Source organism: Streptomyces sp. UF-297, assembly GCF_058245575.1.
Genome location: NZ_JBSIBZ010000020.1, coordinates 1 through 55,728, shown reverse-complemented (window position 1 = coordinate 55,728; position 55,728 = coordinate 1). Strand labels below are relative to the sequence as shown.

Genomic DNA, 55,728 nt, shown 5'->3' with positions numbered 1-55,728 from the left:
CGCGCGTCGCAGCTGGTGAAGTAGACCAGGATGCGGTTGGCGAAGTACGCGATCTCGTGGGCGGGGGAGTGCGCGAAGGTCTCCAGCAGCCCGGTCAGCATCCGCAGGAACGCATCCGGCGTCAGCACGGGCGGCGGCTTGCCGATGGTGGAGAAGGGGATACGGATGTCCTCGCGCCCTCCGGTACGGGCCAGCATCACCTCCGTGGAGGCGACCAGGTTGTCGTGCACGCCGTTGGCGTTGCCGGGGAAGGGGATGCGCCGCAGGGTGTCGGGGAGGTTGTGGTAGATCCCCGGGATGAAGCGGAAGCCGTGCTCGCCCGGGAGCGGCCGGCGCCCGCCCCTCGCGCTGCCGGGGACGTCCATGCTGCGGGCCTTGCCGCCCAGACCGCCCGCCTTGCGCTCGTACACCGTCACCGCGAAGCCGCGCTCGGCCAGCTCGTGGGCGGCGGTCAGCCCGGCCACCCCGCCGCCCAGGACGGCCACGGTCGGCTTCCCGCTCCCCGCCCGCCGGCGCCCGGCCGCCACGGCCGGGGCGGCGCCCAGGGCGAGCGCCCCGCCCACCGCCGCCGCGCCGCCCACGAACGCGCGCCGGGTGCTGCCCGCACCACCGCGCCCGGCGTCCTCGCGTTGTCTCCCCGCCATGCTCAACCACCCACTACCGTAGGTAACAGCCGCGTCAGGCGCAGGAGCATAGAAGCGCCCCGGGCAGCCCGGAAGGCCACGGCAGGCCCGTGCGTACATTGGCGCGAAAGCGTCCTCGGCGGGCCGGGCCCGAGCTGGTGGAATCGAGGACACTGCCGCGTACGGCCCCTGGCGCGGGCGCACGGCTCCTGAGACACGAGAGGCGGAACGGTATGAGCGGCTTGGGTGCAGAGGCGGACCCCCTCACCGACAAGGAGATCGAGGACCGGCTGGCGGAGCTGCCGGGCTGGTCGGCGGCCGACAGCAGGCTGACCCGTACCTACACCTTCGAGCGGCACCTGGCGGCGGCCGTCATGGTCGTCCACGTCGCCCAGATCCAGGACGAGCTGGACCACCACTCCGATCTGCTGCTGGGCTACAACACCCTGACGCTGTCGGTGAACACCCACAGCGCGGGCGGCCGCATCACCGGGCTGGACTTCACTCTGGCGCGCCGCGTCGAGGAGATCGCTTCCGGTCACGGCGCCCGCTGACGGGCCGCTGGGCCGCGCGCGCCAGCTCGACGTTGAACTGCGCGCCGCTGAGCAGCGAGAGGTGGGAGAACCACAGCCAGATCAGGAAGACGACGGGCCCGGCCAGCGAGCCGTACAGCCGGTTGAACGTGCCGATGTAGGAGGCGTACGCGGCGAACCCCGCCGAGGCCACCAGCCACAGCAGCACCGCCAGCGCACCGCCGGGAGCCTGCTGCCGTACCCCGCGCGAGACGGGTGGGCCCGAGCGGTACAGCAGCAGGACCAGCACCGCCGCCACGAACACCAGCATGGGCCACTTCAGTACGTTCCAGGTGCCCTCCGCCGCAGCCCCCAGGCCCACCGCCCGCAGCACCGCGCGGGCCAGCGGCCCGCTCACCAGCAGGGCGACCGCGCTGCTGATCAGCAGCGCCATCAGGAGCAGCGCCGTGGCCATGATGCGGGGTGCCTTGTGCCACGGAGGGCGGTCGTCCTTGACCCGGTGCATGGCGTGCAGCGCGCGGCGGAACACCGCCAGATAGCTGCACGAGGACCACAGCGCGCTGACCGCGCCGCCGCCGACCAGCAGCCAGGCGGCGGTGCGCTGGTGGGCCATGCCGACCAGCGCCCGGCGCACCGTGTCGCCCGACTCGGCCGGCGCGATCGCGCTGATGTGGTTGATCAGGTCCTCGGTGGCGTGCGGGTCGGCGAGGCCGATCAGCGACACCGTGACGATCAGCGCGGGCAGCAGGGCGAGCACCGAGTAGTACGTCAGGCTCGCCGCCCAGTCGGTGACGTCGTCGTTCCAGATCGAGACCGGCGTGCGGCGCAGCGCCCTGCCGTAGTGGCGCAGCCTGCGCCGGGGCGCGCGGCCGGGCTCCGGTTTTCGTGGCTCGTGCTCGCTCCCGACCGTGTCGTGCACTGTGCTCTCCGGTGTTCTCGTGGTGTCTGACAGTCTGCGCGACCGCGCCGGCCGGTCGCGGGCTCAACGCTTCCCACCAGGCATGGAGTTCCGCGTGTCGGCCGCGCAGCGCACTTGACCCTCACACGATGTGAAGCCGTACGGTCTGCCGCATGAGCAGCCAGCAGTCGGCCCCGTCGGCCCCAGAAGTCAACAGCAACCCCTTCAACCTCCGTGTCATCGAGGAGTTCCGGTCCCACGGCGGCCGGGTCGGCGGTGACTTCGAGGGTGTCACCCTGCTGCTCCTGAGCACGCTGGGCGCACGCAGCAATCTGCCCCGCACCACTCCGCTCGTCTACCTCCCCGACGGCGACCGCCTGGTCGTCTTCGCCTCCAACGGCGGCGCGCCCACCGCCCCCGGCTGGTACCACAACGCGCTGGCCCACCCGGAAGAGGTGAGCGTGGAGGTCGGCACGGAGCGGTTCGCGGCGCGGGTGGAGCTGGTGGCGGAGGGCGAGCACGAGGAGCTCTGGCGCCGGCAGATCGCACGGGACGCGAACTTCGCGCAGTTCCGGGAGCGTACGGCCCGTACGATCCCCCTCGTCGCGCTGCACCGCCGCTAGGCCTGTCGTCGAAGACAGGCCCAGGACGCAGCGCGCGGAGCGGTCAGGCGAACGGCAGGCCCCGCCAGGGGGAGGCCGGGTCCTGGGTGAGGACGCGGTGGATGTGCAGGGCCTCGGTGTAGGCCGTGCCGAACCAGCCGTTGTCGAAGGCCAGCATCCGGCCCAGCGTGTAGCCCGCGGAGAACTCCTCCCACGAGGCGTACCTCTCGCGGGCCAGCGCGCCGGCCCGCAGCACCGCCTGTTCGGCCTCGGGCGGCGCGCAAAAACGCGCGCCCAGGCCCCAGCGCACGAGGTTGACGGCGTGGGCGAGGTCGAGGGCGAGCAGTGAGGTCACCGCCGCACTGCCGTCGGCGGGCAGCAGCCCGTCGGCGCGGAACCGCTCCTCGTACTTGGTGACCAGCTCGGGCACGTCGGGGGCGTCCGCGTCCGCGCCGGCCCGCGCGCGCAGCGCCGCCTCGGCCTCCGCGGGGACGAACTGGCCGCTGAGCAGCTGGTCCAGCCGCTGCTGCCAGCTGAGCGGGTCGCCCACCGACCACTGCTCGTGCAGGGTCTGGGCGTCAAAGGCGTAGTCCAGGAAGGCGCCGCCCAGCTCGTTCCACGGCACGCTGTGGTGCACCGCGATCGGCGCGCCGCACGCCAGGGCCTGGGCGAGCGGCCCGTGCAGCGGACCGCCGAGGTGGGTGGTCAGCAGACCGCCGGGGCGGATGCCGACGTGCGCGCGGATGCGGGCCCAGGCCGCCCGGTGCGGCGCCGAGGCGGGCAGCACGGCGGCGCACGGCGTCCCCGGATTGACCGTGAGCTTCCACTTGTCGTTCGGCCAGTCCTGCGCCAGGTCCTCCAGCGAGACGCGGTCGAAGAGCTGGTGGGGGTGCCAGGGCGGCAGCATGCCGCGGGTGAGGACGGGGATGCACTTGCCGCCGGCCGCCGGGTCGTCGTACACCGGCAGCGGGTCCTGGCCCTGGGGCGGCACCGCCAGATACAGGTCCTCGCCGGCCACCGCCGCGATCTGCCCCTCCACGTCGCCGCGTGCCGTCGCCTCGCACAGCCGCCGTTCCGTTTCGGTCGGCGGCATCCATCCCGCAGTAGCCACGCAGGAGACCTTACGGCGCGCGGCGCGGCGGACCGGCACCGGGGTGCGGGCGCACCGCCGCCACGCCGGACGCCGCCACCCATGGCGGAGGGGCGGCGGCGTCGGCGGTGCACGGCTGCCCCGAGGGGCTCACCGCGGCGGTATCTCTCACTCGGGCCGGGTCAGCCCCAGCGTGTAGGCGCCGGATCCGCTGTAGGCGTGCACCTGGTAGCGGTAGGTGCCGGCGGTCCCGTTGTAGGAGATCTCCTCGTCGGGTCCTGGGCTGGTGCTCTCGGCGACCGTGGACCACGTCGAGCCGTTCAGCTTCTGCAGATAGACGTCGAAGTCGACGCCGTCCGGGCCGTCCAGGCAGCCGATGTGGGTGCCGGAGCCGTCGGACTGGTAGCCGGTGCTGCTGGGCTGGTAGAGGCGCTGGTTGCTGCTGATGCTGCCGCTGAAGCGCTCCTGGGTGCTGTCGCAGCCGGTGGGCGGTTCGGTACCGCCCTCGGTGGTCAGCGTCAGCCCGTAGGTCTGCAGGATCTCGTTGACCGGCTGGTAGTACGTCGTACCGCCGGAGGAGCAGTTGCCGCTGCCGCCGGAGGTGACGCCCTGCGCCTGGTCGTTGGAGATGTAGGAGCCGCCGGAGTCACCGGGCTCGGCGCACACCGTCGTGCGCGTCACCCCGCTGACGGTGCCCTGCGGGTAGGTGACGCTGGTGTTGTGCTGCTGGATGGTGCCGCAGTGCCAGCCGGTGGTGGAGCCGGAGCGGCACACCGCGGCGCCGACGGCGGCCTGGGTGGAGCCGCGCACGATCACGTTCTGTCCGCCGGGGCCCTTGACCCAGGGCCTGGGCGTCCAGTCGCTGTTGGTGGCCACCCACGCGTAGTCGTTGCCGGGGAAGGAGGAGCCCTGGAAGGTGCCCTGGGCCACCCGGTTGTAGCCGGTGGTGGTGGCGCCCTGGCGGCCGCAGTGCCCGGCGGTCACAAAGCCGCCCTGGGTGCCGCGGGTCACCGAGAAGCCCACCGAGCAGCGGCTGCCGCTGCCGATGTAGTAGGCGTCGCCGCCCCGGATGTCGTACAACTGCCGGGGTTTCTCCGCCGACTTCACGATCCGTACGAGGTCGCGGTCCACGCCGCTCGCGGAGACCAGGGCCGTGGCCCTGGCGGGCTGCGCGGCGCGCACGACGACGCGGTTGGCTCGCACGTCGACGTACCACACGGGCGCCGCGTCCACGGTCCGCACGGTGCGTGCGGCGCGGTCCAGGGCGTCCTTGGCGGCGGTCAGTTCGGCCAGGCTGTGCTCGGCCAGCCGGGCCTGGGCGCCGGCCGCCCGGGCCGCGCGCACGCCGTCCGCGTCGGTCGCCGCCACGACCAGGCGCGAGGTGTCACCGGTGAACCACGCCCCGGCGAAGCGGGTCGCCAGGTCCTTGCGCAGGGAGTCGGCCACCAGCCCGCCGGCGGCCTCGTTCGCCACGCGGGTACGGGCCTGGTCGGCGGTGATGCCCAGGTCTCTGGCGAGTGCGCTCAGCACGCCGGAGGGGACCTGGGGAGCGGGGGCGGAGGGGGCCGGGGGAGGAGCGGCGGAGGCGGGGAACGACGCGAGGCCGAGAGCGGTGAAGGCGGCGGTACACGCGGCCCACACGGCATGTCTTCGCAGCATGTCGTCTCTCCTGAGGGGAGTCGGATTGGCGTCAACGTAGCCGCCCCGGACCTCGTCGCGGACCTGTCAAATACCCCCTGTCGCCGCGTTATGAGGCGGCGTCACGGGCGGTGACGCGGGTGCGGGAGGAGCGAGGGGTGACGAGGGGGACGGCGGCCGGACCGGGTGCGGCGCGTGGCTCAGGTCCCCGCGCGCGGTCCCGTACTGCGGGCGGCCCGTCAGCCACCGCGCGTACCCCTGGCTGCGCCGCACCGCGTCCGCGTGCGCGGCCCGCGCGTGCGAGGCCACCGCGGGCGCCAGCGCCGCGGCCGGCGCGCCCGGATGCCAGCCGATCAGATGGCGCCAGCTCAGCGGGACACCGGCCAGCGGCCGGGTCACCAGCCCCGGCGTCGGCGGAAAGGTCGCCCGGCACAGCCCCGCCGCCCGCCCCACCTGCACCAGATGGATGCACGAGGCGGTGTCGGTCTCGTACATCGACGCCGGAGTGAACCCCGCCCGCGCGCAGGCGGTGGCGAAGCAGTCGGCGAAGCAGCCCTCGCCCGGCGCGTCCGTCCAGCTCTCCGCCGCCAGCCAGCCCAGCTCCACCTCGGCCTTCCCGGCGAGCGGATGGCCCTCGGCCAGCATCACGAACACCGGGTCGGTGCCCACCAACTGCCAGCTCATCCGCCCCGTGGCCGGCGGCGGACTCTGCCCGCAGGTCCCGATCAGCGCGAAGTCCAGGCGCCCCTGGAGCACCATCTGGCTCAGCTCCTGTACGGACCAGGAGGTGAAGGTGGTGACGGGCGTCGCGGGCCGGGCCGCGGCCAGCTTGTCCACCAGCCCGCCCAGCAGCGGCCCGTGCGTACCGCCCAGCCGGAACCGGCGCAGCCCCGTGCGGGCGTTGGCGAACCGCTGCGCGTCCTCCTGGAGCCCGGAGACGGCGGGCAGCACCACCCGCGCCCGCTCCAGCACCATCTCCCCGAGCGGGGTGGGCCGCGCTCCCAGGTGGTCGCGCCAGAACAGCGCTCCGCCCAGGGCCCGTTCGATCCGCTTGAGCTGCGCGCTCAGCGCGGGCTGCGCCAGCCCCAGTACGGCGGCGGCCTTGGTGAGACTGCCGGAATCGGCGATGGTCCGGACGGTCCGCAGATGGCGTAACTCCAGCTCCATGCCAGGAAGGTACGGGGGAATGACGGCGCCCCACCAGTGGTTGGAGCCGGTGATCACCCCAACCGCCCGCACAGGGAGAGGAATCGCATGAGCACCGCCGCACTCACCGGCCGTACCGTCGTCGTCATCGGAGGCGGCTCCGGCATCGGCCTGGAGACCGCCCGCCAGGCCGTCGCCGCGGGCGCGTCCGTCGTCCTGGGAGGCCGCAGCGAGCAGCGGCTCGCGGCCGCGGCCCGGGAGTTGGGCGAGGCGGCGAGCTGGCACACCGTCGACTCCACCGACAAGGAGTCCCTCGCCGCCTTCTTCGGCCGCTTCGGCCCCGGCGGCCAGGGGCCCGACCGCATCGACCACCTCTTCACCCCCGCCGCGTCCTATACGACAGGCCCCATGCGGGAGTTGAGCGACGCGGACGCCGAGAGCCCCTTCGTCTCCAAGTTCTGGGGGCAGTACTACGCCGCCAAGTACGCCGCCGAGCACCTTTCCCCCGACGGCTCCATCGTCCTGATGTCCGGCGCCGCCAGCGTGCGCCCCGCGGGCGTGGCCCCGGCCTACGTCGCCTGCAACGCCGCCATCGAGGGTCTGGGCCGCGGCCTGGCCGTCGAACTCGCCCCCGTGCGCGTCAATGTCGTCTCCCCCGGCATGGTCGACGGCCATCTGTGGTCGCAGCGCCCGCCCGAGGTCCGCGAACCGGCCGCCGAAAGCTACTCCGAGGCCGCCCTGTTGAGCCGCCTCGGCACCGAGCGCGAGATAGCCGGCGCCGTCCTCTACTTGTTCACCAATGGCTACACCACCGGCTCGACGCTCTACCCGGACGGTGGCTACGCCCTGCGCTGAGGCGGTGGCCGCCGTCCCGCGTCGCGCGAAAGGGCCAGGCTCCGTGTACGAGAAAGGGCCAGGCCCCGCGTACGGGAAGGGGCCAGGCCCGTCCCCGCCGAGGTGCGGCGGTGACGGGCCTGGCCCCGACGCGGGCCGGGTGACGGATCAGGCGTCGAAGGTGGCCGGGTCCGGGCCCAGGCGGCGGCCGGTGTCCAGGGCGGCGATCGCGCCGAGGTCCTCGGCGTCCAGCTCGAAGCCGAACACGTCGAAGTTCTCCTCGATCCGGGACGGGGTCACGGACTTGGGGATGACGACGTTGCCGAACTGGAGGTGCCAGCGCAGCACCACCTGAGCGGGGCTCTTGCCGTACTTGCGGGCGATCTTGCCGATGACCGGGTCCTCCAGCAGGCCCTTGCCCGAGCCCAGCGGCGACCACGCCTCGGTGGCGATGTTGTGGCGCGCGTGCACGGCGCGGGTCTCGGACTGCTGGAGCCAGGGGTGCAGCTCGATCTGGTTGACCGTGGGCACCACGGAGGTCTCGCCCAGCAGCCGCTCAAGGTGCTCGGGCTGGAAGTTGGAGACGCCGATGGCCTTGGCGCGGCCGTCCGCGTAGATCTTCTCGAACGCCTTGTAGGTGTCGATGTAGCTGTCCCGGGCCGGGGCCGGCCAGTGGATCAGGTACAGGTCGACGTAGTCCAGGCCGAGCTTGGCCAGGGAGGCGTCGAAGGCGCGCAGGGTGGAGTCGTACCCCTGCTCGGTGTTCCACAGCTTCGTCGTGACGAACAGCTCGTCACGGGCGATGCCGGACTCGGCGAGGGCCTTCCCCGTGCCCTCCTCGTTGCCGTAGATCGCGGCGGTGTCGATGCTGCGGTATCCGGCCCGCAGGGCGTGCCCGACAGCGGTGGCCGCCTCGTCGTCCGGCACCTGCCAGACGCCGAAGCCGAGCTGGGGCATGGCGACGCCGTTGTTGAGGGTGATGGTGGGGACCTTGCTCACGGGGGAATCGATCCTTAGGTCGGCGTACAGGTTCTCCAGTGCCAACGATCATCAGGCATGGCGCATTCCCGCGCATGTTTGCCCAGAGCTGAATCGGTTGCGCGCGGGCCGTGGGTGCGCTGCGGCCGCGGTTCAGTGCGGGTGCGCCGCGGCCAGGTCCTCGGGGTGCGGGGGTGCCTCGGTACGGGCCCGGGCGTGCTGTTCGGCCAGGGCGAAGGCCCCGGCGCACAGGACGGCCAGCCCGGCGAGCAGCTCCAGCAGTCCGGTGATGCCCGGCAGACCTTGGGTGTCCGCGCGGGTGGAGCCGAGACCGGCCAGGGCGTCCGACACGGTCCAGGCCAGCCACAGGGTGCCGCCCCAGGCGAAGGCGCTCGCGCCGCCCGCCCAGGCCAGCGCGATGGGCACCCGGGCGCGCAGGCGCGGTGCCAGGGAGCGGGCCAGGCCGGGGAAGAGCAGCAGGAGCAGCCCCGCGGCGGCCGCCGGCGCCATCAGACCCGCGACCAGGTCGCCCATGCTCTGGACGATGTTCTTGTCCGCCTGCCCGGCCTGAAGGCCCAGCGTCGAACCCGCGCCCCACAGCAGTTTCAGCACGCCCACGGCGGCGAGGACGGCCGCCGAGGGGAGCAGGAAGACGCGCTGCAGCGTACGGGTGCCGGTGTCCGGCAGTTCGCTCACCGGCCGGCGCAGTACGGCGCCCCAGCGCTGGTGCGCGTACACCGCGAAGGCGCCCAGCAGCGTGATGCCCTCCACGATGAACCCGCCGTAGACCACCAGGAAGACCCAGGGCTGAAGGAAGTCGCCCGCAAGCATCGGGTTCGCCGCGCCGGTGAGCGCCGAGGCGAGGGCTCCGGCGGGCACCGAGACCATCAGCGGCAGCAGCAGCCCGGAGGCCGTCCACAGCGGCAGGAGCAGCAGCCAGGCCGGGGCCCGCAGCCCGGCGGGGCGGGTCAGGGTGTGCGCGACGACCGCGGCGATCGCGTCCATCAGGAAGGTCACGGCGTTGGCCGCGATCCAGGTGCCGCGCGGCACGGCCGCCTCGTCCACGACGCCGACGTTCCAGCCCAGCACCCACGCCAGCTTCAGCGCCAGGTAGGGCGCGCAGGCCACGACGGCGATCCGGCCCAGCAGCCGCAGCCGCCGGGAGCGGGCCGGGGGCTGCGGGGCGGGCGCTGCCGGCGCCTTGGGCGCGCGCGGGCCGGCCGGGGCCGCCGGGCGATCGAGAATGTCCATGCCCAGAAGTCTTCGCGCGGGCCCCGCCCACCGCCTCCTGCCTGCGGCGTAACCGCCTCCGCCGCACGGGGGAGGCCCGGCCCGAGCGCGCTCAGGTCAGATACAGGGCGTCCACCTCGGCCGCGTACGCCGCCTCGATCGCCTTGCGCTTGAGCTTGAGGGAGGGCGTGAGCAGCCCCTGCTCCTCGCTGAACTGGTGGGCCAGTATCCGGAAGGTACGGATCGACTCGGCCTGGGAGACCAGGGTGTTGGCGGCCACCACGGCCCGCCGGATCTCCGTCTCCAGATCGGGGTCGCGGACCAGGTCGGTGGCCGGCAGCTCCGGTTTGCCGCGCATCGTCAGCCAGTGCGCCACCGCCTCGGGGTCCAGCGTCACCAGCGCGGCCACGTACGGGCGGTCGTTGCCGACGACGACGCACTGCGCGACCAGCGGGTGCGCCCGTACCCGCTCCTCCAGGGCCACCGGCGAGAGCGTCTTGCCGCCGGAGGTCACCAGGACCTCCTTCTTGCGGCCCGTGATGGTCAGATAGCCGTCCTCGTCCAGCGCGCCCAGGTCGCCGGTGGCCAGCCAGCCGTCGCGCAGCACGGCGTCGGTGGCCTTGGCGTCGTTGAGGTAGCCCTGGAATATCTGGCCGCCGTGCAGCCAGATCTCGCCGTCCTCGGCGAGGCGGACGGTGGTGCCGGGGACGGGGGTGCCGACCGTGCCGAAGCGGGTGCGCTCGGGCGGGTTGGCGGTGACGGCGGCGGTGGACTCCGTCAGGCCGTACCCCTCGAAGATCGTCACGCCCGCGCCGGCGAAGAACAGCCCCAGCCGCCGCTCCATCGCCGAGCCGCCCGACATGGCGTGCCGCACCCGGCCGCCCAGCGCCTCGCGGACCTTGCTGTAGACGAGCTTGTCGAAGACCTGGTGCTGCATGCGCAGCGGGGCGCTGGGCCCTGCCGCGGTGCCGAACGCCTTGTGCTCCAGCGCCTCGGCGTAGCGGACCGCGACGTCCACGGCCTTGTCGAACGGGCCCGCCCTGCCCTCCGACTCGGCCTTGCGCCGGGCCGCCGCGAAGACCTTCTCGAAGATGTAGGGGACCGCCAGCACGAAGGTGGGCCGGAAGGACCTCAGGTCGGGCAGCAGGGCCGTGGCGCTCAGGTCGGGCTGGTGGGCCAGCTTCACCTTGCCGCGGACCGCGGCGACCTGCACCATCCGCCCGAAGACGTGTGCCAGCGGCAGGAAGAGCAGGGTGGCGGCCTCGTCGCCGGGCCGGGAGTGGAAGACGCTCTCGTAGCGCTGGACGACATTGTCGGCCTCGGCCATGAAGTTGGCGTGGGTGATCACACAGCCCTTGGGGCGGCCCGTGGTGCCGGAGGTGTAGATGACGGTGGCGGGCGCGTCCGGGGTGACCGCCATGCGGTGGCGGTGCACCACGTCGTCCTCCAGATGGGCGCCCGCGGCGGTCAGTTCGGCCACCGGGTCGGCGTCCAGCTGCCACAGGCGGGCCAGTTGGGGCAGCCGGTCGATGACCGAGCCGACGGTCATCGCGTGGTCCTCGTGCTCGACCACGCAGGCGGAGACGGCCGCGTCGTGCAGCATCCAGAAGACCTGCTCGGCCGAGGAGGTGGGGTACAGCGGTACGGGCTGGGCGCCGATGGACCACAGCGCGAAGTCGAACAGCGTCCACTCGTAGCGCGTACGGGACATGATCCCGACCCGGTCGCCGAAGCGGACGCCCTGGGCGAGCAGGCCCTTGGCGAGCGCCATCACCTCGTCGCGGAACCGCGCCGCCGTCACGTCCTGCCAGGTGCCGTCCGCGTCCTTGCGGGCCAGCGCGATCCGTCCCGGCTCGGCGTCGGCATGGTCGTAGACGGCGTCCGCCAGCCCGCCGACCCGGGGCGCCGTCGCCAAAGGAGGGACGGTGAACTCGCGCAATGACCCAGCTCCTCGTGGTGCTCCGCACAGGGCCGTGACCGTACCCCAACGGGACGGGGTGCGGGAGGGGCGTACCGGCGCGCGAACTGGTGTCCACCGCTACCAACATCGGGCGAAAGCGGGCCAGTTCGGAGAATCTCGGACATGAACGGGGCGAAACGGCATCGAATGATCACCGTGCCGGGACCGTATCTGCACCGAATCTCTCCGAATCCCTCCGAGTCGCATCGGTGCCCGGATGGCGGCCCACCGCCGCCCGGCGGGATTCCCGCTGAACACCCGGTGATGCGGGGCCCGCTGGCGCGCTCCCGCGACGGCTTCAGGGCAGCTGGAGCCGGTCGCCGCCCGCCAGGATCGCCTCGGCCAGCGCCTCCGCCGGGCCCCGTGCCGGGCCCGCGCGCCGGCCGTACAGCAGCACGAACTCCACGCCGCCCAGCTCCGGCAGCCCCGCCCTGGACGGCAGCCGCACCAGGCCGGGCGGGATCATGCCCAGGGAGTGCGGCATGACGCCCAGGCCCGCCCGGGTCGCGGCGATCAGCCCGTTCAGGCTCGCGCTCGTACAGGCGATGCGCCACGCCAGCCCCTGCTCCTCCAGGGCCTCCAGGGCCCGCGCCCTGGTCACGGCGGGCGCGGGGAAGAGCACCAGCGGGACGGGCCGCTGCCCGTCCAGCCGCAGCCGCTCGCTGCCGATCCACACCAGCTTGTCCCGCCGGACGAGCCGGCCGCGCGGCTGCCCGGGGCGGTGCTTGGCCAGGACCAGATCCAGCCGCCCGGCGGCCAGGAGTTCGTGCAGCGTGCCGGACAGCTCGACCGTCAGCTCCAGGTCGACCTCGGGGTGATCGCGCCGGAAGCCCGCCAGCACCTCCGGCATCCGCGTCAGGACGAAGTCCTCCGACGCGCCGAAGCGCAGCCGGCCGCGCAGCCGGGTGCCCGCGAAGAACCCCGCGGCCCGCTCGTTGGCCTCCAGGATCGTGCGCGCGAAGCCGAGCATCGCCTCGCCGTCCTCGGTCAGGTCCACACCGTGGGTGTCGCGGGCGAACAGCCGCCGCCCGGCGCTCTCCTCCAGCTTGCGCACATGCTGGCTCACCGTGGACTGGCGCAGACCCAGGCGCTGCGCGGCCTGCGTGAAGCTCAGCGTCTGCGCCACGGCGAGGAACGTCCGCAGCTGTACGGGGTCGAACACGGCTGACACTGTATCGCCGCTCATCACGCTTCGCGATAGCAGTCACCACGGTCAGCGGTCTTTCCGATCACGCTGATCGCGGGCATGCTGGAGAGGGCACCGTCCATGCCGCAGCCCGAGAGCCGCCGCTCGCCGTCCGCCGACGGCGACCGCTACCGATAGAGAGACCATGCGCCGCCCCCAGCTCAAGCTCCCCTCCTGGCTCCCCGTGGACGGATACATCCTCGCCCTGGTGGGCACGGTCGCCCTGGCCGCGCTGCTGCCCGCCAGGGGCCAGGCCGCCCCCGTCGCCGACGGCGCCTCCACCACAGCGGTCTCGCTGCTGTTCTTCCTGTACGGAGCGCGCCTGTCCACCCGCGAGGCGATGGACGGGCTGCGCCACTGGCGTCTCCATCTGACCGTCCTGGCCTGTACGTTCGTCCTCTTTCCGCTGCTGGGCCTGGCGGCCCGCGGGCTGGTGCCGTACGTCCTGACGCCCTCCCTCTACACGGGCCTGCTCTTCTTGTGCCTGGTCCCCTCCACCATCCAGTCCTCCATCGCCTTCACCTCCATCGCCCGCGGCAATGTGGCGGCGGCGATCTGCGCCGGGTCCTTCTCCAGCATCGTGGGCATCGTGCTCACCCCGCTGCTGGCGGCGCTGGTGCTGGGCGGCGACGGCGGTGGCTTCTCGGCGGGCTCCCTGCTCTCCATTGTTGTGCAGCTCCTGGTCCCCTTCCTGGCGGGGCAGGTGCTGCGACGCTGGATCGCGGGCTTCCTCGTCCGCCACAAGAAGGTCCTCGGGTACGTCGACCGGGGCTCGATCCTGCTGGTCGTCTACAGCGCGTTCAGCACCGGTGTGGTCGAGGGCAGCTGGCACCAGGTCTCGCCCTGGCGGCTGCTGTCGCTGGTGGGCGTGGAGGCCGTCCTGCTGGCGCTGATGCTGAGCCTGACCTCCTTCGGCTCGCGCAGGCTCGGCTTCGGCCGCGCGGACCGTATCGCGATCATCTTCTGCGGCTCGAAGAAGAGCCTGGCCGCCGGACTCCCCATGGCCACCGTCCTCTTCGGCGCCGAGGCGAGCCTGGCGGTGCTGCCGCTGATGCTCTTCCACCAGATGCAGCTGATGGTCTGCGCGGTCCTGTCCAAGCGGTATGCGGCGCGCGCGGACGCGGATGCTCCGCTTCCCGGGGACGCCACCTCGCCGGAGCCGTCCGCTCCTTCCACCCCAACTCCCCCTGCCACACCGGCCACGCGCTGAGCGCTCCGCCGGACCGTGCGGTGTGTCGTCCGCGGCGACGCCGTGGCCCGTCGCGCAGCTCCCCGCGCGCCTGTGGGACACGGCCACACCGCACCGGGCTTCGGCGAGGCCGCCAAGGGCGGGTCCTCGCCCCCGCCGTCAGCCGATCTTCGTCTCCCCGATGTCGAACCACGGCTTGCCCGCCGCCCAGTGCCGCACCCACCCCGCGAACCCCGGCTCGGCCGTCGTATGGCCGAAGGGCGCTCCGAACGGGGCCGCGCCCTCGCCCGTCACCCACCAGATGTGGCCGCGGTGCGCACCGGTGACGACCAGATGCCAGCACATGCTGTAGCCGTCCGTGCCCAGCACCACCGTGCCGTGGTCGAAGACCGGCGCCAGCTGAGGTCCCGTCGCGTCCTCCGGGCGCGGGTCCTCGGCCCACTGCCAGATCTCCGTCAGCGGGAAGGGCGCGGCCAGATCCCGCGCCGCGGCGTCCGCGCCGTCGTCCGCCCAGTCGGCGGGCAGCTCGGCCGCCGCTATCAGCCCGTACTGCGGAGGCCCGGCCGTGCAGCCGTCGGCGATCTCCGCGACGAAGGTGCGGTACGGCTCGGGCAGCCGCACCCGCTGCTCCGCTTCGAAGGCACGCACCGCCGCCCACCCCAACGGCGGCGCGCACACGGACGGTTCGAACGCCTCGCGCAGTGAGGCCAGGTCGTCCGGGTCGGCAAGTTCGGTCTCCATAAGGCTCATTGGTACCACCGACCACTGACAACCCCGATCACGCCGCCAGCAGCCTGTCTTGTCCCGCGCACTGTGTCCGTCATGTCCCTCCGGCCGGGCGGCCCGCGCAGCGGATCAGGGCCGGGCAGGCGGGGGAGCGGGGCGGCGGACGCTATCCAGGGGCAGATGCAGCACGGGCCGCCCGCGCACCGGTTCGCCGTCGCGTACGCGCTCCAGCTCCGCCTCCTCCAGCGCGCGCCCGTAGACCCGTACGTCGTCCAGCGCGCCGGTCAACTGCGTCCGGCTGTCCACCCGCTGCCCCAGGTGGACGCCGAAGACCGAGGTGCGGCTGACGGAGCCCGGGACGTCGGGGGCCGTGGCCCGCGCCGTGCCGTCGACGGTCAGGGTCAGACGCCCGCCGGAGCGGCGCAGCGCCAGATGGTGCCACCGCCCGTCGTTGTACGCGCCCGCCGCGTGCACCTGCGCCGTGGCGGCGGGACCGGGGCCGCTCAGCGCGGTGATGTGGGCGCTGATCCTGCCCGCCGCCGGATCGCCGCGCAGCGCCACCTGCGGCGACCTGACGCCCACCCCGCCCATCCACAAAAGGGGCTGCTCGCCGGACGTGGCGGTGTAGCGGAAGAAGAGGCTGCAGGTGAAGTCCCTTGAGCCCAGCGGCAGCGAGGCGCGGTGCGGCAGGCGTACCGCGTCGTCGGCGCCGTCGAAGGACAGCGCGCCTGCGTGCCGGCCGTCGGTGGGGCGGGCGCCGCCCAGGACGAGCGCGGGGCGGGCGCCCGGCGCGAGGTCCGGCGTCGCGGGGTCGGGGCCGCGGCGCGGGCCCAGCCACCGCTCGGTGAAGCGCGCGAACCGTATCTCGTCCCGCGCGTCCACCGCCCCGCCCTCGTACAGCAGCCCGGTCACCTCCCGCTCTATACCGACCAGATCCGAGTAGCCGGACCAGTCGGCGGTGACCCGGGCGCCGCGGTCGGCCCCCTCCCAGGTGCGGCCCTCGTCGTAGGAGGACCGCACGGTCATGGTGCGCCGCCGGTCCGGGTCGGCGGGCGCGGCGAACAGCAGCCGGGAGGAGCCGCCCGCGGCGCCCGAGGGCAGCCGCAGCACCGAGCCCTGCACCATCGGCGTATACAGGGCGGGCAGCGCGCGGAAGGGCGCGGCGAAGGAGTCCCCGCCGTCCCGGCTCACGGCCGCGGTGCGGTGCCCCAGGTCCGTGCCGTCCTGCTCCCGGCCGTTGACGTACACCGAGCCGTCCCGCCGCTCCAGCAGCGTCAGTTCGGACGGCTTCTGGCGGAAGGTGCCGTCAGCGGCGATCGGCCAGCTGTCCAGCGCGCCGATGCGCCAGGTCTCGCCCCCGTCGTCGCTGTGCACCAGCGCCGCGTGGTTGGCGGTGACCCGGCCGCCCGCGTAGCTCTCGGCGTTGACGCCCAGGACGAGGCGGCCCGCGTGCCGCCCGCGGCGCAGCTGGATGCCGTGCACAGGCCCCGTCGCGTACCAGGAGTTCCAGTGCGCCGGACGGATCTGCGCGGTCAGCTCGCGCGGCGCCGACCAGGTCGCGCCGTCGTCGTCGCTGTACTGGAGGTGCGGGGTGCGCTCACAGGGCACATCACAGTTGCGGCCGTCGGTGCGGCCCTCGTTGTACGTCTCGGCCAGCACCACCCGCCCCGTGCGCCGGTCCACGACGGGCGCCGGATTCCCGTGGGTGTCGCCCCCGCCCTCGTTCACGACCTGCAAGGGCCCCCAGGTACGGCCCCCGTCCCAGGAGCGCTTCAGTACGAGGTCGATGTCCCCCGCGTCACTGCAGTCGCGCACCCGTCCCTCGGCGAACGCCAGCAGGGTGCCACGGGTGGTCCGTACGACGGCGGGGATGCGGAAGCAGGCGTACCCGCGCTCGTACGCGGCCTTGAACAGCACCTGCTGCTCGAACTCCGGCTCAGGAGTGGGTGGTTGGCGAGGAGCGGGGGCGGCGTGGGCGAGGGTGAGCAGCAGGCCGAGGCAGAGCAGGAGCGGCAGCGGGAGTGTCGTACGGGGGCTGGTGCGCAGCCGCAGCGCGCGCAGAAGTGACGTCATGGTCCGCCCTGTCCTCCGGGGCACCGGGCAGACCCCGGCTCCGGGTAGTCCGGACATCCCACGTCCCAGGCGTGGTGCGCAGGAAGCTACTGGCCTCCCGCGCATCGCCACAAGGCACCTGCGTCACTTCTCCGTACGGGGCCGGAATTCGCCGCGCGGCCGGAATGCGCCGCCGGGCCGGAACGCGCTCACGCGCCGGGCGAGCGGCGGCCCCGGCGCGCCCGGATGACGAGTACGGCGCCCAGGAGCAGCAGCAGACCGGCACCGGCGCCGAGAAGGGCGAGCCGGGAACCGGGGGTGCCGGTCCCGGCGAGCTGGCCCGCCAGGGTGTCCCGGCGGCTGGGCGGACGGGTGGTGTCACGGGCGGCGGGGGTGTTCGTGGTGGCGGAAGGGGTGGTCGATTCAGCTGTGCTGGAGGTGTCGGTGCTGCTCGTGGTGTCCGAGGTGGTGGAGGCGTCGGATGTGTCGGACGGGGTGGTGGTGGACTGGGACTTGGTGAGGGCGGTGGCGCCCGGCGGCAGCCACTGGCCCATCAGATCCGCCCAGCGGCGGCGCTCCTCAGGAGTCATCCGGTCGTAGAACGCCTGCCAGTTCTCGGCGAAGTTCCAGAACTCCCGGCCGCTGATGGCGGAGGTGCCGTTCTGCCCGGCCGCGCCCCGCGGCCCCGCGGGCCCGGAAGGACCGGGCGGCCCCGCGGCTCCCGGCCGGCCGTCCTTGCCGTCCATGCCGTCGGTTCCGTCCATGCCGTCGTTGCCGTCCATGCCGTCGGAGCCGTCCGACCCGTCGGAGCCGTCCGACCCACGCGCCCCGTCCGAGCCGTCGGAACCGTCCGAACCGTCGGAGCCGTCGGACCCATCGGATCCATCAGTCCCTCGCGATCCGTCCTTGCCGTCGGAGCCGTCGGAGCCGTCCGACCCATCGGTTCCATCCGATCCATCCGATCCGTTGGTCCCGTCCTTCCCGTCGCTGCCGTCCATCCCGTCGGTACCGTTCGACCCGTCCTTGCCGTCCTTCCCGTCCGTGCCGTCCTTCGGGTCGTCCAGGCCGCCGCGCCCGGCCTCGACGGGTACGGCGACGGGCGCCTCAGCCGTCGCCGCGGCGGGCCCCGGCGCCAGCAGGGCCGCGGCGGCGGACGCGACCACCATGGTCCGCACCGATCCCCGCACCCGCGCCCGCCGCCCTCCTGGCCGCGACAGCGCCGCCGCCTCCGCCGCCCGCTCCGGCCGTCCCTCGTGCCCGCCGTACTCCATGACCACCCTCGTCTCCGTGTCTGCGCCGGCACGCGCCGCCGCGTTGCGGAAGATGATCGAACGTGACGGGGCCACGCGGGCGTCGCGACGTGACGCACGGCTCGGCGGGCCACCAAGATGCACGCGAACAGCTCAGAGCCCGTGCCTTCAGCGGGCTCGTCGACGTCGGGCGCATTTCCGAGCCCCGTAAGGGGCGCGGGGCTGCGTCGATATACGGCTCAGCCGCCTGGGCGCGACCGGCCCCCACCGGCCCGCGGTGGCACGACCGCACCCCCCGGCGGAGCGTCACGGCCGCAGCACGACCTTGCCCAGGTTGGCGCGCGCCTCGATGATCCCGTGCGCCCGCGCCGCCTGCGCGAGCGGCAGCTGCGCGTGCACCGCCGCCCGCAACCGCCCGGACAGCGCGTACTCCCACAGCTGCTCGCCGTGCCGGTCGTACAGCTGACGGTGGACGGTGGAGAAGCGCGCCATCGTGAGCCCGGTGATGGTCTTCGAACCCGCCAGGAGGTCGAAGGCGGGCACCGTACCGCCCCCGGAGTTGAAGAAGATCAGCCGTCCTCCGGGGGCGAGGGCGGCCAGCGCGCGCGGCAGCAGATCCCCGCCGACGCCGTCCAGTACGACGTCCACCGGCTTGCCCCAGGACTCCTCCTCGTACGTCACCACCTCGTCGGCGCCCAGCCCGTACAGGAACTCCCGCTTGGCGTCGGCCTGTTGCGGGCCGACGGCCGCGACCACTCTCGACACGCCCCGGATCTTGGCCAGTTGGACCGCGAGGTGGCCGGTGGCGCTGGCCGCGCCGGTGATCAGGACCGATTCGCCGGCCGAGGGGGCGGCGGTGGCCAGCGCCGCGCAGGCCACCTGACCGCCGCGCACCAGCGCGACGGCCTGGAGGCAGCCGGCCCCCTCGGGGACGCGGGAGGCGACGAAGGCGGGGACGGTGACGTAGTCGGCGTAGGAGCCGGTGAAGCTCAGGCCGGTGACCCGCTCGCCGACCGCGAAGCCGGTGACCTCCGCCCCGACGGCGACGACCTCGCCCGCCACTTCGCCGCCGAGTGTCGAGGGCAGCGGCACCCCGCCGCCGTCGCCGTCCCCGCGCACCTTGCGTACGGACGGCAGGCTCACCCCGATCGCCTCGGTGCGCAGCAGCAGTTCGTTCGCCGCGGGCTCGGGGATCTGCGCCTCCTCCAGACGGAGCACGTCCGGGGCGCCGTACTCGTAGAACCGGACTCGCCGCATGGGCACACCTCCACGGGAATCAGGGTGGGGCCGCGTCCGCGCACGGGGACGGGCCGAATCCGGACCGGCCGAATTCATTGGGTTCCCCAACGATATCCCCGATTCATTGGTAGGTCCAATGGTTTCTTGGCTAGGCTGCTCCCATGGAACGGACTCCTTACGCACCGGCCCGCATCCGCGCCCTCCCGAGCTGGCTGCTGGGCCGCGCGGCCGCCCGCGGTCACCGGCTCGTCGCCGATGCGCTCGCCCGTGAGGGGATGCGGATGATGCACCACGCGGTGCTGTCGGCCGTCGCCGAGCTGGGGCCCGTATCGCAGGCGGAGCTCGCCCGCGGCACGGGCATCGACCCCAAGGACATGGTCGCGGTCGTCGGCGAACTCCAGGCCGACGGGCTGGTCACCCGCACCCCCGACCCCAAGGACCGGCGCAAGAACGCCGTTGAGATCTCGGCCGAGGGCAGGCGCAGGCTGCGGCGTACGCAGAAGCTGGGCGACGAGGCCAACGACGAGCTGACGGCCACTCTGACGCCCGCCGAGCGCGAGCAGTTGCTGACCCTGCTCGCGAAGGTGGTGGAGGCGGAGGGGTAGCGGCTGCCGGTCAGCCCTCGCCGCGCACTGCTTCCGGTCAGCCCTCGCCGCGCACCGCTTCCGGCCGGTCCTGCTGCCGCCCGCCGCTCGTCAGCCCTCGCTGCCGCCCGCCGCCGCGTGCAGCGCCAGGCGGTGCTCGCCCGCGTACACGTTCATGGACGAGCCGCGCAGAAAACCGACCAGGGTCAGCCCGGTCTCGGCGGCCAGGTCGACGGCGAGCGAGGAGGGGGCGGAGACCGCGGCGAGGACCGGTATCCCGGCCATCACCGCCTTCTGCGCCAGCTCGAAGGAGGCCCGTCCCGAGACCATCAGGATCGCGTCCGACAGCGGCAGCCGCCCGTCCTGGAGGGCCCGCCCGACGATCTTGTCGACGGCGTTGTGGCGGCCCACGTCCTCGCGCAGGTCCAGCAGTTCGCCCTCGGCGCTGAACAGGGCGGCGGCGTGCAGGCCCCCGGTCCGGTCGAAGACGCGCTGGGCGGCCCGCAGCCGGTCGGGGAGGGCGGCCAGCACATCGGGCTCGATGGGGCCCGCGAAGGTGTCCCGGCCGAGCGGGAAGCGGGTGGTGGTGCGTACCGCGTCCAGGCTGGCCTTGCCGCACAGCCCGCAGGAGGAGGTGGTGTAGACGTTGCGCTCAAGGGTGATGTCGGGCACGGGCACGCCGTGCGCCAGCTGCACATCCACCACGTTGTACGTGTTCGAGCCGCCCCCACGCTCGAATCCGCTCGCGCGGGAGGTGCCCCCCTCCGTCGCCCCCGCGCAGTACACGATGGTGGCCAGTTCCCGCGCGCTGCCCAGCACCCCCTCGCTGACCAGGAACCCCGCCGCCAGCGCGAAGTCGTCCCCCGGTGTGCGCATGGTGATGGCCAGGGGCCTGCCGCCGAGGCGGATCTCCAGCGGCTCCTCGGCGACCAGGGTGTCGGGCCGGGCACTGACCACGCCGTCCCGGATGCGGATGACGCGGCGTCGCTCGGTGACCCGTCCCATGTCTGATCACTCCCGTCCGCCCCGGTCCCGTGCGGACCCGGCCGTGTGTATCGATGGCTCAAGCGGCCCTTGGCGCCCCGGTCACCGGCCCGGTGACCGGGGCATTGCCATTGTCCCGCAGGGAGATCGCGGGACGGCGGCCGCACCCCTCACCGGGCCAACTCCCGCCCTCCGAAGGACCCCGAGCCGTCCGCCTTGCCCCACCACGCCTCCACCCCGGCCTGGTCCAGGGCGCTCCAGTCGGGGGTCTGCTGGACCAGCGCGGAGCCCAGGCGCCGCCCCAGGTCGACCATGGTGCGGCCGGTCGGAGCCCGCTCGGCGTCGTAGCGCTCCAGCGCGTCGCTCCAGTGGGCCGAGGCCGTGAAGGCGGCCTCCAGCGCCGTGGCGTCCTGGAGCGCCTTGACCGCGCCCGCGCCGGTGTGCGGACGGGCGACGGTGGCCGCGTCACCGGCCAGCAGCAGCCGCCCGGATATGGCGTAGTGCGGCGCGGTGAAGTCGTACATCGGCTGGATGAAGACCTCCTCGCGCGGGGTGAGCCGCATCAGGCCGCCCCAGTACGGCGGCAGCAGATCGCCGGTGACATGGGCGAAGCGCTCGTGCAGCGCGTCGCCGAGGGTGCCGGGCGGCAGGCTGGTGGGCGTCTCCAGGCGCAGGTCCAGGTCCGGGGGAGGGGCGGTGTAGAGCACCCAGTTCGCGCGGCGGCCGCCGCGGCCGTCCGGGATGCGGTAGAGGATCACATGGCCGCCGGGGAAGACGGCGTAGATACAGGCGCCGACGGCCCAGGCGTCCTGCGGGCGGCCGGTGAGACCGGGGATGTCCAGCTCGTCCAGGCGCTCCTCGGGGAAGGCGCCGCGCCAGGCCAGATAGCCGGCGTACTGGGGCCGTACGTCGGGGAAGGCCGCCTCGCGCACCACCGAGCGGTAGCCGTCGGCGCCGATGACCACGTCGAAGCGCTCGGCGCCGCCGTCCGCGCCGTCGAGCCGGAGCGCGGCCCCGTCCCGGCCGCTCTCGACCGTACGGACCGTCACCCCCTCCCGGAACCGCACGCTCTGCGGCACCCGGTCGCGCAGCTCCCGCCACAGCGGACCCCAGGTGTAGGTGCGGAAGGGGAAGGGCATGTCGGCGATCCGGCGCCCCAGCGGCGCGGCCCCGTCGCGTACGTACCAGTGGCGGCGGTCCATCTGCACCCAGGGCATCCCCGCGTCCATGTACCCGGCCGCCTCCAGCTCGGCGTAGCGGGCGTTGTGGACGGCCAGGCCCACCCCGCGGCCCTCCAGCCGCCCGGTGGCGCGCTCGTGGACGGTGACCTCCTCGGCACCGCCGCGGTGCGCGGCCAGCGCGGCGGCACATCCGGCGATGCTCCCGCCGACGACGGCGACCCTGCCTCCATGCATACGACCCGTCCTTTGCCCGTACGCCACCCCGGCGGCCTGCGCCGACGGCGGCACGCTGCCCAACGGGCGGCATTCTCTCAGGAGTTGACGGGCCGCACCGGGGTACGGGCCGGGCCGCCGGGTGAGCCGGATCACCGGGCGGGCCGATGTGCGGCCGATCACGGCCGGTAGACTGTAGACGATAACCAATCGCTGTCCGTTCGCCGCCGACCGAAGGGGACCACGATGCTGTCCGCAGGACTGCCGCAGGGCGCCGTCCCGAAGCTCGAACGCCCCGGCCCGCTGCGCGAGCGCGTCTACGAAGCGCTGCTGGAGCTGATCACCACCCGCGCCCTGCGCCCCGGCCAGCACCTGGTGGAGAGCGAGCTGGCGGGCCACCTGGGCGTCTCCCGGCAGCCGGTGCGCGAGGCGCTGCAGCGGCTCAACACCGACGGCTGGGTCGATCTGCGCCCGGCCCAGGGCGCCTTCGTCCACGAGCCCACCGAGGAGGAGGCGGACCAGTTGCTGAGCGTCCGTACCCTCCTGGAGGCCGAGGCCGCCCGGCTGGCGGCGGCCCACGCGGGCGCGGACGGCATCGCGCGGCTGGAGAAGCTGTGCGCCAAGGGCGAGCAGGCGGTCGCCGACGACGACGTGGACCTCGCGGTCGCCACCAACGCCGAATTCCACGCCGCGATCATGGAGTTGGCGGGCAACACCGTCCTCGCGGGGCTGGCGGCCCAGGTCGGACGGCGGGTGCGCTGGTACTACACCCCCGTGGCGCGCCAACGCGGCAAGCAGTCCTGGATCGAGCACCGCGAGCTGATCGAGGCCGTCCGCGCCCGCGACGAGCAGCGCGCCACCGCGCTGATGCGGGCCCACACCGAGCACACCCGCCGCACGTATCACGAGCGTGAGGGAGCCGGGCAGTCCGGGTAATGTGCAGGGGACGCGGATGATCACGTACGGCCGCACCACCCGACCAGGATTGGCGTAACACATGAGCGAGGAGACGGCACCGGCAGCGGGCGACGCGACCTCTGTCGAGGACCAGGCCGCCCGCGACCGCCTGCTGTTCCTGCGCGGCAGCATCGACAACCTCGATGCCGCGCTGGTGCACCTGCTCGCCGAGCGCTTCAAGTGCACCCAGCAGGTCGGCGAGCTCAAGGCCCGGCACAACCTGCCCCCGGCCGACCCGGCCCGCGAGGCCACCCAGATCGCCCGGCTGCGCACCCTCGCCGAGGACGCGAAGCTGGACCCGGCCTTCGCCGAGAAGTTCCTCAACTTCATCATCGACGAGGTCGTCCGCCACCACCGCGCCATCGCCATCAAGGCCGGGGCCGACGGTGGTCCGCCGGCCGGCTGAGCCCGCTCACCCGCCCGCGCCCGGTCCGGGAGCGTGGGCCGGGCGCCGCAGCAGCAGGGACAGCCCTGCCGCCGCCAGCCCCACGCACCCGGCCGTGACATACGCGCCGTCGTACCCCCACGCCGCGATCACCGCGGAGCCCGCGCCGGCGCCCAGCACCCCGGAGACCAGCTTCGAGCTGTAGACCAGGCCGTAGTTGGAGGCGTTGTGGTTCTCGCCGAAGTAGTCGGGGACCAGGGCCGCGAACAGCGGGAAGAACGCGCCGCCGCCGAAGCCGGAGACGAAGGCGAAGAACAGGAACAGCGGCTGGTTCGCGGTTTCGCCCGTCCACAGGACGCCGAACTGGGACAGGCCCAGGACCAGGCAGACGTACGTGAGCGTCACCCGCCGCCCCAGGCGGTCCGAGAGCCAGCCCACCACGCCCCGCCCGGTGCCGTTGACCACGGACATCACGCCCATCGAGGAGGCGGCCACCAGCGGCCCGAAGCCGACGTCCTTGGCGAAGGGCACCTGGTTGGTGATGCCGAAGATGGAGACCCCGGCCGTGCACAGCAGACAGGCCCACATCAGCGGCAGCATGCCGGTGCGCAGCGCCTGGCGCGGGGTGAACTGCCCGGCGGCGGGCGGGTTCTTGCGCAGGGCGGTGGCGGTACGCCGGTCCCGGCCCGCGGCCAGCGGGTCGACATGGGCGGGCCACCAGTTCTTCGGCGGGTCCTTGAAGAACAGCCCCGCCACCGCCGTCAGCAGCAGGACGTACAGGCCCACCAGGTCCAGCACCACCCGGTAGTTGCCCGCGTCGAAGCCGTAGGAGAAGAGGAAGACGAAGGGGACGGCTCCGTAGGCGAAGCCGCCGTTGACGAAACCGGTCTTGCCGCCGCGCCGTTCCGGATACCACTTGCCGACGGTGTTGATGCAGGTCGCGTAGACCAGTCCGGACCCGGTGCCGCCCAGCACCCCGAAGCCGAGGACCGCCCACCAGATGGTGGGCGCGTGGCCCAGGCTCACAAAGCCCAGCAGGGACAGGACGGAGCCGATGAGCATCGCCGCCCGGCTGCTGAGCAGCCCCTTCTCGCGCAGCCGCCCGGCGGGGAAGGCGATGGCGGCCTGGAAGAAGATCCAGACGCTGAGCACCCAGAAGGTGCCGGTGTGGGACCAGTGGTGCGCCTGGGACAAGGTGGCCTCGGCGGCGCCGTACGCGTACTCGAAGACGCTGATGCCGAACATCGCCGCCCACGGCAGCAGCACCATCGTCCAGCGGGGATGGCCCAGGATCTCCCGGTCGGTCTCGCCCATGCGGTAGATCCGCCCCTGGGCATCGGTGACCGATAACTTCTCCGGGCGTCCCTGGGACGCAACGTCCTGTGCGCTCACCTCACATCGCCTCCCGGCTGATGGGACAAGGGTTTCGGATGGGATTGCCACGCATACGGGGCGCCCGGCCGGGTCCGGGAAGAGGGCCTTGGCGGAGGCCGAGGGAGCCGGCCGGCGCGCCCCGTAGTGGTGCTCACCGTGCTGTTCGTACGTGCCGTGCCTGTGGTGCTGTTCGTACGTGCTGTGTCTGTGGTGCTGATCGTGCTCGCGCCGAGGGCGGGAGCCGTCGGCTCACCCGCGGAGGGCAGGAGCCGTCAGCTCACCCGCCGTCCGCCCCGCGCGCCGCGGGCAGCAGCCCCGCCGCCCGCGCCCACCGGTACTTCGCCCCCAGCACCGCCACCGGCAGTTCGGTGGTGTACGGATAGGCGGCCACGCCCCGCTCGAAGAGGTATCCGCACGCCTCCTCCACCTCGGTGTCCCCGGCCAGCGAGGCCACCACCGGCTTCTCGATGCCGCGTGCCCGGAACTCCGCCACCACCCGCGCGGTCAGCTCGGCGAAGACCATCGGCGGGGTGACGATGGTGTGCCAGTAGCCCAGCACCAGCGCGTGGATGCGCGGGTCCTCCATGCCGAGGCGGATCGTGGCCTCGTACGTCGCGGGCGGTTCGCCGCCGGTGATGTCGACCGGATTGCCGGCCGCGCCGAACGGCGGGATGAACGCCCTGAACGAGGCGTCCAGATCCGGCGGAATCTCCATCAGGGACAGCCCGTTGTCCACGATCGCGTCCGAGAGCAGCACCCCCGAGCCGCCCGCGCCCGTGATGACGACGACGTTGTCGCCCTTGGGCGTGGGCAGCACCGGCAGCGCCCGCGCGTACTCCAGCATCTCCCGCAGCCCCGGCGCCCGGATCACCCCGGCCTGCCGCAGGATGTCGTCGTAGACCGCGTCGTTCCCGGCCAGCGCTCCGGTGTGGGAACCGGCCGCCCGCGCGCCCGCGCTCGTACGCCCCGCTTTGAGCACCACCACCGGCTTCTCGCGCACCGTCCGCCGCGCCGCCGCCACGAAGGCCCGCCCGTCCTTGAGGTCCTCCAGGTGCATGGCGATGCACCGGGTGTGCGGGTCCTCGCCGAAGTAGGTCAGCAGGTCGTCCTCGTCCACGTCCGACTTGTTGCCGAGGCCCACGATCGCCGAGACGCCGGTCCTGGTGGTCCGCGCGAAGCCCAGGATCGCCATGCCGATGCCGCCGGACTGCGAGGTCAGCGCCACCGGGCCCTTGACGTCGTAGGGCGTGCAGAAGGTGGCGCACAGGTCCTGCCAGGGGGAGTAGTAGCCGTAGATGTTCGGCCCCAGCAGCCGTACCCCGTGCTCCCGGGCGATGGCCACGATCCGCTCCTGGAGGGCCTCTTCGCCGGTCTCGGCGAAGCCGGACGGGATCAGCACCGCGTTCGGCACGCCCTTGGCGCCCACCTCCTCAAGGGCCGCGGGCACCAGCTTCGCGGGGATGGCGAAGACGGCCACGTCCACCTCGCCGGGCACCTCCCGCACCGAGGGGTACGCCTTGCGCCCCAGGATGTCGTCGGCCCGCGGGTGCACCGGGTGGATCTCCCCGGCGAAGCCGCCGTCGATGAGGTTGCGCAGCACCGAATTGCCGATCTTCCCCGGCTCGTTGGAGGCGCCGATCACCGCCACCGACCGCGGCCGCATCAGCCGCCGCATCGAGGAGAGGATCTCCTGGCGGGTGTAGCGCGGCCGCTCGGCGACGGTGCCTTCGCTCAGCAGGATGCGGACGTCGGCGGCCACCGCCCCGGTGGGCGAGGCGAACACCGGATTGAGGTCCACCTCCGCCAACTCCGGGAAATCCGCGGCCAGTTCGGAGACCCTTACGATCAGCTCGGCCAGCGCCTCGCGGTCCACCGGAGGCCCGCCGCGCACGCCCCGCAGCACCTGCGCCGCCCGGATGCCGTCCAGCATCGAGACCGCGTCCTGGCGGGAGGCGGGCGCCAGCCGGAAGGTGACGTCCTTGAGGACCTCCACCAGCACCCCGCCGAGCCCGAAGGCAACGATCTTCCCGAAGGTCGGGTCGGTGACCGCGCCGACGATCACCTCCTGCCCCTCGGGCACCATCTGCTGCACCTGGACGCCGTCGATGCGCGCCGATGGGTCGTACGCCTTCGCGCCGGCCACGACCGCGATGAACGCGCCGCGCACCTCGGCCGCCGAGCGCAGCCCCACCTGCACCCCGCCCGCGTCCGTCTTGTGCACGATGTCCGGCGAGACGATCTTCAGGGCCACCGGGAACCCGATCCGGTCGGCCAGCGCCACCGCCTCGTCCGCGCACTCCGCCAGCCCCTCGGCCGGAGTCGCGATGCCGTACGCGTCCGCGATCCGCTTGCCCTCGGGCGCGGTCAGCGCGGTACGCCCCTCGGCCCGCGCGGCCGCCAGCACCTCGCGGACCACGTGCTGGTGACCGGGTATCACGGGTTCCGGCATCAGATGACCCCCTCGGTCCGCAGCAGCCGCAGCTCCCGCTCCGTCAGCCCCAGTTCGTCCCCGTACACCGCCGCGTTGTGCTCGCCCAGCAGCGGCGAGCGCTCCACGTCCACGGGGGAGTCGGACAGCTTCAGCGGCGATCCGACGGTGGTGAAGGCGCCGCGCTGCGGGTGCTCGACCCGCACCACCATGCCGTTGTCGGCCAGGGAGGCGTCCTCGATGATCTCCTTGGTCGAAAGGATCGGCCCGCAGGGGATGTTGTGCGCGTTCAGCCGCTGAAGCACCTCCCACTTGGGGAGCGTGGCCGACCACTCCTCGATCAGCTGGAACATCTTGGCCAGCTTGGGCAGCCGCGCCTGCGGGGTGGCCCACTCCGGGTCCTCGGCCAGTTCCGGCCGCCCGATCAGCTCGGTGATCGGCGCCCAGCCGGCCGGCTGCACGATCACATAGACGTAGTCGTTGGGTCCGCCGGGCGCGCACCGCACCGCCCAGCCCGGCTGCCCGCCGCCGCTCGCGTTGCCCGAGCGCGGCACCTCGTCCCCGAAGTCGTCGTTGGGATACTCCGCCAACGGGCCGTGCGCCAGCCGCTGTTGGTCCCGCAGCTTGACCCGGCACAGATTGAGCACGGCGTGCTGCATGGCCACGTTCACCCGCTGCCCGCGCCCGGTGCGGGTGCGCTGGAGCAGCGCCGCGAGAATCCCCGCCACCAGGTGCACACCGGTGCCCGAGTCGCCGATCTGCGCCCCGGTCGCCAGCGGCGGCCCGTCCTCGAAACCGGTGGTGGACATCGACCCGCCCATGGCCTGCGCCACCACCTCGTACGCCTTGAATCCGGTGTACGGGCCCTCGCCGAAGCCCTTGATCGAGGCGTAGACGATCCGCGGGTTGATCTCCTTGATGCGCTCCCAGGTGAACCCCATCCGGTCCACGGCCCCCGGCCCGAAGTTCTCCACCAGCACATCGCTGCGCCGGATCAGCTCGGTCAGGATCTCCTTGCCGCGCTCGGTCTTCGTATTGAGGGTGATGCTGCGCTTGTTGCAGTTGAGCATCGTGAAGTACAGCGAGTCCACGTCCGGGATGTCCCGCAACTGCTTGCGGGTGATGTCGCCGGTCGGCGCCTCCAGTTTGAGCACATCGGCCCCGAGCCAGGCGAGCAGCTGGGTGGCGGAAGGGCCGGACTGCACATGCGTCATATCGAGCACGCGAATTCCCTCAAGTGCCTTGCTGTCCATGCCACTTCACCTCACTTGTACATGGTCTGGTTCATGGTTCCGGGGGCGTAGGCGTCCGGATCGACCCAGGCGTTGATCAGCGAGGGCTTCCCGGACTGCCGGGCGCGCTCCAGCGCCGGCCGGATCTGTGCGGGGTCGCGCACCTCCTCGCCGTAACCGCCGAGCATCCGCGCGAACTGGTCGTAGGGGACGTCCCCCAGCGTGTTGCCGATCCGCTCGCGCGCGTCGCCGTACTTGGCCCGCTGCCCGTAACGGATCTGGTTCATCGAGGAGTTGTTGCCGACGATCCCCACGAAGGGCAGGCCGAAGCGGACCAGCGTCTCGAAGTCCCACCCCGTCAGCGAGAACGCCCCGTCCCCGAAGAGCGCCACGACCTCCTTGTCGGGCCGGGCCTGCTTGGCGGCCATGACGAAGGGGATGCCCACCCCGAGCGTCCCCAGCGGCCCCGGGTCCATCCAGTGCCCCGGCGACTTGGGCTGCACCACCTGCCCGGAGAAGGTGACGATGTCGCCGCCGTCCCCCACATAGATCGAGTCCTCGGTCAGAAAGTCGTTGATCTCGCTGACCAGGCGGTACGGGTGGATCGGAGCGGCGTCCGACCTGAGCTGCGGCAGCCGCTTGTCGACCGCGGCCGACTCCACCGCCCGCAGCTCCTCCAGCCACTCCTTGCGCCGCCCCGCGCCGTCGTCCAGCCGCCCCGAAGCGGCCTGGGCGGCCGCCGCCAGGATCAGCCCCGCGTCGCCGACGATGCCCAGGTCGACGTCCCGGTTCTTGCCCACCGTCCGGTAGTCCAGGTCGATCTGGACGACGGTGGCGGTGGGGGAGAGGCGCTTTCCGTACCCCATCCGGAAGTCGAAGGGCGTCCCGACGATCACGATCAGATCGGCGTTGGCGAAGGCGTACCGCCGCGAGAGCTGGAAGTGGTGCGCATCGCCGGGCGGCAGCGTCCCGCGCCCGGCCCCGTTCATGTACGCGGGCACGTTCAGCGTCCGTACGAGCTCCACCGCCGCGTTTGTGGCCCGCGTCGTCCAGACCTGCCCGCCGAGCAGAATCGCCGGCTTCTCGGCCCGTACGAGCAGGTCGGCCAGCCGCTCGACGGCCTGAGGGTCACCGGCGCTGCGGGTCGACGCCCGGTAGTGCCCGGCCTCCGGTACGCGCGCCGTCTCCCGCGGCACCTTCGCATCCAGCACATCGCGGGGTATCTCCAGGAAGGACGGCCCCGGCGCCCCGTGGAAGCACTCCCGGAACGCCATCGAGACCATGTCGGCGGCGCGCGCGGTGTCCGGGACGGTCGCGGCGAACTTGGTGATCGGCGTCATCATGTCGACGTGCGGCAGGTCCTGGAGGGACCCCATCTTGTGCTGGCTGTGCGCCCCCTGCCCGCCGATGAGCAGCATTGGCGACTCGGCCCTGAAGGCGTTGGCGACGCCGGTCACCGCGTCGGTCGTCCCCGGCCCCGCCGTGACCACCGCGCAGCCCGGCTTCCCGGTGATCCGCGCGTACCCGTCCGCGGCGTGCGCGGCGACCTGCTCGTGCCGTACGTCCACGACCTCGATGCCCTCGTCGACGCAGCCGTCGTAGATATCGATGATGTGGCCGCCGCAGAGCGTGTAGATGACGTCGACGCCCTCCGCCTTGAGCGCCTTGGCGACCAAGTGCCCACCGGAGATGAGGTCCCGGGGCGTGCTGCTGGTCTCGTGTGTCCCGTCGGGCATGACGTATCGCGTCCCTTCAGCGGGTCGACTGTATACAGTCGACGAATACTGTATGGACCTGTTATCCCGCATCGCCCCCGCGATGTCCAGGGCAACAGGGAGCGATCGGGCCAAGACCGGGTCAAGGCGCGGTGAGCCCACGCCAAGCCGGGGTCAAGCGCGCTGGTCGGGGCGGAGAGGGGGCGGGTGCGGCGCCCGCGCTAAGACGGGGGCGGGATTCGCGCCAGGGCAAAAAGGGGCGGGATCGCGACAACCGCCACGATCCCGCCCCGCTCCGGCCCTCGGCCCCGCCTCGTCGCGGCCTACCCCAACTACCCCCGACCGCCCCCGCTCGCCCGATCCCCTCCTCGACCTCCCCCTCGGCCTTCTCCCCGCCTCCTACCCGATGCCCTGCCGATCCCCTTGCAGCGCGAACTCCCGCTCCACCGCCTCCGGTACCGTCCGCTCCACCGCCTGCGCCAGCAGCGCCAGATGCCGCTCCAGGGGCTCTCGCCGCTCGGCCGGAACCAGTGCCAACAGATCCTCGATCCCGGCCACCAGCCGCCGCGTCACCTGCGGATTGCCCACCGCACACCCCCGGATCTCACTGAAGCCGAGATCCACCAGATCCCCCCACCCCGGCAGATCCTGCACCAGCCGCACCACGCCCTTGCGGTCCCGGTGATGTACGGCCCCCAGCGGCCGCTTCCCGACCACCGCCAGGAGCGTCACGATCCGGTCCAGGCTCTGCACCGCCGTCGTCGGATCGTTCACCGCGGGACTGAGCGCCCGCAGCGCGATGTCCGCCAGCTGCCGCAGCCCGAAGCCCACGTCCTGCCGCGCGGTCCGCTCCACCCCCACCGACGTCGTGAACCGCACCGCCCACCGCGGCGGCACCCGTCCGCCGTGCGCCGTCAGCATGGGGGTCCCCGGCACCACGTAATCCCCGATCCGCGCCTGGAGCCGCAGTACGGTCCCGTACCGCCGCCCCACCCGCGTCAGCCGCGCCACATGCACATCCCTGAGCACCCCGGCCCGCCCCCGATGCGCGAACTCCCCCACCACCTCACCCGGCAGCGCTTTCACTTCCTCCCCCTTCCCGTGCCGCTCCAGCACCCGCATCGCCTCCCGCGTGATCCGGTCGATCACATAGCTGACCCGCATCAGCCGGATCGTCGAATTCACATAGGCGATGAACAGCACCAGGCTCACCACCACCAGCACCCCCGACAGCACCGCCGAGACCACCGGCACCGTCGTCACCTTCCGCGGATCGCTCTCCCCGTCGAAGGACCCCTGCACCATGAGCGCGAACAGGAACGTCGCCAGGAACACGGCCAGCGTCACCTTCGTGATCCGCGACCGTACGTACAGCCGCATCACACGCGGCGTGAATTGCCCGCCCGCCATCTGCAGCGCCACCAGCGAAATGCTGAACACCACACCCAGGAACGTCAGCATCGCCGACCCCGCCGTCGTCACGACGGACTTCAGGTCCGACGCGACCCTGATCAGCGACTCGATGAACGCGAAATCCCCCTCCTCCCGAGCCGCCTCGACGATCAGGTCGTCCACCGTCGTCGACAGCCAGGCCAGCGCCAGCGCGGCCAGCAGCCCCACCGCCGGCGCGAACCAGAAGGTGTCCCGCAGATGCTCCCGCAACGGCGACAACGGCCGCGGCCTGCGCACTCCACCCGACGCGCCCAGCTCTCCCTCTCCACTCATAAACCGAGCTTATGTCTCACACGGATACGCAGGTGAAAGGCACTCCGAAACCTTGGTATTGTTGTCCATGTCGCCGCGGGGAACACCCCGCGAAGACAACACCTAGTCCGGGTGGCGGAATGGCAGACGCGCTAGCTTGAGGTGCTAGTGCCCTTTATCGGGCGTGGGGGTTCAAGTCCCCCCTCGGACACCAGCTGAGACCCCACTTCACGTGGGGTTTTCTGCTTTTCTGGGGCGTGGCGTGACCAACCACGTGACCAACAGCCCAGAGATTTCCCAGGTCAGACCAGGGATGACAGGCCGAGCCTGTTGGCTCCGGAGGCGGCGAGCTTCCGGGCTCCGTTCTTACGTGAGTGGCCGTAGCGGGCCATCGTGTAGCCCGGCGAGTGGTGCCGGACGTTGGCGGAGACCTCTACGGGGTTCTCCCCGGCCTCCAGATCGTTCGTGACCTTGCTGTGCCTCCAGTCGTGGATACGGAAGTCGTCCGGCAGGTGCAGCCGGTTCCGGAGGGTGCGCCACCGCGCCGAGACCTTCTCGGGGTCCTGAGGTCCGCCTGCTTCGCCCCGGTAGAGCTTGAAGCCGTCGCGGGCGAACACCAGGTCGTGATCCGTCCACGTCGCCCCGAGGCGTTCGCGTTCGGCGTCCTGGCGTTCCTTCTGCCACTTGAGGACGTTCATGACGGACTGGTCCACGTAGATCACGGCATTGGCGTCACCGTCTTTCGTCAGCTTCCGTAGCCGGTAGGTGTTGCCTTCCTCGACCACGACCCACCCGAGTTCGATGGAGCCCTCCGCCCAGTTGACGAGGGACCACTTCATGCCCAGAGCCTCACTGCGCCGCACTCCGGTCGCGGCGTAGACGGTCCACAGCGGAGCGTCCCGCAGGCAGTGATGGGTCAGGCCAGCGTCACAGGCCCGGTTGCCGCAGGGCTCCCACACCGAGGACAGGAACCGGGCGGTTCCGTCGTCGTCCAGGGTAGGGAAGGCCCGTTCCTGCGCCCGGATCTCCCGGCCGGTGGGCGGGCTGGCCGTGGCGGCTGGATTAGCAGATATCAGCTTGGGCGCGGCTGCGCCGAGCGCCCCGGACAGGATGTTGTGGACGTGCCGCACCGACTTGGCTCCCAGCGGCTTGCCCTTGTTGGTGGGGCACGGGACGGTTTCCAGCATCCGGTACAGGTCGTCAAGCGTGTCGTCGGTGACCTCGGACAGCTTCATGTGGCCGATGTGCGGTTTGATGTGCAGACGGATCTTCGTCTCGTACCCGGCCACGGTCGTCCCCTCCTTCCGTAGATTGCTGTGCCACTTGTCGAGCCATGCCCCCAGCGTCATGTCCGAGCGGGCCGCGATCTTCCCCGCCTCATGGTCGGTATGCCAGTCGCGAAGTGCCTTCTCTGCTGCGGTCTTGGTCTTGAACTCCCGGCCTATCCAGTAGCGCTCTTTCTCTCCGGTTGCTTTGTTGAAGTGCAGGGGCGTGCGTACGCCCCAGGTGTTCGGCCGTCCCGTCCGCTTGATCTCCACGGGGGTACCGCCGAGTCCGTTACCGCGCTTTGCCACGGATGCTTAGTGCTCTCTGTCGGGTCTGCCAGTCGGCGGTGCGCCGTACCGGGCCGGGGCATCGCTCCGGCGCCCTCAGTCTGATCACGATCCACCATCTCTTGTCAACCGATGGTGGTCCACCCTCCGTGGTACGGTTCTGGCATGGATGCAGACGAGACCGGATTCGAGATCACCCAGCACCAGGGGGCGTGGGATATCCGCATGTGGTGGCCGAGCGGGCCAGTGACAGGGGGGCCGCAGCGCATCACGATCGAGAAGGCCCAGGACGCACCGGCCCGCGACGTGGCGCGCGGCATCTCCACCACCGTGCTGCGCAGGCTCGACCTTGCGGACGCGGTCAAAACGGCACACGATGCCGCTCCGAACCTTGAAGGCAAGGTTCGCGAGATCACGGAGACGATCGAGGAAGCGGGGAAGACGGCCGGACGGCTACTCGCCCATGAAGGCGTCTCAGTTCCCTACCTAGTCATGCTGTCGGCCGTGTACGTCCAGATGGCGGGCACCGGTGCGAGCCGCCCCGTGGACTGGCTGGCAGGGTTGATCGAGCGGCGGCCGGAGACCGTCCGGGACCACCTCAAGAAGGCCCGCAGAGACGGGTACTTGAGCTCGCTCGCCGGTAAGGCCGGTGGGGAACTGACCGACAAGGCCACGGCCGTACTGGATTCCCTGCCGGATGCAGCAGAAGCCCGCTAGCCCCAGCTCTGTACGCCTACTTGACCACGCCCCCGAGGCCATCGGGGGCTTTCTGTTTCCTGGAGGATTCATTGACCAAGCTGATGACCGTTGACGAGGTGGCCGAGTACTTGGGCCGTCCGAAGCACTGGATCTATAACAACCACAGGTCCCAAGGCATCCCCTTCAAGAAAGTGGGGCAGTCACTCCGGTGCCGCCCCAGCGATCTTGACCGCTGGCTGGACGCGCAGGGGGCGCGATGACCGGCCTCAACGAGGACCCGTTCGCGAAGCGCCCCGCCTGGGAGACGGCCGAACCGATAGCGCGGGCCACCCCGCGCGGAGAGTCACGGCCGGCCTTCCGGAGCGTGAACGGGACCGGCGAAGGGGAGTTGATTAGCTCGGCCCGGACTCCGAGGTCTGTGATCCGCTACGAGTGGGAACGGGCCCTATGGAACTGTCCCGACGTGCCCGGCAAGTACAAGCACGTCCTTGCGGCGGCGTCGTTCTTCGCCACCTTCGACACCGGCCGCGACCTGCGGGCCCCGCAGGAACTCATAGCGGAGACATCCGGGGCGTCACTCAGCACCGTGGGCCGAGCCATCAAGTACGGCCGTCAAAAGGGGTGGTTGTGGGTGGAGCACAAGTCCAAGGGCAAGGGCGACTGCGACATCCACTGGCTGACGATCCCCCGGCACGATCACGGACACAGCTTCACAGATGTGCGAGCCAGGGCCAGGGAATACGACCACACGTCACACTGACCTACTACCTAGTGAGTTTCACCAAGGGAGTCCCACCAAGGGACTCCTACCGAGTGATCTCTACCAAGTGGCCTGGGTGGTTTGAGGAGAGATGGAGAGGGCCAGTCTTTCGGGACTGGCCTTTCTTCTGTACCGAAACTTGACCTGATGCCAGCCTAGGCTGATACAGCATTCTGTTCCGCCCGCTTCGTGACGGGCGTCTCAATTTCTCGCGTACACGTCCCCTGATCTTCGCGGGGACGCCGACATTATTAGTGAGAGGGAAGTTCACCTCACGGTGTGACCTGTGCCCCACTTCCGTGGGCCACCGAGAGTTGCAGCGAAGATCTCACCGACGCATAGGGTGAGGCGATCTACCTCGCAGTGTCTTCAACCCCCGCCCGCCTCTTGGTGGACGGGGGTTTCCTTTTGCCCACAGGTTCGCGTTTCAGCAATCAAACGCAAGGAGTTCCTTATGTTCGATCGTCATGCTTTCACTGCCCGCCGTATCACCCTTGGCCTGTCTGTTGAGGAACTGGCTGACGAAATGGTTGTGGCTCCCTCCACCGTCTACCGGTGGGAGTCCGGGGAGACCACCCCGAGCCTTCGGATGCTCGTGCTGGCGTCCCGGCATCTGTGCTCGCCGCTGCTGTCTCTCATGACGGGTGAGGACACCGAGCAGCGCCGCAAGGCCACGGCCGTTGACGCCCTGATCCGTGAGGGCTCCTGATTCCGCACGATTCCCCTTCCCATTTTGATGACTTAAGCAGGAGTAACTATGACCGATCAGAAGCCCATGACCGTCCAGGAAGCCGTTCAGTCTGAAAACAGCTTCGCCATATCCAAGATTGTTGCTTCCACGGCCCTTGACATGTTGGTGGGATTCAAGGGGCTGGCACACACTGTGCACCGGGATGCCGAGGAAGATTTCCGGGGCGGTGTTGGAGACTCGGTACGTATCCGCCGCCCAGAGGTGCTGAAAGCTGGGAACTTCAACGGTTCCGTGAACAGTATGGTGCAGCCGATCAAGGACACGACCATCGAGTTGGAGATCACCGATCACGCCCTCTCGGCGGTCGAGATCACCGACAAGGAAATGCGCTTCGACCTCTACACCTTCGAGCAGCAGATTACCCTCCCCCAGTCCGCGGGAGTCGGTGACTACCTGGAGCAGAACATCGCCAACACGATGAACCAACGCACCGCCGACGGCGCTCCGGGCCTGATCACCATGAAGGCAACTCAGCCCCGGCACGCGATCATCGACGCGGGCACGGTCCTGGACAAGAGCCGCACGGCGGGCCGCCGTTGGCTGGCTGTCTCTCCGGACGTGAAGAACGTCCTGCTGAAGGACGACAACTTCTCTCAGGTGGCCCAGGCCGGTTCGGATGAGGCGCTGCGCGGGGGCATCATCGGTGAGGCGTATGGGTTCACGGTCGTCTACTCGCCGTTTCTGGCCGACAAGACGGCCGTTGCCTACATCGGCTCGGCGTTCGCCATGGCGGTCTGCGCGCCGCCCGTGGTGCGGAGTGAGTTCTCCGCTTCGGCTGGTCATCAGGGCTACTCGATGCGCTGGCTGATGACCTTCAACGACGACAGCCTGAACCAGCGCTCCATCATGGACGCCTACGTCGGCTCGACCGTTCTGGACGAGCGGCGCTCGGTCGGCCTCAAGCTCGCCTGACCCACGTCACGGGTTGCTCTTGAAGGAAATGGTCCGGGGCCTCTGCCGAAACGGCAGAGGCCCCTTCTTTGTTGCTTCGAGCCCTGGCGAGGGCTCCGGGCGCTCCCGTTCACGCTCAGTCGATACGGCCGCGATGCCGGCCGTCACAATCTGCGACTACACCGGAGGTTCCACCATGCCCAAGCCACGCGCCCCGCACTCTCCCCATTCCCGCTATCGCGAGGCACAGCGGATTACTGTCTTGCCGCTCGATCACGGATTGCCCGTACCCGATATACCGGAGGGCCGGGATTGGTCGGAGCATGAGCGGGCCTACTGGAAGGAACTCTGGGAGACCTCACAGGCATCGCAGTGGGATGACTCGACCGTCGGAATTGTGGCAGCGGTGGTCGTCTATTGGTCTGCGATCCTGGCCGGTACAGCGTCGAACACTCAGCACATGGAATACCGGCACCTGACCAAGGATCTCGGGCTCACCCCTGAGGGAATGCGCGCCCTTGGGTGGGTGATGGGAGATGAGTAAGAAACGCGCCCGGCGCAGGGCACAGCTGAACGTCAGCCCACCGTACGAGCCCGCCAGGCAGCAGGAGCACAAGGCGGGCATCGAGTGCCGTAACACCTGCTCAGAGTGCTGGTTGGCCTGGTGCCTTCACGCCGCCTGGCTGGCCACGGATGGGACAGCGGAACCGTGGAACGACGGCCGCCGACACGATCCGGAATCGTGCTTCGAGTGCTGAAAATTGATTGGCAAACAAACGGTGGAAAGAAGGCACCCCTGGTGGGTCCTATTCACTTCCCAATTCCCATTACCCCCGTCATTGAATGCGCGAGAGTAATACTCTAGATATCTTTCCGTTACCGTTCCGTGATAGGAGATCGGCAGAGTTGATCTCACACCGCACCGCCAAATGCGGAGGCCGTCAGAGACTCACTCCGGCCACTCACCGAGACTTCACCGCTCCTCCCTATCTAAGGATTCGTGCACCCATGCTCCGGACCGTCATGATTCCCGTTCAGCGTCGATACTGCGATGCCCACATAGCTCGGGATGCGAGCGAGGTAGAGGCAACCGACACGCTGACCCTGGGAGCCCGTGCGTGGGACCTGTGCACGGAACACGCGGCCACGTTCGGCAGGTATCTAGTGGATGCCCTGGGGGCTGGTCTGCCGGACGCTGACGAGTCGGAGACTGAGTCTGACTCTGTAATCGTGGCTCCCGAACCTGAGCCCGTGCCCGTGGCTGAGCCGTCACCTGTTGCCGAGTCGGAACGTGATGCGGAGGACGTGAGCGAGGGAGCGGCAGAACCTGAGCCTGTGCCTTCCGTGATGTTGGCGGGGGAGGTGCCGGGGTACGACTGGGAGTCGGCCCGCGAGGCAGTGCGCCGGGCAGGGTTCGAGGTGGTGGGCCGTGCCGATGGCTCCACTGTCCTGCTCATCCTGGGTGAGGGCGGGGAGCGCAATGGTCACAAGCTGCGGGACGCGTCCGAGCGTGGCATTCCGTGCATGGACGTGAGGAAGCCCGGCCGCTTCAAGTCGGCCGTTCTCTCCGGTGAGTTCGTTGGTAGTGACCCTCTCCCCGAGCCTGCCAAGGTCGATCGGTCGGGGATGAGCGACCGGGAGCGTAACCGTGTGATCCGGGCATGGGCCCGCGAGAACGGGTGGCCCAACCTCTCCGTGCAGGGACGCGTCCCGATGCAGGTCCGTCACGCCTACGAACTGGCTCACCAGGACGCATCCGAGGGAAAAGCGGTAGCGGCCTGAGCGCCGCCCCCACGGTGCCGGGCGCTGAGTGCGCCCGGCCTCCCCGGCCAGAGGTCAGCCAAGCAACCCTTTTCGAGATAGAGGCAGCATGAACACCCCCGTTTTGTACGGTCCCATCGGCCGCGCCGTCCGCAAGATCTCCCCTTTCCTGGAAGCGGACGCCCTGGGGGTGTACGTGGCCGCCCTGTCGATGTGGTCGGCCGCGATTGGTGGCACGGTCAAGGTGTCGTCCCGTGGCTCCGCCCGGCCCGTGCTTCTGTGGAGTGCGTTGGTCGCCGGAACGGGCAGGGGCAAGGGAACCGCGCTGCGGGCCGCGCTTCACGTCCTGGACGCTTCCCTGGGCCGCTTCCTGGCAACGCACACCACATCCGGCATCACGTCCGGGGCGAGCATGGTGCACCACCTGTGGGAGCAACAAGAGGCCACGGCCGAGACCGAGCACGGGCGGGACGTGCGGGCCCTGGTGATCGAAGAGGAATGGACCGAGGTCTTGAAGCGAGTAAAGCGGGACCCGTCGTTCACCACCAAACTCCGCGCTGCCTGGGACGGCGCAACGCTGCGCAACACGACCAAGGAAGAGGCGCAGGAAGTCCGCGACCCCGCATTGGTCCTGCACTCCCACATCACTCCGTCCGACTGGGCCAAGTACGTGGGCGAGTCGGAAGCGGCCGGAGGCTCGTACAACCGCATCCTGCCCTTCCTCCTCGGGTCCGTCCCGATGCTGGACGACGACCGCGTGAGCCTGCCGAAGGTCGACGGCTCCGAACTGTCCGACGCTTACAGGTGGGCCACCGCCCGCCCCCGCGTGATCACTCTCTCCGAGGACGCCCGGCCCCTGTGGCGAACCGTTCGCCGGTACGCCCGCATCCTGGGTGAGACCCTGCCGGAGGGTCAGGCCGTGTTCATCGAGCGGACCGCAGAGCAGACGCTCAGGGTGGCCGCCTGCCTGGCCGCCTCCGAGTGCTCCGAGACCATCACGGACCAGAACCTGACGGCCGCCTTCACCCTGGTTCGCCGCTCCGTTCAGGACGCGGTACGGATCAACAAGGGGGCCGATGCTCCGAAGGTGAAGCGGCAGCCGCTCAGCCTCGCCGACAAGGTACGAGCCCGAATCGAACTGCACGGCGGTCAGGCCACCTCGTCGCAGGTGCTCCCGTACGTGGGTGCGTCGGCCGCTGAGGTCAAGGCACTGCCCGGAATCGTCGTAACGGTGGACCGCTCGGGTAAGACCGGCCGACCGGCCACCGTTTTCACGATCCGCGGTGACACTCCCGTTCACGTAGAGCAGCCGGTTTCGACTCCGCACACGATGCCGGCCGCTCCAGAGCGTGATGAGAATCGCGCCACGGTTGTGCAGATGGACGCGTACCGCTCGATGCCCAAGCAGGCCTCGGAGCCCACACCCGAACCGAAGCGTCCGGAGCCGCTCGCCGACTCCAACCCCTTCCGAGCGCTCCTCTAACCAACCAACAGCGAGCCCCGGCCCATTTTCTGGCCGGGGCTCTTTCGTTGTTTCGGGCCTACTCGGCCCGTTCCACCAGAGCGACCGATGTGCACAGGCGTCGGAACCGATTGTGCTGGGTCCGGCCAGTGTGACTCATGCACTCCACATCGACGGATGCACCGTCCGACGCAGGCTTGGCCTCCCAGCCGCACGTCAGGCACTTCGCCTCGAACGTCGCCTCCGTGTCCGGCTGCTGAGTGATTCGATGCTTCGTGTACCGCAGGATCGAACGGGGCATCTTGGTGTCCCCCCTCCTCAGATGTGGGCAGTCGGGCAGACAAGGTCCGGTGCGGCACGGTTCGGGGAGCACGTCACCAGAGCTACAGACAGAAATGTGGGTCTCTCCAGATAGAAGCCGTGGGACACGTCGCCGCCCCAGCCCAGCCGATCGGCAGCGGAGTAGACCAGTAGTGCCAACCGCGTACTGTCTCGCTCTGACTCGGAAGAGAACCGGGGCGCGTGCTCGGTCAGTTGTCGCCCGAGCCATTCCGCCGCTTCCTTCGGCTCCTCCCAGGTACCGCGTACCAGCTTCGCGGGCTTGATCAGCCAGTAGGCCGTTTCCAGCGGTGGCAGGTCCACGGTCGGGAACTCCGTCTTCACTTCCTTGTACCGCTGGACAAGCTCCGGCTTATCGGCCGGAGGTGGATCAGGATGCGGGGGCCGTCTCAGTGCCTCGTCATCGAACCGTTGCTTGGAGCCGGTCCACAGATAGCCGTGGTGGTGCAACTGTCGTCCCGTTCAGAGCAGGAAGAAGAGGGGTGCCCGACCGGCCCTGTCTCTCGGGGGTGAGCCAGGGCCGGGGGGCGTCAGGGAGCGCCGTCAGGCGGACAGGCCGAAGCGGGCCGGGTCGATCCCGGCCGCGTCCAGTTCCTCGGTGGTGAAGCGCAACGGCTCCGCACCGGGGCGCTTGCTGTCGCCCAGCGCCCACGCGCTGGGGCCGATCTTCGCGAGTGTCGCGCACGACTCGCCGTCCGGATGCGTGTTGCCTCCGCACGCCTTGAAGAACGTAGCTCCGTCGAGAGGCAGGCTGTACAGGTCGGTTCCGGGCATGGATGTGCCTTTCCTGTGGGAGTGACGGGGCAGGCTCAGACCTGGTATTGCTCCGACTTTGACACGTACACAACGCCGGGACTCAGAGCCGTTGCCGACTCCCGAAACAACTCATGCAGCATCGATCGGGAGCTGTCCCGCATGGCGTTGGTCAAGTTGTCCGCCAGCAAGGCGGCCTCAGGCGGAAGCAGAACCATTTCCGTGTCTGCCATATGCCGACCGTTCTTCGTCAACCACATGGGCACACGAATGTTCCCACCATCATCCCGGTAAGCCGGACGGCTGGGGATTGGGTCCATCCGCCAACCCTGCGGCGCTTTCTGACTGTCCTTCTTCGGTTCGGTCGGCATGGCTACATCCTCGGCCCGGAGGCATGGAACCTCTAGCGTTATGCGCGTTGTCGAATAAAGATCATCGACGGCAGTGTGCTGCCCACGCCGCTAGTTGCTCCCTAGCTTGCTCTCCGAAGAGTGCGTGTTCCTCGTACCTGCTGAAGCGGTCAATCAGGTCGTGCACGTCGCGACTGTCGCGGAATACGATGGCTCCGAGGTCCAGTTCAGCGGTCGCAAGTGTCTCGTCGTAGACCGTGAAAGTGTTCAGGGCCCCGGATGTGAAGCGAACACCCATGGGTATTACGCCGAGCCGAATGTTCGGCTGGTGAGCCAAAGAAGCGAGACGGTCAATCTGTATCGCTAGCTCATCAGGCGGGATGAGCGGGTACCTGACGGCCTGCTCGGTCAGAATGAAAGTGAAGTGCTTGGATCGATCGAACAGCACTCGTTGCCTGTCCAGCTTCATGGCGACCGCTTTGGCCTGCTGCTCTGGAGGGGCCTGGGTCAGGCTGGCGCGGACGTACTCAGGCGTAGCCAAGAGTCCCGTGATCATTGACAGAAGGAAGTATCGAAACGTAGTCGATGAAGCTTCGAGCCCGGCTAGCTGTACCTGCTTCTTGTCGAGACCCTTCCTGCGAAGAGTCCTGCCATCCTGCCATTCAGTCTGCGCGATCCTAGCCAGGGCCATTACCTCAGCGGCTAGGGTGGGAGAAGCCTCAAGGCCCCGTAGGAGTTGTTCAACGTCCAGCAGTGAAGGGCGAGTTTTGTTGCCTTCAATCCGGCTGATCTTCGATTGACTCATATTGCAACGCGCGGCAAGCCGGACTCCTGAGAGCCCGGCTTGTTTGCGTAGCTGCTTCAGCATGGCCGCTAGTTCACGGCCCGACTGGTCTAGCTGGTCAGGCTCGATGGCCACCGGTTCACGTACTCCCTGAACGGCACTGATTCCGCGAGCGCGATTCTCTGGTACTCGACGTACGGCGCGGGATCACCCTCGTACAGTTCCCGACTGATCTGCGTACCGTCCTCCGCGTAGTTCATGAGAACCACTTCGGACCGGTCGAAGAGCCAGAAGTCCTGAACCCCTTCGAGAGGATTGGAGCGGTCTGTCACGTCGAGAATGCGGATGTCATCCCCGGCGACTTCGTGTACGTCGTAGTACATGAACTCAAACCGAAGATAGTCCGTCAGAGGTCGCGTGATGATGTGGACGCGCCCCTTGGACCTTCCCTCTCTCCTGATCCGCCTCAAGCCCTCTGTGTAGCCGGAAGAGTAGTTCTCAGGGTCCAGCCGTTGCCCGGAAAGGAAGTCCCGGATATCCCCATCTTCGCTCGGCACCCTGTACCAGGGCAGCGTCTCCAGTCGCCACGCTTCCTGTTTGAACCCCTGAACCTTGGCAGTCCAGTCCTCACCATCCAAGAGCACGTACGGCCTCCCTCAGCACGTTCTCAGGGATACGAACGAGAGCTTCCCCGGCCGGAGGCTGGAAGGTGGCGTCAGCGTCCCCCTGCACCACGATGGAGCCGTCAGAGGCCCTGTATACGTTCGGACAGTCGTCGTTGTTGCAGTTGCCGTTCCCGTTGCCGGTAAGTCGGGTCAGTTCCTCACGCGCCATGGCTACGAACCCCCTGCTGCGGGCCCCCTGCGGGCCGGACGTCACGACGGTACGAGCGGGGTGGGTGCGCCGTCTATGCAGGATCGCGACTATGCGCGTCATTGCATAAAGTCCTTGGCTGAGGCGGGGAAGAGGAGGCACGGGACCGGCGCCGCGCTTGGAGTGAGGGAAGGTTGGTCACGTGACCAACGCATGACCAACAGCGGTCCGAAACGGCCCGAAACAGGGGGAACGCATGACCAACGGCGCTGGTCAAGCCTGCGGCGTGTCGAGGGCGTTGTCCCAGGTCAGCTAACTAAAGTGCTGGTGTCCGAGTGGAGAGTTCAAGTCCCCCCTCGGACACAGATCATGACCCCGCGATCTCTTGGAGATCGCGGGGTTTTGTCGTTTTGTGCGGGTTTGCGCGGGGCGGGGAGGTGACGCCCTGGTGGTCGGGAGGGGGTCACTGGGGGGTGATGGTTATGCCGCGGAGGAACAGGCGGCGGAAGAGGAGGAGTGGGAGGAGGGCGGGGAGGGAGGCGAGGAGGGCGGCGGAGAGGATCAGGGGTGGGGCGGAGGCGCCGTAGGCGTCGTAGAGGGTGGTGAGGGTGGCCATGACGGGCTGGACTTCTCGGGTGCGGGTGAGGGTGATGCCGAGGAGGAGGTCGTTCCAGATGGCGGTGAACTGGAAGACGAAGGCCGCGCCGAGGGAGGGGGTCATCAGGGGGATGTGGATGTGCCAGAAGATGTGGCGGTATGCGGCGCCGTCCAGTAGGGCGGATTCGGTGAGTTCGGGGGGCATGGTGGTCAGTTGGTTGCGGATGAGGAAGAAGGCGAAGGGGATGGTCCAGGCCGTGTAGACGAGCATCAGGCCGAGGTGGGTGTCGTACAGGTCGGTGTCGGCGTACAGGCCGAAGAGGGGGGCGAGGAACATCTGGAGGGGGAAGAGGGTCCCGGAGAAGATCAGCCAGAAGCAGAGGGCGGGGCGGGGGATGGGGAGGACGACGACGGCGAAGGCGGCGAGGGAGGAGATCAGGACTGCCGCTGTGCCGCAGACCGCCGCGTACAGGAGGGAGTTGAGGAAGCCGGAGCCGATGCCGGCCTGGTCCCAGGCGGCGCGGAGGTTGTCCAGGAGGGCGAAGCCGCGGGGTGACCAGTCGGGGCTTCCTGTGTAACTCGTGGGCGGGGTCAGCATGTTGACGGCCATGAGGTAGAGGGGGAGCAGCCACAGGGCCACGCAGGCGATGACGAAGGTCGGGGCGGCCGCGCGTCGTATGCCGTTCATGACGGTCCCTCCCTATTTTTCGGCGCTGGGCATCTGGCGGCGCAGGTACAGCCATGAGGCGGCGACGACGATGGCCGAGAGGACCAGGGCGATCGCCGATCCGTAGCCGACGTGGAAGAGGCGGAACGCCTCGCGGTACATGGTCAGGGCCAGGGTTTCCGAGGAGCGGGACGGGCCGCCTTTGGTGAGGACCCAGATCATGTCGAACGCCTTGAGGCCGTTGACGATGGCCATGCCGACGACCACGACCGTGACCGCGCGCAGCTGCGGCAGCGTGATGTGGCGGAACATCCGCCAGCCGGTGGCGCCGTCCAGGCGGGCGGCTTCGACGGTCTCGCGCGGGATGGCGCGCAGGCCGATGGCGAAGAGCACCACGTTCAGGCCGGTGGCCTGCCACGTACTGGCGACGATCATGGAGAGGGTGTTGTACGGCCACTCCAGCAGCCAGGGTCTGGTCAGCGTGTCCAGGCCGATGGCCCGCAGGATCTGGTTGACCGCGCCGTCGCTGGAGAGAAGCAGGTTCCACAGGGCGGCGGTGGCCGCGGCGGAGATCGCGAAGGGCAGCACGATCGCCAGCTGGGCGGCCCGGCCCAGCCGCATCCGGTGGGTGGCCAGCGCGATCAGGAGACCGGCCAGTACGGGCAGCAGCAGTGTTCCGCCCACCCACAGCAGGGTGTTGAGCAGCGAGCGGCCGAAGATGGGGTCGTCGGCGAGCCGGGTGTAGTTGTCGAGGCCGGTGAAGCGGCTGGTGAAGCCGTTGTCCTCGAAGAGGCTGCCGTAGAGGCTGCGGAAGAAGGGGTAGACGAGGAGGACGCCGACGAGGATGAGGGCGGGGAGGGCCCAGGTGAGGCCGGTCAGCGCGCCGCCGGGTCGGTGGCGGGCGAGCGCCGCCTGGTGGGGCGTACGGACCGGGATGCGGCGCCTGCGGGCCGGGCCGCCCCGGCGCCTTGTGGCCGCGGCCGGGCGGGGGCGGTGTGCGGTCCTCGTCATCGTCCATCCTCCGGTGGGTGGAGGCGGTGCGGGAGTCGCGTCATCGATCAGCCCCCGGCCGGTCCGAGAGGGTGCGTGGTCCTCGTCATCGTTCAGCCCCCTCCTGATGCCTCGGCCTCTCGCCAGACCTTCCATGCCTCCTGTGCGCGTTCCTCCATGGTCCGTAGCACCTCTCGGTACGAGGACGGGTTGATCAAGAAGCCCGCCAGGTCGTCGACGGTGGCCTCCACCAGCTCCGGTGGGCCCTGTTCCCAGAAGCGGTTGAGGATGCGCAGGCGGCCGGTGCGTACCGTGCGCGCGATGCCCTCGATCATGGGGTTGGCGGGCTTGACCCGGGGGTTGGGGCAGCCGTCCTGGAGGGCGTGGGCGAAGGTCCCGACGACCGAGGGGTGCAGCCAGTACGCCGCGGCGCGCAGGGCTTCGGTGCGGTCGGGGCCCTTGACCGTGCACACCAGGGCGGCCGACTCGAAGATCACGCAGCGGCGGGCGCCGGGGTCGGCCATCGGCAGGACGAAGGCGTCGACGGTCTCACCCGGCGTGCCGCCCGCGGCGAGGAAGACCGGGCTGAAGAAGGTGCCGCCGGGCACCATGCCGAGCCTGCCGTGCACGACTTCGGCCGCCGCGTCGACGTGGTTCATGTCCATCGGCGTGAACCAGCCCTTGTCGAAGAAGGACGCGATGGTACGCAGTGCGCGCTCGGCCCGCGGGTCGGTGTAGCGCCCCCGGCCGTTCATCAAGTCCTCGTAGAACTGCGGGTCCTGGCGGCTGAGGACCTCCATGAACCAGATGAACGACGGCCATCTGCCGTCCGCGGTGCCGTGCAGGGGCGTGATGCCCGCGCGTTTGAGGCGGGTGCAGACGGTGAGGAAGTCCTCCCAGGTCGCCGGGGCGCGCAGCCCCAGCTCCGCGAAGACCTCGGTGTTGTGGAAGAACACCCAGTAGGCGAGGTTCATCGGCAGGGCGTAGACGCGGCCCCGGTAGGTGAAGGCGCCGCGCAGGGAGGGGTCGGCCCAGCCCTTGGCGACCGCGCCGTCCCAGTAGCCGGTGAGGTCGACGATGCCGCCCGTACGGGCCAGGTCCTGCAGGCGGTAGCCGGACCAGTACTTGAGCATGTCGGGCGTCTTGCTCGTCCGCAGCGAGGACTTGACGACCTGCTCGAAGGATTCCAGTGACGGGATGGCCTCGGGCGTCATCCGCACCCCCGCGACCGCCTTCATCCGGCGGCCCGCGGCGGCCATCGGCTTCAGCCAGACGCCGCTGTCGCCGTGGACGGCCACTTCTCCTGCGGGTCTGCCGGAGGGGGTGCCGCAGGCCGCGGCGGCGGCACCGGCGCCTGCCGCCAGGAGCAGGGATCTGCGCGGGAGGTGAGGGAGAAGTGGCGCATCGCGCCGCGTGCGGGCGGGGAGCTGTGGTGCCGGGTGGGGACGGCCTGGCATGGACGGCTCCCTCGGGTGTGTCCGGGCGGGCGTCGGCACGAACATGCGCGCGGGGGAGCTTTGTCGTACGTCCGGTGGAAGTCAATGCCAGGTGACAGTACGCCAGTTGGGGACTGGTGGGCCGCGGCCTCGGGGGGAATGGGGTGTTGGCCGGTTGGTCTCGCGGGTACCCGGGCCTCTCCTGAACAGGTGAGAGGTGGTGACGAGCGTGACGCGCTCCATGGAGCACGGGCCGGCGGTCCGGGACGAGCCCAAGGTGGGTGACCTGGTGCGGCAGGCGTCCGAGCAGCTGTCCGAGCTGGTACGCGGAGAAATCCAGCTCGCCAAGGCGGAGTTGGCGGTCAAAGGGAAGAACGCGGGGGTGGGCGGCGGGCTGTTCGCCGGTGCCGGAGTGGTGGCCTTCGTGGCGTTCCAGGCGATGGCCGCCGCCGCGATCGCGGGTATCGCGCTGGCGCTGTCGGTATGGGCCGCCGGGCTGATCGTGGGCGGTGTGCTGGCGGCCGTCGCGGGCGTACTGGCGATGCTGGGCAAGAAGCGCGTCGGGCGCTCGATGCCGCCCGCGCCGCAGCAGACGATCGACAGCGTCAAGGCGGACGTCGAGGAGATCAAGGAGAGGGCGGCGAGGCACTGATGACGGGCACTCCTGAAGCGGGCGGGGGCCCGGTCGCCACCGGTGACCCCGAGCAGCTGCGCGAGCAGGTGCGCAGGACCAGGGAACAGCTGGGTGAGACGGTCGAGCAGCTGGCGGCCCGCGCCGATGTGAAGGCCAGGGCCCGCGCCAGGTCCGCGCTGGCCGGAGAACGGGTACGGCGGGCGGCGGACGGTGTGCGCCGGTCGGCCGCCGGTGCGGTACGCGCCGGAGGCGGGCACCCGCTGCCGCTGGCCGCCACGGGCGCCGCCGCGCTCCTGGCCGGCTTCCTCTACTGGAAGTGGCACCAGGGGAAAGGGAGTTGACCGTGCGACTGGTGGGGAAGGTGCTCTACAAGCCCCTCGGAATGGGCTTCGGCGTGCTCGGCGGCATGGCGGCCGGTGCGCTCTTCAAGCGGCTGTGGAAGGCGGTCGCGGGGGAGGACGAGGCGCCCGAGGCCACCGACGAGGACCGCACCTGGCGCGAGGTGCTGCCCGCCGCCGCGCTCCAGGGCGCGGTGTTCGCCGTGGTGCGGGCGGCGGTCGACCGGGCCGGAGCGACGGGTGTGCGGCGGCTCACGGGGACGTGGCCGGGCTGACCGGGGGCTGCCCCGGAGCGTTTCGGGAGCGACTCGCCGCCGCGCAGGCGGTGGGCGCTTCGCGCTCGTAGCGCCGTTATGAGTCCGCGGGGCGCTCGGTGGGCCGGTCGTGCCCACGCGGCGGAGCCGCAGATCGAGAGGGCCCCGCACCCCTGAGAGCGCCCAGGACCCATGGGGTGTTCTCCGGTGCGGTGACGATGAAGACCGGGGTCTCGCCGTCGAGGCACTCCACCACGTGGCAGCCGTTGGGGGCTGCCGGGCCCGGGTCCGAGCGGTAGGGCGGGCGGACGCGCAGGGGGCGCAGGGTGGTGGGCGCGGTGCGGCGGGCGATGCGGCCGGTGGGGTCCGGGGTGGCCGCGAGCAGGCCGGGGCCCGCCACCAGGTTGTCGAAACCGGCCACGCTGTACGGGACGTCGCCCAGGATCGCGCCGGGGAAGCACTCCTCCGTGTCCGGGACGCGCGCGGTGACGTCGTAGGTGTCGGTGGTCCGCCGCCGGTGTCCGCGGATGCGCCAGACGGCCCCGGCCAGGATGGGGAGGCTGCCGGCCGCGGTGAGCAGCAGGGCCCCCGGTACCCCGTCGGTGACCCAGGGCGCGGCGAAGCCGATGCACGCCAGCCAGACCGCAGCGAAGGTGGGGACGGTGATCTGCCAGGGGTACCGGGCGGGTGAGTCGGCGGACCTCCGGGCCACCCAGTAGGCGGCCCACAGGACCGAGGCGCCCGCGGCGAGCAGGGCGAGCGCGACGGCGTACGGGAGGCGGTAGGAGCCCATCGGCACGGAGTCGGTGTACTGCCGCAGGCCGCGGAAGCCGACGGAGCGGATCTCGCCGCGCCAGTGCGTCACCGTCACCCGGTCCCCGGCCGTGACGGCGCCGAAGACCCCGGAGCCGTCGTTCATCTTCAGGCGGTGGGAGGGCCCGCCGGGCTCGGTGAGCGACAGCCAGTAGTACGCGGTCTTGTACCGGCGCTCGGTCTCGGCGCGGTCCACGCGGGCCGGTACCGTCCGCGCGCACTCGGCGGACGGGGCGTTCGCGGGGCAGGCGGCGGCCGCCTTGAAGGCCCGTTCCTCGGCGAGCGCGGCGGGCCCGGTGAACACGAGCAGGTAGGCCGCGGCGAGGGCGAGGAGGAGGGCGGTCGCTGCCAGCGGGAGGGCCTGCCGCCGGGGGCTGCGCGGGAGCGGGGGCGCGTTCATCGGGCGGTGACGGGGCCGCTCGGGTCGTACGTGCTGTGTGAGCCGTACATGCCGCTTGGGTCGTACGTACTGCTTGAGCCGTACGCACTGCTCGGGCCGTACGTACCGCCCGAGTCGTACGTGCCGCCCGAGCGGTATCTGCGCCCCGGGCCGCGCAGAGGCGTGGGGCGCCCCGCGGGACGGGAGGACATGAGCGTCATGAGCCTATTTTCCCGGATGGCTCCGGGTGCCGGCGGCGGGGGGGCGGGGAGAGCCGGAGGCCGGGCGCGGCGGCGGTTTGCGGTGCCCGCCCGCGGTCACCCGGAACCGCCCGCACGATGCGACGCACCGGAGGTGTGCGATGACCGAGTACGGCTACTTCCTGTCCACGGAGGAGTTCGGGCCGCAGGAACTCCTGGAGCAGGCGCGGATGGCCGAGCAGGCCGGGTTCACGGCGCTGGCGATCTCCGACCACTACCACCCCTGGAACGGGGAGCAGGGCCACAGCCCCTTCGTCTGGTCCGTCATCGGCGCGCTCTCCCAGGTCTGCTCGCTGCCGGTCACCACCTTCGTCACCTGCCCCACCATCCGGACCCACCCCGCCGTCATCGCGCAGGCCGCGGCGACGTCGGGCGCGCTGACCGGTGGCGGGTTCCGGCTCGGGGTCGGTACGGGCGAGGCGCTCAATGAGCACATCCTGGGGACGCCGTGGCCGGCCGCGCCGGTGCGGATGGAGATGCTGGAGGAGGCCGTGTCCGTGATCCGGCGGCTGTTCAGCGGCGAGGAGGTCTCGCACGACGGGCGCCACTACACGGTGGAGAACGCGCGCCTGTACACGCTGCCGGAGCAGCCGGTGCCCATCCATGTCTCGGGGTTCGGGCCCGAGGCGGCGGCGCTGGCGGGGCGGATCGGGGACGGCTTCGTCACCATGGGGCCCGAGGAGGAGCTGGTGGAGCAGTTCCGCCGCGGCGGCGGGGGCAACAAGCCGGTGCTCGGCGGGCTCAAGGTGTGCTGGGACACCGACCGGGCGCAGGCGGTCAAGACCGTGCACCGGCTGTGGTCCAACCTGCTGCTGCCCGGCGAACTGGCCCAACTCCTGCCCACCCCGGCGCACTTCGAGCAGGCGGGCGCGCTGGTCACCGAGTCCATGGCCGCCGGGGCGATGCCGTGCGGGGACGACGTGGAGGAGCATCTGAGCGCGCTCGGCGCCTTCGAGCGGGCGGGCTTCGACGAGGTCTACATCGGCCAGATCGGGCCCGACCAGCAGGGGTTCTTCGACTTCTACCGGACGCAGGTCCTGCCGCGCACGGCGGAGCGGTGAGCGGAGCGCCGACTCGGCGGGGGCCTCTGCGCCGCCGGACCGCCAGCCGCCGGGCCGCGGCCGGACCGCCGCCCGGCCGTCAGCCGTTGCCGAACGAGCCGCTGTGGCCCTCCTCCCACTTCCCGCGGTCCTTCGGGTCGCCCGGGCGGGTTCCGGTGTTGCCGTGCTCCTTCAGTTCGTGCGGGGTGCGCCGGTGCCCGTCCTGCGGCACCTCGTCCGGACTGCGCGTCCCCGCTTCGTAACCGATGGGGTGCTCCGGCGGCCGCGGCTGCTCCTCGGGCCGCGGCGGCGCGGGTTCGCGGGCCCGGCGCCGCCTGCCGTACACCGCGGCCAGGACGAGGGCCGCGACGATGAGGATCCCGGCGAGAGCGGGCCCGATTCCTATCAAGAGGTCGCGGGTGAGGGCCAGTTGGGGTGCGGCGAGTTCCGGTGATGTGGGGGTCATCCGCTACGGGTACCCGGCAGGCCGCCCGTACACCCGGGGGAGGGTGCACGCCCCCGGCCGGGAATCGCGGTGTCGCGGCGGTGCGGCGGGGTACTCAGCCCGGCGCCCGACCGTACGCGCGCAGGAACCCGTACGCACGACGGACCCCGTACGCACGCGACATCCTGCGGAAGATGGTCGGCCACACGGTCCGCCGGCGGCCGATGTCCGGCACGGCTGACGAGCGAGTGACACCCGGGCAGCCGCGAGGCCCACCTCTTGCGGGGTGGGCCTCGCGGTCGTACGGCCTCGGCGACGCCGGGCGCTTTGGGCGATCAGCCGTGCCGGCGCTGGTAGTACGCGCCGATGCTCTGGTGATAGTCCGGGTTGCCGAGGTGCTTTTCCTTGTCGAACTCGGGGGCTTCCTTGATCTCGTCCTTGGTCCGGTTGACGTAGACCTTGCGTTCATTGGTGTCGATGCGGGAGATCGTGCCGGCGGGCAGCAGGACCGACTTGCCGAAGATCCACACTCCGGTGTCGACGACGATGTAGGCGGCGCCGACGTCCTCGGAGTGCTTGTCGACCTTGCCGATGCTGCCGTCGGTGGCCTCCACCTTGAAGCCTGTCAGGTCGACGCCAGTGGTGTGACCGGCGGCGGGGGCATAGCCCCAGATGTCGCTCACGGGAACTCCTTCAACTTGTGAGACGTGGGCTCTTGCGATGGAAAGGACCTGAAAGCGCAGGAAATTGCAGTGGAGCGCCAGGTCATTTGCACGCTTTCGACCGGCAAGCGCCGAGTGCCCGGGAGTGGGGCTCTTAAACGGAGGGGCGGGGCTCGTCGGCGCGGAGGCGCCGACCCTCGCGAGGCTGACTACACAGAGTAGTTGGCGGCCTGATCGCGTGGCCGGTGGTGCGCGGCGGTGCGGCGGCGGGGAATCCCGTCGGATTGTCCCGCCCTCCGGAAGGTTCCTGCTGGCCAAGTGATGGGTAGACCCTCTACGGGTGGTCACGGGCAGTGAATTGCCGCCAGTGTCCGCGCCGTTGACGCGCCCGATGATCAACCAGATGTCATATACGGAGAGTTACCGAAGGAGAGGGAGGGTATGCGCATTCCGCACCCGGACCGGTGGCTGCTGCTCGCCCTCGCCACCGGCGTCGCCATCGCGGCCCTTGACCTGGCCCTGGGGCCGCAGATCCAGCTGACCGGACTGCAGTTGTTCAGCCTGCTGCTGGCCGCCACGCGGCTGAACGGCGCCGGGACGGCCGCCGTCTCCTGCGCCGTGCTGCTCATGGCGGTGGCGGCGGCAGCGTACGAGGGCGTCCTGACGCAGCCCGATGCGGCGCTGCGGCTGGGCCTCCTGGGCGCGGGCGGCCTCTACGCGGCCTGGGCGGCGCGCCGCAACGCCTCGCACGGCGACCAGCTCGCCGATGTCGCGGCCACCGCCCAGCGCGCCATACTGCGCCCGACCTCCTTCCGGCTGGGCGGCACGGCCGTGTCCGCCCGCTACCGCTCCGCCGCCGACCAGGCCGTCATAGGCGGCGATCTGTACGCCTTCGCGGACACCCCGGCCGGCCTGCGGCTGCTGATCGGGGACGTGCGCGGCAAGGGCCTGAACGCCGTACGCCTCTCCGCGGCCGCCATCGGGCACTTCCGCGACTGCGCCTACACCCGCAGCTGTCTGGCGGAGGTGCTCCGCGAGACCGACCGGCGGCTGGCCGGTGACCTGGGGGAGGAGGACTTCATCACCGCCGTCGTCGCCGAAATCGCGCCCGGCTGGCTGACGTTGATCAACTGCGGTCACCACCCGCCGCTCTACCTCCCCGCCGCAGGGCCGCCCCGGCTGCTGGCCCCGGCGGAGCCGACCACCCCGATCGGGCTGCACCCGCGGCCCGTGGTGCACAGAGTGCCGCTGACCCCCGGCGACCGGCTGCTGTTCTACACCGACGGCATCGCCGAGGCCCGCGACCGCTCCGGCACCATGCTCGACCTGGCCAGCCTCGTCCCGGCGTGCTCCCTGCCCGACCTGGACGACGCCGTGGACACCGTGATGGCCACCATGGCCCGCCACACCCGCGACGCCCACGACGACGACGTCGCCCTCGTCCTGATAGCCCCCGGCCTGGACACACCCCGCCGCCACCACCGCCCCCGCCCCGCCGCCTCCAGCACGGCCTGACAGCACGGCCTGACAGCGCGGCCCCAGGTATCCGCCGCGGCCCCCCGCCGCCACCGGTGCGGCGCCCGCCCCGTGCCGCATCTGCCGTACCCGGATCGCTCCCGAAACCGACCGCTCTGGCAATATGACGGAATCGGGCCTTTGTGCAGTGACCTGGGGCCCGGCGGGGACGACGGTCCCCGAGGAACGATTTCCCGATCCGTGTCGAAGGGGAGGTGTGCGATGGCGCCTGCCGTGCTCGCCCTGCGCGCCCTGGTCGGCGCGCGCGGCCCCGCCGGGGCCGGGGCGCCTCCCCCGAGGTAGCCACCGCCGGAAACGTACTGGTACGTCCCCCAGAAGCAGCCCTTCTGCCGCGTTCCAAGAAATCGATTTCACCACCGTTCAGCTGAGCAAAGGGGCTCTTCCGTTGGCCAGAAAGATCATTCTCGACTGCGACCCGGGGCACGACGACGCCATCGCCATGCTGCTGGCGCACGGCAATCCCGACATCGACCTGGTCGCCGTGACGACCGTGGTCGGGAACCAGACGCTGGAAAAGGTCACCCGCAACGCCCTGTCCGTGGCGCGCATCGCCGGGATCACCGGGGTGCCCTTCGCCGCCGGCTGCCCGCGGCCGCTCGTACGGGCCATCGAGACGGCGGGGGACATCCACGGCGAGACGGGGCTGGACGGCCCCCAGCTGCCCGAGCCGACCCTGGAGCTGGACCGGCGGCACGCCGTCGACCTCATCATCGACACCGTGATGTCGCACGAGCCCGGCGAGATCACCATCGTGCCGACGGCGGGCCTGACGAACATCGCCCTGGCGGTGCGCAAGGAGCCCCGGATCGCCTCCCGCGTCCGCGAGGTCGTGCTGATGGGCGGCGGCTACCACCAGGGCAACTGGAGCCCGGTGGCCGAGTTCAACATCGTCATCGACCCCGAGGCCGCGCACATCGTCTTCAACGAGAGCTGGCCGGTCACGATGGTCGGCCTGGACCTCACGCACCAGGCCCTGGCGACCCCCGAGGTCACCAAGAAGATCGCCGCGGTGGGCACGAAGCCGGCCACCTTCGTCCTGGAGCTGCTGGACTTCTTCGGCGCCACCTACCGCGAGATGCAGGGCTTCGAGCACCCGCCGGTGCACGACCCGTGCGCGGTCGCCTATGTCATCGACCCGAGCGTGATGACGGTGCGCAAGGCCCCCGTGGACATCGAGCTGACCGGCGGGCTGACCCTCGGCATGACCGTGACGGACTTCCGGCAGCCCGCCCCCGCCGACTGCCACACCCAGGTCGCCGTCGAGCTGGACCACGAGCGGTTCTGGAACCTGGTGGTGGACGCCCTGGAGAGAATCGGTGACCCCGCCGCATGAACGTCTCGCACACCCCCCACTCCGCCGGTGACACCTCCGCCAAGCTGAGCGGCTCCCGCCCGGTGCGCGTGGGTGTCCTGGTCGCCGCGCTGCTCACGGCCTGTGTCGCCTTCCAGCTCAACGCCTCCATGCTCAGCCCCGCGCTGAAGAGCATCGAGGACTCCCTGGGGGCGACCTCCGCGGAGATCGGGCTGACCCAGACCGCGTTCTTCACCTCCGCGGCCCTCTTCTCGCTCTTCCTGCCCCGCCTGGGCGATGTGATCGGCCGCCGCAAGGTGCTGGCCGGGATGATGGCCCTGATGGCGGTGGGCTGTGTGGTGGCGGCGCTGGCGCAGAGCGTGCCGATGCTGTTCGTCGGCCGGGTCGTCCAGGGCGTCTCGGGGCCGACCGTCCCGCTGTGCCTGATCATGCTGCGGGTCGAGGTGACCGAGCCGAAACGGTACGGCACCCTGCTCGGCGTGATCACCGCGGTCAACGGCGGTATCGCCGGGATCGACTCGCTGGCCGGCGGCTTCCTCGCCGACAACTACGGCTTCCAGTCGGTCTTCTGGGCCATGGCCGTCGTGGCCGTCATCGCCACGGCCCTGGTCGCCACGCTCCTGCCGGAGTCCCGGGTCGAGGGCGCGAGCCGGATGGACTGGCCGGGCGTCGGCCTGCTGGTCGTCTCGGTCGGCTCGCTGCTGGTCGCGCTGAACGAGGCCGGCAAGCTCGGCGACGCGAACTGGTTCCTGGTCGCCGTCCTGGTCGTGGTGGCCGCGGCCGCCTTCGCCCTGTTCTGGCGTACGGAGGACCGCACCGGCCACCCGCTGGTGGCCACCCACCACCTCAAGCAGCGCTCGACCTGGTCGATCCTGCTGACCACCGTGCTCACCATGACGGGCGTGTTCGCCGTCATGAACGGCCTGATCCCGGCCTTCGCCCAGGACGCGCAGGCGGGGCTGGGCATGAGCGCCGAGCAGTCCGCGTGGTGGACCCTGACGCCGTACGCGCTGGCGGGCCTGGCCATGGGCCCGATCGCGGGCCGCCTCGCCGCCACCTACGGGTACGGCCGCATCCTGCGGCTGGGCCTCATCGGTGCCGCGGCGACCGTCGTCCTGATGATCGTCACCCTCCCCGCGCACTCCCGCGCCCTGCTGCTGGCCGCCTCGATCCTGGTGGGCATCACATACGCGGGCGTGGCGAACATCGTGCTCAACGGCCTGGGCATCGTGCTGTCCCCGAAGGAGAACCCGGGCTTTCTGCCCGGCCTGAACGCGGGCGCCTTCAACCTCGGCGCCGGCCTCAGCTTCGCGCTGCTGTACGCGGTCAAGACGGCGGCCCTGCCCGACGACCCGTCCTCGGCGACCGGGTACACCGCCGCGATGATCGCCGGAGTCGTCATCATGGCCGCCGCCCTGGTGACCTCCTTCCTGATCCCCAAGCCGGTGGAGGCCGAGGCGCACGACTGAGCGGGCGTCCAGCGCAGCACCTGAACAGGGGTGGGGGGGGGGGGGGGGG

56 protein-coding genes and 1 tRNA gene (1 of these 57 only partly in view) are annotated in these 55,728 nt (G+C 70.9%); 23 read left to right on the top strand and 34 right to left on the bottom strand.

Annotation, left to right across the window (positions count from 1 at the left end; genetic code table 11):
• Positions 1-644: the 5' end (the start) of a hydroxysqualene dehydroxylase gene (locus AC4IJH_RS14515; RefSeq protein WP_490852074.1), read on the bottom strand. 1,171 nt of this gene lie to the left of the window's left edge; the window shows 644 of its 1,815 coding nt (coding positions 1-644); its start codon is at positions 642-644; its stop codon lies beyond the left edge, outside the window.
• Between the two features lie 212 nt (positions 645-856).
• Here AC4IJH_RS14515 and AC4IJH_RS14510 point away from each other — a divergent pair, with 212 nt between their 5' ends.
• A complete protein-coding gene (locus AC4IJH_RS14510) occupies positions 857-1,177 on the top strand; it encodes a 4a-hydroxytetrahydrobiopterin dehydratase (protein WP_490852073.1) in 321 nt (106 codons plus the stop codon).
• On the opposite strand, the gene AC4IJH_RS14505 is transcribed toward AC4IJH_RS14510, so the two are convergent.
• Complete coding sequence (locus AC4IJH_RS14505) at positions 1,125-2,075, bottom strand: YihY/virulence factor BrkB family protein (RefSeq protein ID WP_490852072.1); 951 nt, start codon at positions 2,073-2,075, stop codon at positions 1,125-1,127. The two genes, AC4IJH_RS14510 and AC4IJH_RS14505, sit on opposite strands and share 53 nt — an antisense overlap.
• A gap of 152 nt (positions 2,076-2,227) precedes the next feature.
• Between AC4IJH_RS14505 and AC4IJH_RS14500 the strand changes: the two genes are divergently transcribed.
• Positions 2,228-2,677, top strand: coding sequence for a nitroreductase/quinone reductase family protein (locus tag AC4IJH_RS14500; RefSeq protein WP_490852071.1), 450 nt, complete (start codon positions 2,228-2,230; stop codon positions 2,675-2,677).
• Between the two features lie 43 nt (positions 2,678-2,720).
• On the opposite strand, the gene AC4IJH_RS14495 is transcribed toward AC4IJH_RS14500, so the two are convergent.
• From AC4IJH_RS14495 to AC4IJH_RS14485, 3 genes are all read right to left on the bottom strand, one after another.
• The gene (locus tag AC4IJH_RS14495) at positions 2,721-3,767 is read right to left on the bottom strand and encodes a DUF1266 domain-containing protein (protein WP_490852070.1); all 1,047 of its coding nucleotides are present in this window, start codon (positions 3,765-3,767) and stop codon (positions 2,721-2,723) included.
• 147 nt (positions 3,768-3,914) lie between these two features.
• Complete coding sequence (locus tag AC4IJH_RS14490; protein ID WP_490852069.1) at positions 3,915-5,405, bottom strand: S1 family peptidase; 1,491 nt, start codon at positions 5,403-5,405, stop codon at positions 3,915-3,917.
• Between the two features lie 66 nt (positions 5,406-5,471).
• Positions 5,472-6,551, bottom strand: coding sequence for a LysR family transcriptional regulator (locus AC4IJH_RS14485; protein WP_490852068.1), 1,080 nt, complete (start codon positions 6,549-6,551; stop codon positions 5,472-5,474).
• Between the two features lie 87 nt (positions 6,552-6,638).
• Between AC4IJH_RS14485 and AC4IJH_RS14480 the strand changes: the two genes are divergently transcribed.
• Entirely contained in the window at positions 6,639-7,385 is a 747-nt protein-coding gene (locus tag AC4IJH_RS14480) for an SDR family oxidoreductase (RefSeq protein WP_490852067.1), read from the top strand.
• 147 nt (positions 7,386-7,532) lie between these two features.
• Here AC4IJH_RS14480 and AC4IJH_RS14475 read toward each other — a convergent pair whose 3' ends face one another.
• The 4 genes from AC4IJH_RS14475 to AC4IJH_RS14460 form a co-directional block, all read right to left on the bottom strand.
• A complete protein-coding gene (locus AC4IJH_RS14475; protein ID WP_490852066.1) occupies positions 7,533-8,363 on the bottom strand; it encodes an aldo/keto reductase in 831 nt (276 codons plus the stop codon).
• A 132-nt stretch (positions 8,364-8,495) separates the two neighbouring features.
• A complete protein-coding gene (locus tag AC4IJH_RS14470) occupies positions 8,496-9,593 on the bottom strand; it encodes a hypothetical protein (protein WP_490852065.1) in 1,098 nt (365 codons plus the stop codon).
• A 91-nt stretch (positions 9,594-9,684) separates the two neighbouring features.
• The gene (locus AC4IJH_RS14465; protein WP_490852064.1) at positions 9,685-11,511 is read right to left on the bottom strand and encodes an AMP-dependent synthetase/ligase; all 1,827 of its coding nucleotides are present in this window, start codon (positions 11,509-11,511) and stop codon (positions 9,685-9,687) included.
• Positions 11,512-11,830: 319 nt separating this feature from the next.
• Complete coding sequence (locus AC4IJH_RS14460) at positions 11,831-12,694, bottom strand: LysR substrate-binding domain-containing protein (RefSeq protein WP_490852063.1); 864 nt, start codon at positions 12,692-12,694, stop codon at positions 11,831-11,833.
• Positions 12,695-12,863: 169 nt separating this feature from the next.
• Here AC4IJH_RS14460 and AC4IJH_RS14455 point away from each other — a divergent pair, with 169 nt between their 5' ends.
• The gene (locus AC4IJH_RS14455) at positions 12,864-13,928 is read left to right on the top strand and encodes a bile acid:sodium symporter family protein (protein WP_490852062.1); all 1,065 of its coding nucleotides are present in this window, start codon (positions 12,864-12,866) and stop codon (positions 13,926-13,928) included.
• Between the two features lie 138 nt (positions 13,929-14,066).
• Here AC4IJH_RS14455 and AC4IJH_RS14450 read toward each other — a convergent pair whose 3' ends face one another.
• The 4 genes from AC4IJH_RS14450 to AC4IJH_RS14435 form a co-directional block, all read right to left on the bottom strand.
• Positions 14,067-14,648: an SMI1/KNR4 family protein gene (locus tag AC4IJH_RS14450; protein ID WP_490852061.1), complete on the bottom strand. Its 582-nt coding sequence runs from the start codon at positions 14,646-14,648 to the stop codon at positions 14,067-14,069.
• Positions 14,649-14,762: 114 nt separating this feature from the next.
• A complete protein-coding gene (locus tag AC4IJH_RS14445; RefSeq protein WP_490852060.1) occupies positions 14,763-16,706 on the bottom strand; it encodes an exo-alpha-sialidase in 1,944 nt (647 codons plus the stop codon).
• 188 nt (positions 16,707-16,894) lie between these two features.
• Positions 16,895-17,962: a hypothetical protein gene (locus AC4IJH_RS14440; protein ID WP_490852059.1), complete on the bottom strand. Its 1,068-nt coding sequence runs from the start codon at positions 17,960-17,962 to the stop codon at positions 16,895-16,897.
• A gap of 279 nt (positions 17,963-18,241) precedes the next feature.
• Positions 18,242-19,192, bottom strand: a complete 951-nt coding sequence (locus AC4IJH_RS14435) for a quinone oxidoreductase family protein (RefSeq protein ID WP_490852058.1) — start codon at positions 19,190-19,192, stop codon at positions 18,242-18,244.
• Between the two features lie 143 nt (positions 19,193-19,335).
• Between AC4IJH_RS14435 and AC4IJH_RS14430 the strand changes: the two genes are divergently transcribed.
• Positions 19,336-19,779, top strand: a complete 444-nt coding sequence (locus AC4IJH_RS14430) for a MarR family winged helix-turn-helix transcriptional regulator (protein ID WP_490852057.1) — start codon at positions 19,336-19,338, stop codon at positions 19,777-19,779.
• Between the two features lie 90 nt (positions 19,780-19,869).
• Here AC4IJH_RS14430 and fdhD read toward each other — a convergent pair whose 3' ends face one another.
• Positions 19,870-20,763, bottom strand: a complete 894-nt coding sequence (gene fdhD / locus AC4IJH_RS14425) for a formate dehydrogenase accessory sulfurtransferase FdhD (RefSeq protein WP_490852056.1) — start codon at positions 20,761-20,763, stop codon at positions 19,870-19,872.
• A gap of 149 nt (positions 20,764-20,912) precedes the next feature.
• The gene (locus AC4IJH_RS14420) at positions 20,913-22,157 is read right to left on the bottom strand and encodes an FAD-dependent monooxygenase (protein WP_490852055.1); all 1,245 of its coding nucleotides are present in this window, start codon (positions 22,155-22,157) and stop codon (positions 20,913-20,915) included.
• A gap of 225 nt (positions 22,158-22,382) precedes the next feature.
• On the opposite strand from AC4IJH_RS14420, the gene AC4IJH_RS14415 reads away from it, so the two are divergent.
• Positions 22,383-23,072, top strand: a complete 690-nt coding sequence (locus AC4IJH_RS14415) for a GntR family transcriptional regulator (RefSeq protein WP_490852054.1) — start codon at positions 22,383-22,385, stop codon at positions 23,070-23,072.
• 61 nt (positions 23,073-23,133) lie between these two features.
• On the top strand, positions 23,134-23,499 hold the full coding sequence (locus AC4IJH_RS14410; protein ID WP_490852053.1) for a chorismate mutase: 366 nt from the start codon (positions 23,134-23,136) through the stop codon (positions 23,497-23,499).
• A 6-nt stretch (positions 23,500-23,505) separates the two neighbouring features.
• Here AC4IJH_RS14410 and AC4IJH_RS14405 read toward each other — a convergent pair whose 3' ends face one another.
• The 5 genes from AC4IJH_RS14405 to AC4IJH_RS14385 form a co-directional block, all read right to left on the bottom strand.
• Entirely contained in the window at positions 23,506-24,870 is a 1,365-nt protein-coding gene (locus AC4IJH_RS14405; protein WP_490852052.1) for an OFA family MFS transporter, read from the bottom strand.
• Between the two features lie 259 nt (positions 24,871-25,129).
• Positions 25,130-27,301, bottom strand: a complete 2,172-nt coding sequence (locus AC4IJH_RS14400; protein ID WP_490852051.1) for an acetate--CoA ligase family protein — start codon at positions 27,299-27,301, stop codon at positions 25,130-25,132.
• Positions 27,301-28,533 carry a formyl-CoA transferase gene (frc, locus tag AC4IJH_RS14395; RefSeq protein ID WP_490852050.1) on the bottom strand — a complete coding sequence of 411 codons (1,233 nt, stop codon included), beginning with the start codon at positions 28,531-28,533 and terminating at the stop codon, positions 27,301-27,303. The genes AC4IJH_RS14400 and frc overlap by 1 nt, the downstream gene beginning before the upstream one ends.
• Positions 28,534-28,544: 11 nt before the next feature.
• Positions 28,545-30,248 (bottom strand): thiamine pyrophosphate-binding protein, encoded by a 1,704-nt coding sequence (locus AC4IJH_RS14390; protein ID WP_490852049.1) that lies wholly within the window; start codon positions 30,246-30,248, stop codon positions 28,545-28,547.
• 378 nt (positions 30,249-30,626) lie between these two features.
• Entirely contained in the window at positions 30,627-31,952 is a 1,326-nt protein-coding gene (locus AC4IJH_RS14385; RefSeq protein WP_490852048.1) for a DUF2254 domain-containing protein, read from the bottom strand.
• A gap of 105 nt (positions 31,953-32,057) precedes the next feature.
• Between AC4IJH_RS14385 and AC4IJH_RS14380 the strand changes: the two genes are divergently transcribed.
• Positions 32,058-32,145 (top strand) — tRNA-Leu (locus AC4IJH_RS14380).
• An 88-nt stretch (positions 32,146-32,233) separates the two neighbouring features.
• Here the strand turns inward: AC4IJH_RS14380 and AC4IJH_RS14375 are convergent.
• Entirely contained in the window at positions 32,234-33,505 is a 1,272-nt protein-coding gene (locus AC4IJH_RS14375) for a tyrosine-type recombinase/integrase (RefSeq protein WP_490852047.1), read from the bottom strand.
• Between the two features lie 144 nt (positions 33,506-33,649).
• Between AC4IJH_RS14375 and AC4IJH_RS14370 the strand changes: the two genes are divergently transcribed.
• The 8 genes from AC4IJH_RS14370 to AC4IJH_RS14335 all read left to right on the top strand — a co-directional run bounded on the left by AC4IJH_RS14370 (position 33,650) and on the right by AC4IJH_RS14335 (position 39,829).
• Positions 33,650-34,201 (top strand): hypothetical protein, encoded by a 552-nt coding sequence (locus tag AC4IJH_RS14370; RefSeq protein WP_401812270.1) that lies wholly within the window; start codon positions 33,650-33,652, stop codon positions 34,199-34,201.
• An 83-nt stretch (positions 34,202-34,284) separates the two neighbouring features.
• Entirely contained in the window at positions 34,285-34,443 is a 159-nt protein-coding gene (locus AC4IJH_RS14365) for a helix-turn-helix domain-containing protein (RefSeq protein WP_401812500.1), read from the top strand.
• Positions 34,444-34,646: 203 nt separating this feature from the next.
• Complete coding sequence (locus tag AC4IJH_RS14360) at positions 34,647-34,943, top strand: hypothetical protein (protein WP_490852046.1); 297 nt, start codon at positions 34,647-34,649, stop codon at positions 34,941-34,943.
• Between the two features lie 454 nt (positions 34,944-35,397).
• Positions 35,398-35,652 carry a helix-turn-helix domain-containing protein gene (locus tag AC4IJH_RS14355; RefSeq protein ID WP_401812274.1) on the top strand — a complete coding sequence of 85 codons (255 nt, stop codon included), beginning with the start codon at positions 35,398-35,400 and terminating at the stop codon, positions 35,650-35,652.
• 48 nt (positions 35,653-35,700) lie between these two features.
• Entirely contained in the window at positions 35,701-36,606 is a 906-nt protein-coding gene (locus tag AC4IJH_RS14350) for a phage major capsid protein (protein WP_401812276.1), read from the top strand.
• A gap of 175 nt (positions 36,607-36,781) precedes the next feature.
• Complete coding sequence (locus tag AC4IJH_RS14345) at positions 36,782-37,129, top strand: hypothetical protein (RefSeq protein ID WP_401812278.1); 348 nt, start codon at positions 36,782-36,784, stop codon at positions 37,127-37,129.
• Between the two features lie 464 nt (positions 37,130-37,593).
• Positions 37,594-38,367, top strand: a complete 774-nt coding sequence (locus AC4IJH_RS14340) for an Lsr2 family DNA-binding protein (protein ID WP_401812280.1) — start codon at positions 37,594-37,596, stop codon at positions 38,365-38,367.
• Positions 38,368-38,542: 175 nt separating this feature from the next.
• Positions 38,543-39,829, top strand: coding sequence for a DUF3987 domain-containing protein (locus AC4IJH_RS14335; protein WP_490852045.1), 1,287 nt, complete (start codon positions 38,543-38,545; stop codon positions 39,827-39,829).
• Between the two features lie 58 nt (positions 39,830-39,887).
• On the opposite strand, the gene AC4IJH_RS14330 is transcribed toward AC4IJH_RS14335, so the two are convergent.
• The 10 genes from AC4IJH_RS14330 to AC4IJH_RS14285 form a co-directional block, all read right to left on the bottom strand.
• Positions 39,888-40,109, bottom strand: a complete 222-nt coding sequence (locus tag AC4IJH_RS14330; protein WP_478901973.1) for a DUF7848 domain-containing protein — start codon at positions 40,107-40,109, stop codon at positions 39,888-39,890.
• A 17-nt stretch (positions 40,110-40,126) separates the two neighbouring features.
• The gene (locus AC4IJH_RS14325; RefSeq protein WP_401812284.1) at positions 40,127-40,597 is read right to left on the bottom strand and encodes a hypothetical protein; all 471 of its coding nucleotides are present in this window, start codon (positions 40,595-40,597) and stop codon (positions 40,127-40,129) included.
• Positions 40,598-40,690: 93 nt separating this feature from the next.
• On the bottom strand, positions 40,691-40,921 hold the full coding sequence (locus AC4IJH_RS14320) for a DUF397 domain-containing protein (RefSeq protein ID WP_401812286.1): 231 nt from the start codon (positions 40,919-40,921) through the stop codon (positions 40,691-40,693).
• 35 nt (positions 40,922-40,956) lie between these two features.
• On the bottom strand, positions 40,957-41,271 hold the full coding sequence (locus tag AC4IJH_RS14315) for a hypothetical protein (RefSeq protein WP_490852044.1): 315 nt from the start codon (positions 41,269-41,271) through the stop codon (positions 40,957-40,959).
• Between the two features lie 61 nt (positions 41,272-41,332).
• On the bottom strand, positions 41,333-42,169 hold the full coding sequence (locus tag AC4IJH_RS14310; RefSeq protein ID WP_490852043.1) for a helix-turn-helix domain-containing protein: 837 nt from the start codon (positions 42,167-42,169) through the stop codon (positions 41,333-41,335).
• Entirely contained in the window at positions 42,145-42,678 is a 534-nt protein-coding gene (locus AC4IJH_RS14305; protein ID WP_401812292.1) for a DUF6879 family protein, read from the bottom strand. Before AC4IJH_RS14305 ends, AC4IJH_RS14310 begins: the two co-directional genes overlap by 25 nt.
• Positions 42,662-42,868, bottom strand: a complete 207-nt coding sequence (locus tag AC4IJH_RS14300) for a hypothetical protein (RefSeq protein ID WP_401812502.1) — start codon at positions 42,866-42,868, stop codon at positions 42,662-42,664. The genes AC4IJH_RS14305 and AC4IJH_RS14300 overlap by 17 nt, the downstream gene beginning before the upstream one ends.
• Before the next feature lie 442 nt (positions 42,869-43,310).
• Entirely contained in the window at positions 43,311-44,132 is an 822-nt protein-coding gene (locus AC4IJH_RS14295; protein WP_490852042.1) for a carbohydrate ABC transporter permease, read from the bottom strand.
• A gap of 12 nt (positions 44,133-44,144) precedes the next feature.
• A complete protein-coding gene (locus AC4IJH_RS14290) occupies positions 44,145-45,122 on the bottom strand; it encodes a carbohydrate ABC transporter permease (RefSeq protein WP_490852041.1) in 978 nt (325 codons plus the stop codon).
• A 92-nt stretch (positions 45,123-45,214) separates the two neighbouring features.
• A complete protein-coding gene (locus tag AC4IJH_RS14285; protein ID WP_490852040.1) occupies positions 45,215-46,558 on the bottom strand; it encodes an ABC transporter substrate-binding protein in 1,344 nt (447 codons plus the stop codon).
• A 208-nt stretch (positions 46,559-46,766) separates the two neighbouring features.
• Here AC4IJH_RS14285 and AC4IJH_RS14280 point away from each other — a divergent pair, with 208 nt between their 5' ends.
• From AC4IJH_RS14280 to AC4IJH_RS14270, 3 genes are read left to right on the top strand one after another with little or no spacing between them, the layout of a single operon-like run.
• Positions 46,767-47,189, top strand: a complete 423-nt coding sequence (locus tag AC4IJH_RS14280) for a phage holin family protein (RefSeq protein ID WP_490852133.1) — start codon at positions 46,767-46,769, stop codon at positions 47,187-47,189.
• Positions 47,189-47,512 (top strand): DUF3618 domain-containing protein, encoded by a 324-nt coding sequence (locus tag AC4IJH_RS14275; protein ID WP_490852039.1) that lies wholly within the window; start codon positions 47,189-47,191, stop codon positions 47,510-47,512. The genes AC4IJH_RS14280 and AC4IJH_RS14275 overlap by 1 nt, the downstream gene beginning before the upstream one ends.
• An 11-nt stretch (positions 47,513-47,523) precedes the next feature.
• A complete protein-coding gene (locus AC4IJH_RS14270) occupies positions 47,524-47,784 on the top strand; it encodes a DUF4235 domain-containing protein (RefSeq protein WP_490852132.1) in 261 nt (86 codons plus the stop codon).
• Positions 47,785-47,860: 76 nt separating this feature from the next.
• On the opposite strand, the gene AC4IJH_RS14265 is transcribed toward AC4IJH_RS14270, so the two are convergent.
• The gene (locus AC4IJH_RS14265; RefSeq protein ID WP_490852038.1) at positions 47,861-48,976 is read right to left on the bottom strand and encodes a hypothetical protein; all 1,116 of its coding nucleotides are present in this window, start codon (positions 48,974-48,976) and stop codon (positions 47,861-47,863) included.
• A gap of 340 nt (positions 48,977-49,316) precedes the next feature.
• On the opposite strand from AC4IJH_RS14265, the gene AC4IJH_RS14260 reads away from it, so the two are divergent.
• Complete coding sequence (locus AC4IJH_RS14260) at positions 49,317-50,276, top strand: LLM class F420-dependent oxidoreductase (protein ID WP_490852037.1); 960 nt, start codon at positions 49,317-49,319, stop codon at positions 50,274-50,276.
• A 79-nt stretch (positions 50,277-50,355) separates the two neighbouring features.
• On the opposite strand, the gene AC4IJH_RS14255 is transcribed toward AC4IJH_RS14260, so the two are convergent.
• Complete coding sequence (locus AC4IJH_RS14255; RefSeq protein WP_490852036.1) at positions 50,356-50,721, bottom strand: DUF6479 family protein; 366 nt, start codon at positions 50,719-50,721, stop codon at positions 50,356-50,358.
• 314 nt (positions 50,722-51,035) lie between these two features.
• The gene (locus AC4IJH_RS14250) at positions 51,036-51,383 is read right to left on the bottom strand and encodes a PRC-barrel domain-containing protein (protein ID WP_490852035.1); all 348 of its coding nucleotides are present in this window, start codon (positions 51,381-51,383) and stop codon (positions 51,036-51,038) included.
• 420 nt (positions 51,384-51,803) lie between these two features.
• Between AC4IJH_RS14250 and AC4IJH_RS14245 the strand changes: the two genes are divergently transcribed.
• The 3 genes from AC4IJH_RS14245 (at position 51,804) to uriT (ending at position 55,679) form a co-directional block, all read left to right on the top strand.
• Complete coding sequence (locus AC4IJH_RS14245; RefSeq protein WP_490852034.1) at positions 51,804-52,877, top strand: PP2C family protein-serine/threonine phosphatase; 1,074 nt, start codon at positions 51,804-51,806, stop codon at positions 52,875-52,877.
• Positions 52,878-53,283: 406 nt separating this feature from the next.
• Positions 53,284-54,231, top strand: a complete 948-nt coding sequence (uriH, locus tag AC4IJH_RS14240) for a uridine-preferring nucleoside hydrolase UriH (RefSeq protein ID WP_490852033.1) — start codon at positions 53,284-53,286, stop codon at positions 54,229-54,231.
• Positions 54,228-55,679 (top strand): uridine transporter UriT, encoded by a 1,452-nt coding sequence (gene uriT / locus AC4IJH_RS14235; RefSeq protein WP_490852032.1) that lies wholly within the window; start codon positions 54,228-54,230, stop codon positions 55,677-55,679. The genes uriH and uriT overlap by 4 nt, the downstream gene beginning before the upstream one ends.
• Positions 55,680-55,728: the final 49 nt, after the last annotated feature.

Coding starts and splice junctions, on each gene's coding strand:
- AC4IJH_RS14300 (WP_401812502.1), bottom strand. CDS start 42,868: ATGGCGCGTGAGGAACTGACCCGACTTACCGGCAACGGGAACGGCAAC.
- AC4IJH_RS14400 (WP_490852051.1), bottom strand. CDS start 27,301: ATGCCGGAACCCGTGATACCCGGTCACCAGCACGTGGTCCGCGAGGTG.
- AC4IJH_RS14355 (WP_401812274.1), top strand. CDS start 35,398: ATGTTCGATCGTCATGCTTTCACTGCCCGCCGTATCACCCTTGGCCTG.
- AC4IJH_RS14485 (WP_490852068.1), bottom strand. CDS start 6,551: ATGGAGCTGGAGTTACGCCATCTGCGGACCGTCCGGACCATCGCCGAT.
- AC4IJH_RS14415 (WP_490852054.1), top strand. CDS start 22,383: ATGCTGTCCGCAGGACTGCCGCAGGGCGCCGTCCCGAAGCTCGAACGC.
- AC4IJH_RS14435 (WP_490852058.1), bottom strand. CDS start 19,192: ATGCGGCGAGTCCGGTTCTACGAGTACGGCGCCCCGGACGTGCTCCGT.
- AC4IJH_RS14315 (WP_490852044.1), bottom strand. CDS start 41,271: ATGCCGACCGAACCGAAGAAGGACAGTCAGAAAGCGCCGCAGGGTTGG.
- AC4IJH_RS14320 (WP_401812286.1), bottom strand. CDS start 40,921: ATGCCCGGAACCGACCTGTACAGCCTGCCTCTCGACGGAGCTACGTTC.
- AC4IJH_RS14445 (WP_490852060.1), bottom strand. CDS start 16,706: ATGACGTCACTTCTGCGCGCGCTGCGGCTGCGCACCAGCCCCCGTACG.
- AC4IJH_RS14365 (WP_401812500.1), top strand. CDS start 34,285: ATGACCGTTGACGAGGTGGCCGAGTACTTGGGCCGTCCGAAGCACTGG.
- AC4IJH_RS14430 (WP_490852057.1), top strand. CDS start 19,336: ATGGAACGGACTCCTTACGCACCGGCCCGCATCCGCGCCCTCCCGAGC.
- AC4IJH_RS14330 (WP_478901973.1), bottom strand. CDS start 40,109: ATGCCCCGTTCGATCCTGCGGTACACGAAGCATCGAATCACTCAGCAG.
- AC4IJH_RS14295 (WP_490852042.1), bottom strand. CDS start 44,132: ATGAACGGCATACGACGCGCGGCCGCCCCGACCTTCGTCATCGCCTGC.
- AC4IJH_RS14370 (WP_401812270.1), top strand. CDS start 33,650: ATGGATGCAGACGAGACCGGATTCGAGATCACCCAGCACCAGGGGGCG.
- AC4IJH_RS14450 (WP_490852061.1), bottom strand. CDS start 14,648: ATGGAGACCGAACTTGCCGACCCGGACGACCTGGCCTCACTGCGCGAG.
- frc (WP_490852050.1), bottom strand. CDS start 28,533: ATGGACAGCAAGGCACTTGAGGGAATTCGCGTGCTCGATATGACGCAT.
- AC4IJH_RS14390 (WP_490852049.1), bottom strand. CDS start 30,248: ATGCCCGACGGGACACACGAGACCAGCAGCACGCCCCGGGACCTCATC.
- AC4IJH_RS14410 (WP_490852053.1), top strand. CDS start 23,134: ATGAGCGAGGAGACGGCACCGGCAGCGGGCGACGCGACCTCTGTCGAG.
- AC4IJH_RS14265 (WP_490852038.1), bottom strand. CDS start 48,976: ATGAACGCGCCCCCGCTCCCGCGCAGCCCCCGGCGGCAGGCCCTCCCG.
- AC4IJH_RS14245 (WP_490852034.1), top strand. CDS start 51,804: ATGCGCATTCCGCACCCGGACCGGTGGCTGCTGCTCGCCCTCGCCACC.
- fdhD (WP_490852056.1), bottom strand. CDS start 20,763: ATGGGACGGGTCACCGAGCGACGCCGCGTCATCCGCATCCGGGACGGC.
- AC4IJH_RS14345 (WP_401812278.1), top strand. CDS start 36,782: ATGCCCAAGCCACGCGCCCCGCACTCTCCCCATTCCCGCTATCGCGAG.
- AC4IJH_RS14510 (WP_490852073.1), top strand. CDS start 857: ATGAGCGGCTTGGGTGCAGAGGCGGACCCCCTCACCGACAAGGAGATC.
- AC4IJH_RS14500 (WP_490852071.1), top strand. CDS start 2,228: ATGAGCAGCCAGCAGTCGGCCCCGTCGGCCCCAGAAGTCAACAGCAAC.
- AC4IJH_RS14290 (WP_490852041.1), bottom strand. CDS start 45,122: ATGACGAGGACCGCACACCGCCCCCGCCCGGCCGCGGCCACAAGGCGC.
- AC4IJH_RS14275 (WP_490852039.1), top strand. CDS start 47,189: ATGACGGGCACTCCTGAAGCGGGCGGGGGCCCGGTCGCCACCGGTGAC.
- AC4IJH_RS14350 (WP_401812276.1), top strand. CDS start 35,701: ATGACCGATCAGAAGCCCATGACCGTCCAGGAAGCCGTTCAGTCTGAA.
- AC4IJH_RS14260 (WP_490852037.1), top strand. CDS start 49,317: ATGACCGAGTACGGCTACTTCCTGTCCACGGAGGAGTTCGGGCCGCAG.
- AC4IJH_RS14255 (WP_490852036.1), bottom strand. CDS start 50,721: ATGACCCCCACATCACCGGAACTCGCCGCACCCCAACTGGCCCTCACC.
- AC4IJH_RS14470 (WP_490852065.1), bottom strand. CDS start 9,593: ATGGACATTCTCGATCGCCCGGCGGCCCCGGCCGGCCCGCGCGCGCCC.
- AC4IJH_RS14285 (WP_490852040.1), bottom strand. CDS start 46,558: ATGCCAGGCCGTCCCCACCCGGCACCACAGCTCCCCGCCCGCACGCGG.
- AC4IJH_RS14420 (WP_490852055.1), bottom strand. CDS start 22,157: ATGCATGGAGGCAGGGTCGCCGTCGTCGGCGGGAGCATCGCCGGATGT.
- AC4IJH_RS14490 (WP_490852069.1), bottom strand. CDS start 5,405: ATGCTGCGAAGACATGCCGTGTGGGCCGCGTGTACCGCCGCCTTCACC.
- AC4IJH_RS14385 (WP_490852048.1), bottom strand. CDS start 31,952: ATGAGTGGAGAGGGAGAGCTGGGCGCGTCGGGTGGAGTGCGCAGGCCG.
- uriT (WP_490852032.1), top strand. CDS start 54,228: ATGAACGTCTCGCACACCCCCCACTCCGCCGGTGACACCTCCGCCAAG.
- AC4IJH_RS14340 (WP_401812280.1), top strand. CDS start 37,594: ATGCTCCGGACCGTCATGATTCCCGTTCAGCGTCGATACTGCGATGCC.
- AC4IJH_RS14480 (WP_490852067.1), top strand. CDS start 6,639: ATGAGCACCGCCGCACTCACCGGCCGTACCGTCGTCGTCATCGGAGGC.
- AC4IJH_RS14455 (WP_490852062.1), top strand. CDS start 12,864: ATGCGCCGCCCCCAGCTCAAGCTCCCCTCCTGGCTCCCCGTGGACGGA.